The sequence below is a fragment of the Streptomyces sp. NPDC001536 genome, assembly GCF_042894505.1.
In the GTDB taxonomy this organism is placed as follows: Bacteria; Actinomycetota; Actinomycetes; order Streptomycetales; family Streptomycetaceae; genus Streptomyces.
In genome coordinates, this window is record NZ_JBIAVQ010000022.1 from 57,672 (window position 1) to 114,433 (window position 56,762).

The following is a 56,762-nucleotide window of genomic DNA, read 5'->3' on the forward strand; positions in this document are numbered from 1 at the left end:
ACCGAGATGCCGAAGCCGGTGGTGGCGGGCGTCAACGGCGTCGCGGCGGGAGCGGGCTTCGGGTTCGCGCTGGCGGCGGACTACCGGGTGGTGGCGGACACGGCGGCGTTCAACACGTCGTTCGCGGGTGTCGCCCTGACCGCGGACTCGGGCATCTCCTGGACGCTGCCGCGGGTGGTCGGTCCTGGCCGTGCGGCCGACCTGCTCCTCTTCCCGCGGAGCATCACCGCGCAGGACGCCTATGAGCTGGGGATCGCGAATCGGCTGGTCCCGGCCGGGGAGCTGCGCGCGGAGGCCGAGAAGGTGGCTCGGGCGCTGGCCTCGGGGCCGACGGTGGCGTACGCGGCGCTGAAGGAGGCCGTGGCGTACGGGCTCACGCACACACTGGCGGAGACGCTGGACAAGGAGGACGAGCTGCAGACCCGGGCGGGGTCCTCGGAGGACCATGCGATCGCTGTGCAGGCCTTCGTCAACAAGGAGAAGCCGAAGTACCTGGGTCGATAGGTCCGTGCGGGGCCGCGGGTCCGTTGTGGCTGGTCGCGCCCACGCGGCGGAGCCGCACAATCGATGCAGCCCCGCGCCCCTAACGCCCTCCCCTGGCCACGCAGGTCTGCAAGTGGTCGTCGACCAGGCCGCACGCCTGCATCAGCGCGTACGCCGTCGTCGGGCCCACGAAACGCAGGCCCCGCTTCTTCAGGGCCTTCGACAGGGCCGTCGACTCCGAAGTGATCGCCGGGACGTCGCCCAGCGTCCGCGGGGCCGGGCCCGGCTTCTTCGGGGCGTGGGACCAGATGAACTCGTCGAGCTCACCCGGCGCCCAGTCGGCCAGCACGCGTGCGTTGGCGAGCGTGGCCTCGATCTTGGCGCGGTTGCGGATGATGCCCTCGTCGACCAGGAGGCGGTTCCGGTCGGCGTCGGTGAACATGGCGACCTTGGCGATCTCGAAGCCGGCGAACGCGGTGCGGAAGCCCTCGCGGCGGCGCAGGATCGTGATCCAGGAGAGGCCGGACTGGAAGGCCTCCAGGCACAGGCGTTCGTACAGGGCGTCGTCGCCGTGGACCGGGCGGCCCCACTCCTCGTCGTGGTACGCGACGTAGTCCTCGGTGGACAGCGCCCACGGGCAGCGCAGGGCGCCGTCCGGGCCGGCGAGGGCGGCGCCGTCGGTCACCGCTGCTCCCCCGGGCCCTCGGCGGGCTTCTCCATGGACACATGCGGGCCGGGCGCGCCGTGCGTGACGGCCTGGGCGCCGGCCAGGGCGGACTCCAGGTCGGCGATACGGGCGTCGCGTTCGGCGAGTTCGGCGCCGAGGCGGCTGAGGGCGTCGTCCACGTCGCCCATGCGGTAGCCGCGGGCGGCGAGCGGGAAGCGGAGGGCCTCGACATCGGCGCGGTTGACCGGGCGCTCCAGCGGGAGGGGGTCCTGGAGCCGCTCCGGAGCGGCCTCGGGCAGCGGGCCTGTCTCGCCGCCGCCCACCACGGCGAGCGTCACCGCGGCGACCACGACGGCGAGCGCGACGACGAGGAACAAGAACATAACCATCGCTGAGGGTCCCCACGCTCGGTGAATGTGTTCGGAGTCGAATGTGCCAGAGTCCGATCGTGCCATGCGAGTCTGACAGTTAGGGTCGCAGGCGGCCGAGGAAGCGGCCGTACCCAGGTCGTACTACGAGAGGTCACAGCGGATGCTCAGGCTGGGCAGGCGGGAATTCGGGCCGCACGAGCCGGTGATCATGGCGATCGTGAACCGGACCCCGGACTCCTTCTACGACCAGGGCGCGACCTTCCGCGACGAACCGGCCCTCGCGCGCGTGGAGCAGGCGGTGGCCGAGGGTGCCGCGATCATCGACATCGGCGGGGTCAAGGCCGGGCCGGGTGAGGACGTCTCCGCCGAGGAGGAGGCGCGGCGGACGGTCGGGTTCGTGGCGGAGGTGCGGCGGCGGTTCCCGGATGTCGTGATCAGCGTGGACACCTGGCGGGCGTCGGTGGGTGCGGCCGTGTGCGAGGCGGGGGCGGATCTGCTGAACGACGCGTGGGGCGGGGTCGATCCGGGGCTCGCGGAGGTCGCCGCGCGGTACGGGGTGGGGCTGGTGTGTACGCACGCGGGGGAATCGGAGCCCCGTACGCGGCCGCATCGGGTCTCCTACGACGACGTCATGGCCGACATCCTGCGGGTGACGCTGGGGCTGGCGGAGCGGGCGGTTTCGCTGGGGGTGCCTCGGGAGTCGGTACTGATCGATCCGGGGCACGACTTCGGGAAGAACACGCGGCACAGTCTTGAGGCGACGCGGCGGTTGGGCGAGATGGTGGCCACCGGGTGGCCTGTGCTGGTGTCGCTGTCGAACAAGGACTTCGTCGGGGAGACCTTGGACAAGCCGGTGAAGGAGCGGGTGGTCGGGACGTTGGCGACCACCGCGGTGTCGGCGTGGCTGGGGGCGCAGGTGTACCGCGTGCACGAGGTCGCGGAGACCCGCCAGGTGCTGGACATGGTCGCGTCCATCGCCGGCCACCGGCCCCCTGCGGTCGCCCGGCGGGGGCTGGCGTAGAGCCTTCTTCGACCCCGTTCCCAGGGGGCTCCGCTCCTCGAACGCCGGAGGGGCTGAATTTCGTGAACGTCGGACGTTCGAGAAACCCAGCCCGTCCGGTGGGTTCCTACCGGCCCGCCTCCTTCGAGACCAGGGCCACCGCCTCGTCCACGTCGTCCGTCAGGTGGAACAGGTGCAGGTCCTTCTCCGCCGCCTTGCCCTGGGCGATGAGGGTGTTGGTGATCCAGTCCACCAGGCCGCCCCAGTACTCCGTACCGAAGAGGACGATCGGGAAGCGGGTGACCTTCTGGGTCTGGACGAGGGTCAGGGCCTCGAAGAGTTCGTCCAGCGTGCCGAGGCCGCCGGGGAGGACCACGAAGCCCTGCGCGTACTTCACGAACATCATCTTGCGGACGAAGAAGTACCGGAAGTTGAGGCCGATGTCGACGTAGGGGTTGAGCCCCTGCTCGAAGGGGAGCTCGATGCCGAGGCCGACGGAGATGCCCTTCGCCTCGCAGGCACCCTTGTTGGCCGCCTCCATGGCCCCGGGACCGCCACCGGTGATGACGGCGAAGCCCGCCTCCACCAGGCCCCGGCCGAGCTGCACGCCGGCCTCGTACTCGGGTGAGTCCACCGGCGTCCGCGCCGAGCCGAACACACTGATCGCGGGCGGGAGTTCGGCGAGCGTGCCGAAGCCCTCGATGAACTCCGACTGGATGCGCAGGACCCGCCAGGGATCGGTGTGGACCCAGTCGGACGGACCGCCCGCGTCCAGGAGGCGCTGGTCGGTCGTGCTCGCCGTCACCTGACCCCGCCTTCGGAGGACCGGTCCCAGGCGCTGCTCCGACGGTGGCTGCTTCTTCCCCTCGGGGTTGCCGGTAGCCATGTGCGCTCCCTCCGCTTGCGGGTGTTTCCACCTCAGCGTAGATCTACGCGGGTTACGGAGGGGGGACATGCGTATGTCCGACCGGCACAAGCCTCACTTCACGCCGTCAGCCAGGACTTCAGCCGCTCCTCCGCCTCGGGGATCAGCGACACCTTCACCCGCTCGTCGACCTTGTGGGCCAGCAGCGGGTTCCCCGGGCTGTAGTTGACCGCGGGGACGCCCAGCGCGCTGAAGCGGGCCACGTCCGTCCAGCCGAACTTGGGGTGCACCTCGGCGCCGACGGCCTCCACGAAGGCGGCCGCGGCGGGGTGGTTGAGGCCGGGACGCGCGCCGCCCGTGTGGTCGTCCACCACGAACTCGTCCACCCCGCAGTCGGCGAAGTACTCACGGACGAACGCCTCCGCCTCCTCCTCGCTGCGGTCGGGCGCGTAGCGGAAGTTGACGGTGACCGTGCAGGCGTCGGGGATGACGTTGGTGGCCACCCCGCCCTCGATACGGACGGCGTTGAGGCCCTCGTGGTACTCCAGACCGTCCACCACCGGCCTGCGCGGCTCGTACGCCGCCAGCTTGGCCAGCACCGGCGCCGCGGCGTGGATCGCGTTGGAGCCCATCCACGCGCGCGCGGAGTGCGCCCGCTCCCCCTTGAACTTCAGCAGCACCCGGAGCGTGCCCTGGCAGCCGCCCTCGACCTGGCCGTTCGTCGGCTCAAGGAGCACGGCGAAGTCGCCGGCCAGCCACTCCGGGTGGGCCTCGGAGACATGCTTGAGGCCGTTGAACTCGGCGGCGATCTCCTCGTTGTCGTAGAAGACGAAGGTGAGGTCGCGGTTGGGGGCCGGGACCGTCGCGGCGATACGCAGCTGGACCGCCACCCCGGACTTCATGTCGCAGGTGCCGCAGCCCCAGAGGTAGCCGTCCTCGTCGAGGCGCGAGGGGACGTTGTCCGCGATCGGGACCGTGTCGATGTGGCCGGCGAGGATGACCCGCTCCGCGCGGCCCAGGTTCGTACGGGCCACGACGTTGTTGCCGTACCGGTCGACCGTCAGGTGCGGCAGCGCGCGCAGCGCGGTCTCGATCGCGTCCGCGAGCGGCTTCTCGGTGCCGCTGACGGAGGGGAAGTCGACGAGCCGCGCGGTGAGTGTGGCGGCGTCCAGCGTGAGGTCAAGCGGGGTATCGGCCATGGCGTCGACCCTAACGCGCCGGGCCCCGGCCCCTCTTTCCACACCCGGCTCGGACACCACAGTGGCCTCCGCTACCTTGTACGGATGCCAGCGCAGTCCCGCCCTCAACAGCGTCGTCGTGGCCGCCTCTTCCGTGGCCTGGCGGCCTTCGTGATTTTGTGTGCCGTCGCCGGATATCTGGTGGTTCAGTACATCACCGCGGGCACAGGCGCGCCGGGCTGCAAGGTCGTCTCGGGCAAGGACGACGGGGTGGCGTACGAGTTCACGCCGGAGCAGGCGGTGAACGCGGCGACGATCACGGCCGTCGGCACCGGGCGCGGGCTGCCCGAGCGGGCGGTGGCGATCGCGCTGGCGACCGCGCTCCAGGAGTCGGGCCTGCGCAACATCACCCATGGCGACCGGGACTCCCTCGGCCTCTTCCAGCAGCGGCCCTCGCAGGGCTGGGGCACGGAGAAGCAGATCATGGACCCGACGTACGCGGCCGGGGAGTTCTACGAGCATCTGGTCAAGGTCGACGGCTACACGAAGCTGCCGCTCACCGTGGCCGCGCAGCGCGTGCAGCGCAGCGGCTACCCGGAGGCGTACGCCAAGCACGAGCCGGACGCGACGGTGCTCGCCGCCGCCCTCACCGGCACCTCGGCGGCCACGCTGACCTGCGACGGCCGCTCGGAGGCGACCCTCGCCGCGGGTCCGGAGGGGGTGCGCGAGGCGCTCGTACGGGACTTCGGCGGGGACGCGCTGGACACCACCGCCAAGGAGGTGGGGGCCGCCGAGGCGACGCCCGCTCCGGAGGCCACGGTGTCCGGGCGGACCGTGACCGTGCCCGTGAGCGGCGGCGCCAAGGGCCGTAGCAGCCAGGAGCGCGGCTGGCAGCTCGCGCACTGGGCGGTGGCCAACGCCTCCGCGCTGCACATCCAGAGCGTCACGTACGCCGGGCGGGAGTGGACCGCCGGGAACAGCCAGAGCGAGTGGCGGGCGACGACGCCGGAGGCGACCGGCGGGGCGGAGAAGGGCGCGGGATCCGTACGGATCCTGACTGCGCAGTAGTACGGACGATCACCCGTAGGGGTTACGCGCGGCCGCTGTGGAGGGCGGTGTGCGCAGGTTTTCGCGCAGTCACCCTCGTATTCGCCGAAACCCTTGCGAACAAAGGGCTGCAAGGATTCGGCACACTTTCCGACCGGACACCTTTTGACCGTTTTTATCCGCAGCCGATAATGCGACGCATTGCCAACTCTTTACGTTGGGCCGCCGCAACCTTCGCGGGCTTCGAGCGGTAGTCACTGCGTCCGAGCCCGGTGATCAACTGCCGGACACGGTCGGACACTTCCTCGTTCTCTCCCGTCAAAGGAGCATCATGTCCCTCCCCCTGACCCGCAGGATCGCCCGTGCCGCGCTGCTCGTCGCTGCGGGAGCGGCAGCCGGGGTCGGTGCGGCCGGCTCTGCCAGTGCGGCCCCCGCCGAACTGCCCACCTCGAACCTGGGCGGCCTGACCGCTCTGGACGGGGCGAGCGTCGGCAACACCGTCGACGGCGCGGCGCAGAACGCCACCGGGCTCGCGGGCAACACCGGTGGCAACGCGGTCAAGAAGGCGGTTCCGACCGCGGGCAAGACCAGTGGCAAGGTCGCGAAGAAGGCGGCGCCCGCCGCGCAGCAGACGGCGGGCGACGCGGCGGGCTCCGCCGGGGACATCCTGGGTGACACGGCGTCCACCGCGACGAAGGGCGGTCTGCCGACGGACTCCCTGACCAAGGGCGGTCTGCCGACCGAGTCCCTTCCCGTGAAGAGCCTCCCGCTCGGCTGACGTCCGGCTGATACGGCGATGGGGCCCGGGGATGTCTCCCTGGGCCCCATCGCCGTATGCGCGACGCTTACGCGAGCCGCTCCACGGCGGCCCGCACCCGTTCGTCCGTCGCCGTGAAGGCCACGCGGACGAACTGCTCGCCCGCCTCGCCGTAGAAGTCGCCCGGGGCGACGAGGATGCCCAGGTCGGCCAGGTGGGCGACGGTGGTCCAGCAGGACTCGCCCTTGGTGGCCCAGAGGTAGAGGCTGGCCTCGCTGTGCTCGATGCGGAAGCCGTGGGCCTGAAGGGCCCCGCGGAGGGCCTCGCGGCGGGCCGCGTAGCGCTCGCGCTGGACGCGGACGTGCTCGTCGTCGCCGAGGGCCGCCACCACGGCCGCCTGGGTGGGCGCCGCCGTCATCATGCCGCCGTGCTTGCGGATCTCCAGAAGGGGACCGAGGACGGCCGGGTCGCCGGCCAGGAACGCGGCGCGGTAGCCCGCCAGGTTCGAGCGCTTGGACAGGGAATGGACCGCGACGATGCCGTCGTACGAGCCGCCGTTGACGTCCGGGTGCAGGACCGAGACCGGGTCGGCGTCCCAGCCGAGCTCCAGGTAGCACTCGTCGGAGAAGATCAGCACCCCGTTCTCGCGGGCCCAGGCCACGATCCGGGTGAGTTCTTCCTTGGACAGGACCTTGCCCGTGGGGTTCGACGGGGAGTTCAGCCAGAGGAGCTTCAGGCCCTCGGGGTCCAGCTCGGTCGGGTCGTCGTAGACCTCGTACTCCGCGCGGGCCAGCCGGGCGCCGACCTCGTAGGTCGGGTAGGCCAGGCGCGGGTAGGCGACACGGTCGCCGGGGCCGAGGCCCAGCTGGGTGGGGAGCCAGGCGACCAGTTCCTTGGAGCCGACGATCGGCAGGACGTGCTTGTGCGTCACCTCGCGGGCGCCCAGGCGGCGCTCCACCCAGCCCGTGATCGCGTCGCGCAGCGCCGGTGTGCCCCAGACCGTGGGATAGCCCGGTGAGTCCGCCGCGTCGACGAGCGCCTTCTGGATCAGGTCGGGAACCGGGTCGACCGGGGTGCCGACGGACAGGTCGACGATGCCGCCGGGGTGCGCGAGGGCCGTCTTCTTGTACGGCTCGAGCTTGTCCCAGGGGAAGGTGGGGAGACGGTCGGAGACTGCGGACACGGTGTCTGGCTCACTTTCTGGTACAGCACGCGTACGGCAAACGCCTCGGTCCCGTACGGCGATCAGGGGTGATCGAGCCGTACGGGACCGAGGCGGCGCGGAGTCCGGGCCGCTCTTACTGGTTCTGCGGCGGCAGCGCGGCGACGAAGGGGTGGTCGCGCTCGATCAGGCCCAGCTTGCTGGCGCCGCCGGGGGAGCCGAGCTCGTCGAAGAACTCGACGTTCGCCTTGTAGTAGTCCTTCCACTCCTCTGGAGTGTCGTCCTCGTAGAAGATCGCCTCGACCGGGCAGACCGGCTCACAGGCACCACAGTCGACGCATTCGTCCGGGTGGATGTACAAGGACCGGGAGCCCTCGTAGATGCAGTCGACCGGGCACTCTTCGATGCACGCCTTGTCCTTCACGTCGACACAAGGCTGCGCGATGACGTAGGTCACGCTGTCGTTCCTCCTCGATAGGGCGCTGGCGGGCCTCCTCAGGCCCTGCCGCCTGGCGCGCGGGAGCGCGGCGTCGTCGATGCCCGCCCCTAGTATCTCCGTTCTTGGGCATGATCCGAACAGGAGGGGTGAACTGACCTGTGGAAATCTCTGCGACGGGGCGCCTTGAGGTCCGTATCACCGCTGCTGACGTGGGTAAACGGGTCTCAGTACGCCGCATGAACGATCCTGCGGTTCCGGGTGAGAAGTTCACCGACACGGTGGGTGTTCTCGCATCATGGGACAACGGTGTGCTGCTGATCACACGGAAGAGTGGCGAGACCGTCCACATCGCGGAATCCTCGCTGGTCGCGGGCAAGGTCGTGCCGAACGCCCCGGCCCGCCGCCGGGGCCCCTCCGCCTCCTACGAGGAACTCGCGCATGTCACCACGCGCGCGTGGCGGCCGGTGGAGAGCGAGCGACTCGGCGAGTGGGAGCTGCGGGCCGCGTCGGGGTTCACCCGGCGGGCCAACTCGGTGCTCCCGATCGGCGACCCGGGGATGCCGCTGGACGAGGCCCTGGAGGCCGTACGACGCTGGTACGGCGAGCGCGGGCTGCCCGCGTACATCCAGACCGCGACCGGCGCCGAGGGCACGCAGGAGCTGCTGTGCGCGGAGCTGGAGCGGCGGGGGTGGGAGCGTGAGGTGACCGCCGAGCTGTGGATCGGCGCGCTGGCGCCGCTCGCCGACCGGGCCGGGGCGGACGAGGTGCTGCTGGCCCGCGACGCGGACGAGACATGGCTCGCCCGGTACCAGCGCAAGGGGGTGAGCGAGGTGGCCCTCAAGGTGCTGGGGAGCGGTCCCTCGGTGTGGTTCGCGACCGTGCCGGGTTCCTCCGAGGGAGCGGCTCCGGCCGCCATCGGACGGTGTGTCGTCGACGGGCGGTGGGCCTCCTTCTCCGCCGTCGAGGTGGATCCCGAGCAGCGGCGGCGCGGGCTGGCCACCACGGTGATGGCCGCGCTGGCCCGCCGGGCGCTCGACGAGGGCGCGTCCGCCGCGTGGCTCCAGGTCGAGACGGACAACGCGGGCGCGCGGGCGCTGTACGCCGGGATGGGCTTCGCCGCGCATCACGCGTACCACCACTACCGGGAACCGGCCGGTCCCGGCAGCGGCCGGTACGGATCATCGTGACCGGGCACGAGCCAGCTATGCGTCCCCTCCGCCCCCCGTCCCCGGAACGCTCCGCCGAACTGCGCCGGCGGTTCGCCGAAGAGGCGCGGTCCGAACGGCCCGATCTGTCGTCGCTGTGCCTGCTGGTGGGCGCGGAGGCGGACGGGACGCTGGACGAGGCGGGCCTGGACGCGGCGCAGATCGAACTGGACCGGCTGGCGGGGCGGCTGCCGTTCCGTCCCGGTGGACCGCGCTCCTGGGCGGTGTCCCTGCGGGAGCTGCTCGGGGAGCGGTGTGGTTTCCGTGGCACACCTGGCGACTATCAGCGGCTGGAGTCCTCGCTGCTGCACTCGGTGCTGCTGCGGCGGCGGGGGCTGCCCATCCTGCTGTCCGTGGTGTGGATGGAGGTCGCGCGGCGTGCGGGGGCTCATGTGTACGGGGTCGCGCTGCCGGGGCACTTCGTCGTCGGGTTCGGGGAGGCGGAGGAGCAGGTGCTCGCCGATCCGTTCGACGGGGGGCGGGTGCTGAGCGGGTCCGACGCGGAGTTGTTGGTGGCGGGGGCGACGGGGGCGCCGTTGCAGCCGTCCATGTTGGAGCCGGCGGATCCGTTGGATGTGGTGCTGCGGATTCTGAACAACGTGCGGGCGTGGGCGGCGGCTCGGCCGGAGCGGTCGGATGTGGCGTTATGGGCGGTGGAGTTGGGGCTGCTGCTGCCTTCGCATCCTGCTCGGTTGCGGTATGAGCGGGCGCAGTTGTTGGTGCAGCGCGGGGACTTCCTGGGCGGGGCACGGGAGTTGGATGCGTACGCGGATGTCGTGGAGGCCGTGGATGAGCCGGCTTCTGCTCGGGTTCGGCAGCAGGCTCATGCCGCGCGAGCGATGTTGAACTGATGGTTGTGGGGCGGCTGCGGCTTCGTCGTGGCTTGTCGCGCAGTTCCCCGCGCCCCTAGGTGGGCTACAGCCAGCCCTTCTCTCTTGCCAGGCGCGCTGCTTCCGCCCTGTTGCGTACCGCCAGTTTCTGGATCGCCGTCGAGAGGTAGTTGCGGACCGTCCCCTGCGACAAATGCAACGACTGCGCCAGCTCCGCGTTCGTCGAGCCGTCCTCCGCCGCCCGCAGGACCTCGCGCTCTCGGTCCGTCAGCGGATTCGCGCCGTCCGCCAGCGCCGCTGCCGCCAGCGTCGGGTCGATGACCCGCTCCCCCGCCAGCACCTTGCGTACCGCTGCCGCCAGTTGGGCCGCGGGGGCGTCCTTGACCAGGAAGGCGTCGGCGCCCGCCTCCATCGCGCTGCGGAGGTAGCCGGGGCGGCCGAAGGTGGTGAGGACGACCAGTTTGACCGCCGGGAGTTCCCGGTGGACCTGGGCGGCCGCCTCGATGCCCGTGGCGCCCGGCATCTCGATGTCCAGGAGAGCCACGTCGATGTCGTGGGCGCGGGCCGCGGCCAGCACCTCGTCGCCGCGGGCCACCTGGGCGACGACCTCGATGTCGTCCTCCAGTCCGAGGAGGGCGGCGAGGGCCTCGCGGACCATCGACTGGTCCTCGGCGAGGAGGACCTTGATCGTAGGGCTCATGCGCCGGATCCTACGGGCGCGGACGGGGTGGCGGGGACGCGGGCGACCAGGCGGAAGCCGTGCTTCGTACGGCCCGCCTCCAGGCCGCCGCCCGCCTTCTCCAGGCGTTCGGACAGGCCCGTCAGTCCGTTGCCGGGGTCCTTGCCGGAGCCTCCGGAGCCGTTGTCCTCGACGGAGAGTTCCAGTACCGGCCCGTCGAGGGTCTGGCGCCGCAGGAGCTCGATCGTGCAGCGGGTCGCGCCGCTGTGCCGTACGACGTTGGTGACCGCCTCGCGCAGCGCCCAGGCGAGGGCGGCCTCGCTCTCCTCGGGGACGCCGTCGAGGTCGGGTTCGGCGGGCACCTCCGCGGTGACGTCGGCCGCGGTCAAAGCGACCTGTGCGCCCGCGAGTTCGGCGGCCAGGCGGGCGCGCCGGTAGCCGGAGACGGCCGCGCGGACGTCGACCAGGGCCTGGCGGCTGACCTGTTCGATGTCGGCGACCTGCTGGGCCGCCTTGTCGGGGTGGGCGGGGAGCATCCGGCCCGCGAGCTCGCTCTTGAGGGTGATCAGCGAGAGCGAGTGGCCGAGCAGGTCGTGCAGGTCCCTGGCCAGGCGCAACCGCTCCTCGTTCGCGGCCAGTTGGGCTACCGTCGCACGGGCCTTGCGCAACTCCACGGTCGTCCGCACCAGTTGCTTCACGCCCATCATCGCGAAGCCCAGGAGCAGCACCACCAGGACCAGGCTCCAGTCCTCCGAGCCGACGTACAGGCCGACCAGCACCATCGCGAGGGTGTTCGCCCCGACCGCCCAGTACGCGATCCGCTGCGGCAAGGTCGCGCCGCACGTGACGGAGACGTACACGAACAGGCCGATCCAGGCGCTGCCGAGGCTGAGGCACAGGACGACGGCGAGGGCGCCGAGCAGGGCGACCAGGGCGCCCACCGTCGGGCCGGAGAACGGGCGGCCCATGTTCCGGAAGACCAGGGTCAGATAGACGCCGGTGAAGGCGACCAGGGCCACCCAGCCGGCTACGGTCGCGGCCGTCGAGTGGCCGCCGGAGTCCAGGTCCCGCACCGGGGAGCCGAGGAAGACCAGCCAGGGCAGGATCCAGACGAGCTTGCGCACCGCGTCCGCCCGGTTGCGGGGCGCCTGGCCCACCCGGATCGAGTTCTCCGCCCGGAGCTCCGCGGGAAGCCCGTCGTCGGTCATCGTCCTCACGCCTTCAGCGTGTCCTTCCGGTACAGCCAGGCCGCGCCGCCGGTGAACAGGGCGAAGTAGACGGCGAGGACGGCGATGTCCTTGGCATGCGGGGTCTGGCTCTGCTCGATCGCCTGCCCCAGGGCAGCGTACGCGTGGGTGGGCACCCACTTGGCGATGTCCTGGAGCCACGCCGGGAAGGTCGTCGTCGGCATCCACAGGCCGCCCAGGATGGACAGCCCGAAGTAGGTGATCATCGTGATCGGGCGGACCGCGTCGCCGTTGGCGAGGTAGCCGAGCGCGACGCCCAGGGCGGCGAAGACGAGGCTTCCGGCCCAGATCGCGCCGGTGAGGGCGAGCCACTGCCAGGCGTCCAGTCGTACGTCCTTCACGACCGCAGCGACGGCGAAGACGACGACGATGGAGGGCAGGCTGACGACGGCGGCACTCGCGGTCTTCGCGAGGACGTAACCGCGGCCCGGCAGTGTGGTCAGGCGCAGCTGGCGCACCCACCCGGCCGCCCGCTCCTTCGCGATGCGCTCGCTGTTGCCCATCAGGACGGCCGTGAGGGCCCCGAAGGAGGCCATCGAGACCATCATGTAGGTCGGCAGGGTCAGGCCCGTGCCGTCGACCTTCTCCGTCGTACTGGAGCTGCCCGCGATGAGCAGGAACAGGACCGCCGGGTAGATCACGGAGAAGAACAGGAACTTGCGGTTGCGCAGGGCGCGGGTGAGTTCCAGCTTGATCAGGCTGTTCATGAGGTACGAGCCTCCTCGGCGGCGGTGATGGCGACGAAGGCCTGCTCCAGGCCGAGTCCGGCGACTTCGAGGTTGCGGGGGTGGACGCCGAGGCCGTAGAGGGCGTGGACGGTGGCGTCGGCGTCCGTGGACTGGATGCGGACGGTGGGGCCCGAGACGGTGAGGGTGGTCAGGAAGGGGAGGCCGCGCAGGGCCGTCTCGTCGACCGGGGCCTCCAGGTCGAAGGAGATCCGCCGTACGCCCGCCTTCGCCTTGATCTCGGCCGCGGTGCCGTCCGCGAGGAGCCGGCCGCGGTGCAGGACGAGTACGCGGTCGGCGATCGCGTCGGCCTCTTCGAGGTAGTGGGTGGCGAACAGGACGGTCCGCCCCTGGTCGGCCTGCTCGCGCATGGTGGCCCAGAAGCCCTGACGGGTGGTGACGTCCATGCCGGTGGTGGGCTCGTCCAGGACGATCAGGTCGCTGTCGCCGGCGGTCGCGAGGGCGAAGCGGACGCGCTGGGCCTGGCCGCCGGAGAGCTTGTCGACCTTGCGGTCGGCGAGCTGGGAGATCCCGGCGCGGGCGAGCACGTCGTTCGGCCGGTAGGGCTTCGGATGCAGATCACAGGCGAGCCGCACCAGTTCCGCGACGGTGACCTCGTCCATCAGCCCACCGCTCTGCAGCATCGCCCCCACCCGCCCGGCGACGATCGCCTCACGCGGCTCGGTGCCGAAGAGCCGCACACTGCCGCTGTCGGGGTTCTTGAGACCCAGCAGCAGATCGAGCGTGGTCGACTTACCGGCGCCGTTGGGCCCCAGCAGCGCCACGGTCTCCCCCGGATACAGACTCAGCGTCAGCCCGTCCACGGCCCGGACCTCGCCGTACGCCTTGCTCACCTGGTCGAATGCGACCGCTGTCGTTGTCATGTGATCCAGGGTGGCGCTCGGGCCCCCTGGCCCGGCAGTGTCGGCGATCCTGACTGCCGGATGACAGATGTCATACGACGAAGGGGCACCCGGCGTCCGCCGAGTGCCCCCTGGTCGGTGCGCGGACCGCTAGCTGGGGTTGGTGTCGATCTCCCCGGTGCGCTCCGCGGTCGTCTTGCCGAGCAGCACCTTGCGCAGTACGGAGACGACGTCCTGCGGCAGGATGTCCCGCTCCCCGGTCGCCGTCTTGACCTTCACGCCGTCGAAGGTGGTGCCGTACGCCTCCTTCAGCGCCTCCAGGTCGTACGTGTCCACGAGCTTGCCGTCGACGGCCTTGACGCCGAGGATCTTCGGCAGGGACAGGGCACCGAACTCGATCTGCTGCCCGCCGCCCTTGATCAGGACGTTCTCGGACATCGCGGGCTCCGCGAACGCCTTCATCATCCGGTCGACCTCGGCGTTGGTGATCGCCGGCTGCTGGGTGGTCGTCGCGACCGTGACCGCGCCCGCCGTGCCCGTCTCCACCTGGGTCCGGTACGCCTCCTCGACCGCGCTGGTCGACTTGGCGACGTCGATGCCCTTGCCCGCCTTGCCGTAGACGGCGACGGCCTTGCCGGCCGAGGTGAACTTGATCGTGCCCTCGGTCACCGAGCCGGAGCTGCCGCCGGCGTCCTTGAGGGCGGCGGTCAGCTTCTCCTCGTCCACCGGCATGTTCGGCTCGACGACCCGGTGGTTGCCGAAGAGGGAGCCGATGACGGACATGGGGTTGTAGTCGCTCTGCGCGGCCACGGCGACCGTGGCCTGCTCGTCGAACTGGAGGCCCGCCTGGTCCGGCTTGAGCTCGACGGTCTTGCCGCCGACCGAGAGCTTCAGCGGCTTGTTCACCCGGTCGCCGAACGCGTCGTCGAGCTTCTTGACGGCGTCGTCACGGGTGCCGCCGCCGATGTCGACACCGAGCACCGTGGTGCCCTTGGGCACGTCGGAGTGGTTCATCAGCAGCCCGGCGCCGTAGGCACCGGCCGCGATGACGAACACACCGGTGCCGACCAGGACCAGCTTGTTGCGGCCCTTCTTCTTGGGCTTCTTGGACGAGGCCGGCACATTCTGCGCCACCGGCTCGGGGAGCTTCGGCGCGGTGTGCTGCATCGGTCCGTCGGAGGGGGCGCCCGGCCCGAACGGCGGGTTCTGGGCGCCGGGCGACACGACCGGGATACCGCTGGTGACGGTGTGCCCGGAGACGTTGTCCGGCGGGGTGCCGGGGGTGCCGTAGCCGGGGGTGCCCGGCTCGGGGGCCGGCTTCTGCGGGGTGAGGATCGCGGTGTCGTCGCTCATACCGCCGCCGGGGCCACGACCGGGGCCGCCGGGGCCGCCGTGGGGACCGACACCGGGGAGCGTGCCCGCGCCCGGCCCCGCGAGGCCGGTCATTCCGGCGGAGGCGCCGGGGGCACCGGGGCCGCCAGGAGCACCAGGGCCGCCGTAGCCGCCCGGGACACCGGGGCCGCCGGGACCGCCAGGGCCGCCGGGGGCACCGGGGATGCCGGAGCCACCAGGCCCACCAGGCCCACCAGGCCCACCAGGCCGACGGTGACCGCCCGGGCCACCCGGACCGCCGAGCCCACCAGGGCCGCCCGGCCCGCCGCTGACCGGCGGTACGACCGGACCGTCGCCGGTGACCGGGCCGCCCGTCGGGCCCGCGGGGCCCTGGGGGCCGCCACGGCCGTTCGGGCCGGCGAAGTCGTTCGGGCCGTTGAAGTCGTTGGAGGGGTCGAAGCGGTGCGAGCCGGTGGAGCTGTTGAAGTCGTTCAGGCCGTCCAGGCTGTGCGAGCCCGTCGAGCTGTTGAAGTCGTCGGAGGCGTCGTAGCCGTTCGCGCCACCCGCACCGCCCGGGCCGCCCTGGGAGCCGTAACCGCCCTGCCCGTTATGCCCGTTCTGTGCACCGCCGCCGTTCTCCGTGAAGTACGGCAGCTCGTCGCGCCGCGGCTCACCGCCCGGACGCGAACCGTTGCCCAGCGGCCCCGCCGCCAGCGCCTCGGTCACGTCGAAGGAGCCGGTGCCGCCGCCGTGCCCGGGCGCCACGGGGCCGCCGGTCGCACCGGGGAGCCCCGCACCGTTCGTACCGCCGCCGGGACGGGAGCCGCCCGGCACGCTCATGGCGCCGACCACACCACCGGGGCGTCCAGGAGCGGAGCCGGGACGCGCGCCGCCGGGAGCCGCGCCGGAACCGGCGGGAGCCGCACCCGAACCCCCGGGCGCACCCGCCCCGTTGGCCGCGCCGCCACCCTGACCGCCCTTGGGCGGACCGGACTTGCGCGGCGCGAACCAGTTGCTCGCCTTCTCCTCGGCGGGCGGCGCCGGCTCGGCCGCGGGCGCGGCGGTGCCCGTGGGGGCGCCCGGAGCCGGTGTCTCGGCCGCGGGCGCGGCGGGCTCGGCATCCGCGACCGGTGTGCGCACGACGACCGGCGGGATGGGCCGCGACCCGGGGATGTTGATCCGGATCCGGGTCGTCAGCGTGGTCTCGGTCTTGCGCTCGTCGGACTGCGTGCCCGAACGGCCCGCGTCCATACCGTCGTCGGAAGCCATGGGGGTCCCGTAAGGCGGCGTGCCCGAAGGGTAGGCGGCTCCGCCGCGCCCGTTGGGCCCGGAGGACGGACTGTCAGTTTCACGACTCAAGGCAGGTTCTCCCGGTTGGCTCCACCGGCCGTGTCGACCTCAACTGCGCGGGCGGCTCGGCGGCGCGCACCACCATACTGGCCACTTCTGGCGCGTATCCCACGACCGCTGGGGAAACCCACACCGGACTCGCACGTCCCAGTCGCGGCGAAGTGGTACGTCACTTGCCAAGTCGGACGCCATCGCCGCCCGGTTGCCGCCCCGACCCAAGCGTGGCGCAGATCACAGCTGTGGCCATGCCGCCGAGCAGGAAGAGATACGAGCCGGTTCCCGCGCCGAAGAGGAAGTCGCCTTCCGGTCGGCTCGCGGTGAGCAGGATGACGGCGAGCATCCAGCCGGCGGCCGGTGCGACGGCCCCGCCCCGGCTGCCGACGGCACGCGCGCCGCCCAGACAGAGGCCGGCCTCACCGGCGAGCGCGAGCAGCAGCCCGCCCGGGAACCAGCCGGCCTGCACCAGCGACCCGGCGGCGCCGACGACCGCGCCGAGCGCGAAGAGACCGATGTACACCAGCACCCGTCCGGCGGCCGGCGCCTTCAGGGGCTGGGCGAGGAGGGATCCGGGCTCGTTCATGAGGTCGCCTCCGTACCGGCGAAGAGATCGGTCTCGCGCGCTCCGAGTGCCCTTTCTCCGCGTACCAACTCGTAGTACTCGGTGGTGAAGACGGGCTGCGCGAGGTCGTTGGAGAGCACGAAGTACGGCTCGGCGACGGTGACCTGGGTGGCGTGGGCGGCCATCGCGGCGGCCTTGGCGGCGGCGTACGCGGTGCCGTCGATCTCGGTGGTGATCCGCTCGTCGGCCACGACGCCGGGGACGTCGTCGAGGACGCCCGGCTTGTCGAAGGGGAGCCCCGGCAGCACCTCGGCCAGCCGCTCGAAGGCCTGCTCGCCCACCGAGCGCGGGACGCGGTTCCAGTAGATCTTGGGGATCGTCCAGCCCGCTTCGGCGGCCAGGTCGGCGGCGCGCATGGCGACGCGGTGGGCCTGGATGTGGTCGGGGTGGCCGTAGCCGCCGTTCTCGTCGTAGGTGACGAGGACCTGGGGGCGTACCTCCAGGATCACCTCGACCAGCCGCGCGGCGGCCTCGTCGACGTCCGCCTGCCAGAAGCAGGCCGGGTCGTCGTTGTCGGCGAGGCCCATCATCCCGGAGTCCCGGTAGCGGCCGGGGCCGCCGAGCAGACGGAAGTCCTCAACGCCGAGTTCGCGCATCGCGGCGGTGAGCTCGCCCAGCCGGTACTCGCCGAGGGCGGTGCCGGTGAGGTGCTGGAGCTCGGCCGGGATGACCTCGCCGCGCTCACCGAGCGTGCAGGTGACCAGGGTCACGAGGGCACCCTCGGCCGCATAGCGAGCCATCGTCGCGCCGTTGTTGATCGACTCGTCGTCCGGGTGCGCGTGCACCAGCAGCAGACGCCGGGCGGGGGGTTCCGTCATGGACCCCACCCTAAAGGCGTCAGAACTTGATGCTGCCGATCATCCCCGCGATGTTGGTCGTCAGCTCACTGATCGTCGGCGCCACGGTCGAAGAGGCCAGGTAGAAGCCGAGCAACATGCAGACCACCGCATGTCCGGCCTTCAGCCCTGACTTCTTGACCAGCAGGAAGACGATGATCGCCAGCAGCACCACCGCCGAAATCGAAAGTGCCACGGCGGCTCACCTCCAAAGATCCCAAGAGCGCGGGGGTCGGACCAGGGGGCAGATAAATCCATACAGGCGCCAGCAGGTTCATACCCACTATGCGCTAGTGATCATAACTATCCGTGCGCGCGCATCCGTCGGCGCACTGCCGCACAAGGGGGCGCATGGCCAATATGGTCAGAGCATGACGACGACGTCCGACTCCTTCCCCCGCCGGCATGCCCGGACCCAGCGCTTCACGCTCGGCGCCCCACGCGCGTTCACGGTGGCTCCCGACGGTTCCCGTGTCGTGTTCCTGCGCTCGTCCTCCGGTACGGACCGGGCGAGTTCGCTGTGGGTGCTCGACCCCGCGGACGGCGGGGAGCGCGTGGCGGCCGACCCGCGCGCCCTGCTCGGCGGTGCCTCGGAGGACCTGTCGCCCGAGGAGCGGGCACGGCGCGAGCGGAGCCGTGAGGGCGGGGCCGGGATCGTCGGCTACGCCACCGACGCGGCGGTCGAGTTGGCCTCTTTCGCCTTGTCAGGACGGCTTTTCGCGGCGGAGCTACGGGCCGGCACGGCACGTGAACTCCCCGTCCCGGGACCGGTGATCGACCCGCGCCCCTCCCCCGACGGCCGGTTCGTCGCCTACGTCGCTCAGGGCGCCCTGCGCATCACGGGCGCCGAGGGCGAGGGGGACCGGGCGCTGGCCGAGCCGGAGTCGGAACAAGTCACCTACGGGCTCGCGGAGTTCATCGCGGCCGAGGAGATGGGGCGCTCGCGGGGCTTCTGGTGGTCGCCGGAGTCGGACCAGCTGCTGGTCGCACGCGCGGACGACACTCCCGTACGGCGCTGGTGGATCTCCGACCCGGCCCGTCCCGAACGTGATCCACAGCACGTCGCGTACCCGGCGGCGGGGACGGCGAACGCGGAGGTCCGGCTCTTCGTGATCGGCCTCGACGGGGCGCGCACGGAGGTGTCCTGGGATCGGAAGCGCTACCCGTATCTGGCGCATGTGCACTGGTCAGCGGCGGGTGCACCGCTGGTGCTGGTGCAGGCCCGGGACCAGCGCAGCCAGTTGTTCCTGGCCGTGGACACCGCGTCGGGGGCGACCCGGATGGTGCACGCCGACGAAGATCCAATTTGGCTTGATCTTTTCCCAGGGGTGCCCTGTTGGAGCCCTTCCGGGCGGCTCGTCCGGATCGCCGACGAGGGGGGTGCGCGGGTCCTGGCCGTCGGCGAACGCCCGCTGACAGGGCCGCAGCTGCACGTCCGCGCGGTGCTGGACGTCTCCGACGACGACGTGCTGGTCTCCGCGTCGGCCGGGGAGCGCGCGGCCGCGGCGGAGACCGGCGAGGTGCATGTGTACCGGGTGAACGAGCTCGGCATGGAGCGCGTCTCGCAGGAGCCGGGTGTGCACTCGGCGGTGCGCGCCGGGGGCGTGACCGTGCTGGTGTCGGCGACGCCGGGGCGGGCCGGGGCGCAGGCGCAGGTGCTGCGGGACGGCAAGCGGACGGCGACTGTCACGTCGTATGCCGAAGATCCCGGTATGTCACCGCGCATGATCCTCACCGAGGGGGGCGCACGGCGGATCCCGTGCGCCGTGCTGCTGCCTCAAGATCACGACGGTGCGACCCCGTTGCCGGTTTTGATGGATCCCTACGGTGGTCCGCACGGCCCGCGCGTCCTGGCCGCCCACAACGCGCACCTCACCTCGCAGTGGTTCGCCGACCAGGGTTTCGCGGTGGTCGTCGCGGACGGGCGCGGCACCCCCGGCCGCTCGCCGGCCTGGGAGAAGGCGATCCACCACGACCTCACGGTGTCCCTGGACGACCAGGTCGAGGCGCTTGAGGCACTGGCGAAGTCGTATCCGCTCGACCTCTCCCGGGTGGCGATCCGGGGCTGGTCGTACGGCGGTTGGCTGGCGGGGCTCGCGGTGCTGCGCCGGCCCGATGTCTTCCACGCCGGGATCGCGGGGGCGCCGGTGACGGACTGGCGGCTGTACGACACGCACTACACGGAGCGGTACCTGGGCGATCCGACGGCGTCTCCGGAGTCGTACGCCAGGAGTTCCCTGCTGACCGACGAGGGCCTCTCCTCCCCCGCCGAGCCGCACCGGCCGCTGATGATCGTCCACGGTCTGGCGGACGACAACGTCGTCGCGGCCCACACCCTGCGGCTGTCCTCGGCCCTGCTCTCGGCGGGCCGCCCGCACGAGGTGCTGCCCCTGTCGGGCGTGACCCACATGACCCCGCAGGAGCAGGTCGCGGAGAACCTGCTCCTGCTCCAGGTCGACTTCCTGAAGCGGTCGTTGGGGCTGTCGTAACGACACAAACACCCATGAATCGCGTTAACACGCAGGCAACTTGACCGACCCGGTCCCGATATACGGACGCGTCAGTCTAAAGAACGTACGGCCGTGCGGGTGCCGTAAACGGACCGGGGTGCGCCATGTCACCCCGGTCCGTTGCTGTCCGGCGCCTCCGGCGGCACCACCTGTTTCTCCTCCGCGAAATGGCAGGCCGAGTCATGGGCCGCCGGGCCCGGGAGGAGGCGGAACTCGCTGGGGACCGCCAGGGCCGGTACCTCCAGGGCGCAGCGTTCCTGGGCCTTCCAGCAGCGGGTGCGGAAGCGGCAGCCGGAGGGGATGTTGGTCGGGGAGGGGACGTCTCCGGAGAGGATGATGCGCTCCCGGTGTTCGCGGGCCTCGGGGTCGGGGACCGGGACCGCGGAGAGCAGGGCCTGGGTGTAGGGGTGCGTGGGGTGGTCGTAGATCTCCGCGTCCTTGCCGATCTCCACGATGCGACCGAGGTACATCACGCCCACGCGGTCCGAGATGTGACGGACGATCGACAGGTCGTGGGCGATGAAGACGTACGACAGGTCGAACTCGTTCTGGAGCCGGTCCATCAGGTTGATGACCTGGGCCTGGACGGAGACGTCGAGCGCCGAGACCGGTTCGTCCGCGACGATCACCTCCGGGCGGAGCGCCAACCCCCGTGCGATGCCGATGCGTTGGCGCTGGCCGCCGGAGAACTGGTGGGGGTAGCGGTTGATGTACTCCGGGTTCAGACCGACCACGTCCAGGAGGTCCTGGACCTTCTTGCGGCGGTCGCCCTTCGGCGCCACCTCCGGGTGGATCTCGTACGGCTCCCCGATGATGTCGCCCACCGTCATACGGGGGTTGAGGGAGGTGTACGGGTCCTGGAAGACCATCTGGATGTTGCGGCGGACCGACTTGAGGGCCTTGCCGGAGAGCTTGGCGAGGTCCTCGCCCTTGTACTTGATCGTGCCGGCGGTCGGACGTTCCAGGTTGACCAGCATCTTGGCGACCGTGGACTTGCCGCAGCCCGACTCGCCCACGATGCCGAGGGTTTCGCCGCGGCCGAGGGCGAAGTCGACGCCGTCGACCGCCTTCACGGCGCCGACCTGCTTCTTGAAGAGGATGCCCGTGGTGAGCGGGTAGTGCTTGACCAGCCCGCTGACTTCCAGAATCGGCTCCTGAGGCTCAGCCATTCAGACACTCCCTCCAGAAGTGGCAGGCGCTGGTGCGGTCTTCGGAGACGTCGTACAGCGGGGGTACGTCCGTCCGGCACACGTCCTGGGCCATGGGACAGCGGGGGTTGAAGGCGCAGCCCGGCGGGATGTTCATGAGGTTGGGAGGCAGGCCCTTGATGGCGTAGAGCTCCTGGCCCTTCTGGTCCAGGCGCGGGATGGAGTCCAGGAGGCCCTTGGTGTAGGGGTGGGCCGGTGCCTTGTAGATGTCGTGGACGGGGGCCGACTCGACGATCCGGCCCGCGTACATCACCGCGATCCGGTCGGCGACGTCGGCGACGACGCCGAGGTCGTGGGTGATGAGGATGAGGCCCATGTTGAGCTCGCGCTGCAACTCCGCGAGCAGGTCCATGACCTGGGCCTGGACGGTGACGTCCAGTGCGGTCGTCGGTTCGTCGGCGATGATCAGGGCGGGCTCCAGGGCCATGGCCATCGCGATCATGATGCGCTGGCGCATACCGCCGGAGAACTGGTGCGGGTACTGCTTGACCCGTTCCTTCGCGGCCGGGATGCGCACCCGGTCCATCAGCTCGATCGACTTGGCCCGCGCGTCCTTCTTCGACATCCCGCGGTGGACGACGAACATCTCGCCGAGCTGGTCGCCCACGGAGAGCACCGGGTTCAGCGAGGACAGCGCGTCCTGGAAGATCATCGCCATCTCGGCGCCACGGACCTTCCGCCGCTCCTCCTCCTTCAGCTTCAGCAGGTCCTTGCCCTGGAAGAGGATCTCGCCCCCGGTGATCCGCCCGGGCGGCATGTCGAGGATCCCCATCACCGCCTGCGCCGTCACCGACTTCCCGGACCCCGACTCACCGAGCACCGCGAGCGTCTCCCCCTCGTCCACCGCGTAGTCGACCCCGTTGACCGCCTTGGCGACCCCGTCCCGCGTCCGGAACTCCACATGCAGATCACGCACTTCGAGCAACATGACGCCGACTCACCTCAGCTTCGGGTCGAGGGCGTCGCGGACCGCGTCGCCGAGCATGATGAATGCGAGGACGGTGAGGGCGAGGGCGCCGGCCGGCCAGAGGAGCATGTGGGGGGCCTGGCGGATGTAGGCGGAGGCCGAGGAGATGTCGATACCCCAGCTGACGGTGGGGGGCTTCAGGCCTACGCCGAGGTAGGACAGGGTGGCCTCCAGCGCGATGTACGTGCCCAGGGCGATCGTCGCCACGACGATGACCGGGGCCACCGCGTTCGGGGCGATGTGGCGGAGCAACTGGCGGGAGTTGGACGCGCCCAGCGCCTTCGCCGCCTGCACGTAGTCGTTCTGTTTGGCCGTGATGACCGAGCCCCGGGCGATGCGCGAGATCTGGGGCCAGCCCAGCAGCACCATGAAGCCGATCACCGGCCAGACCGTGTTGCTGGTCACCACCGAGAGCAGCACCAGGCCGCCCAGCACCACCGGGATCGCGAAGAACACGTCCGTGATGCGGGACAGGATCGAGTCCCAGAACCCGCCGAAGAAGCCGGCCAGTCCCCCGAGGACCGAGCCGAGGATCGCGACCCCGAGCGTGGCGCAGACGCCGACCGTCACCGACGTACGGGCGCCGTACACCGTGCGTGTGTAGACGTCGCAGCCCTGACCGTCGAAGCCGAAGGGGTGGCCGGGCTGTGAGCCCTCCTGCGCCTTGGCCAGGTCGCACTTGAGGGGATTGCCGGAGGCGATGAGGGACGGCCAGAGCGAAATGACGACCAGGAAGAGGATGACCAGCCCGGAGATGATGAAGACCGGGTTGCGGCGGAGGTCTCGCCAGGCGTCCGACCAGAGACTGCGGGGCTTGTCCGCTGGGCCTGTCCCCTGGGGACCTCCTGGTGCCTTCTCCAGGGTCTCGCCCTCGCTCATCGCCAGATCCATCGCCCCGCCCATGCCGGTCGCGGCGATCGCTTGGTCGTCGTGAGGCTGCTCAGGCATAGCGGATCCTGGGGTCGAGGACGGCGTACAGGAGGTCGACGATCAGGTTGGCGACCAGGAACACCAGGACCAGGACCGTCACGAACCCGACGACGGTCTGGGTGTTCTGGCGAAGGATGCCCTGGTAGAGCTGGTAGCCGACGCCGTGGATGTTGAAGATGCGCTCGGTGACGATCGCCCCGCCCATCAGCGCGCCGATGTCGGTGCCGATGAAGGTGACCACCGGGATCAGCGAGTTCCGGAGCAGGTGGCGGGTGATGACCCGGCGGCGCGGCAGCCCCTTCGCCACCGCCGTACGGACGTAGTCGGAGCGTCTGTTCTCCGCGATGGAGGTACGGGTCAGCCGGGTCACGTACGCCAGGGAGACCGACGCCAGGACCAGGCCCGGCACGATCAGCTCGCCGAAGGTGGCGTCCGTGGACACCGACGGTTTGATCCAGCCCCACTCGACGCCGAGGAGGAGCTGGAGCACCAGACCGGTGACGAACGTCGGGACCGAGATCACCACGAGCGTGAACATCAGGACCGAGGTGTCGACGGGCCGGCCGCGGCGCAGGCCCGTGACGACACCCAGCGTGATGCCGATGACGATCTCGAAGAAGATCGCGACGATCGTCAGCCGGATCGTGACGGGGAACGCCGTGGCCATCAGCTCGGTGACCTCCTGCCCGTTGAACGCGGTGCCGAAGTCGCCGGTGAAGACGTTCCCCATGTAGGTCAGGTATTGCTGCCAGACCGGTTTGTCGAGGCCGAACTCCTTCTCCAGCTGGGCGGCCGTGGCGGGGTCGCACTGCCGGTCGCCGCACAGGCCCGCGATGGGGTCGCCCATCACGTTGACCATGAGGAAGATCAGGAGGGTGGCGCCGATGAACACCGGGATCATCTGGAGCAGACGCCGGACGACGTAGCGTCCCATGGCGGGTCAGCTGACCTTGATCTCGTTGTAGACGGGGACGCTGAACGGGTTGAGTTTCACGTTGGAGAGCCGCTCCGAGTAGCCGGCGCTGCCGTTCTGGTACCAGAGCGGGATGGCGGCCATGTTGTCCCGGACGACCTCCTCGGCCTTCTGGAACGTCTCGATCGCCTTGGCGGTGTCGGTCTCGGCGTTGGCCTCGTCGACGAGCTTGTCGAAGTCCTCGTTGGACCACTTGCCGTCGTTGGAGGAGGCGTTGGTGTAGTAGAGCGGCTGGAGGAAGTTCTGGATGAGCGGGTAGTCCATCTGCCAGCCGGCGCGGAAGGGGCCCGACATCTTCTGGTCGGTGATCTGGGTGCGGAAGTCGGCGAAGGTGCCGACCGGGTTGCCGACGCAGGCCTTGTCGTTGTCGAGCGCGTTGTTGATGGAGTTGCAGACCGCGTCGACCCACGTCTTGTGGGATCCGGTGTCCGCGTTGTACGTGATCTTGATCTGCCCGCCGGGCAGCCCGCCGCCCTCCTCGATGAGCTTCTTGGCCTCGTCGGGGTCGTAGTCGCAGGCGTCGCCGCACAGGCCGTCCTGGAAGCCGCCGGCCTCGCCGAGGACCGGGGAGGTCCAGTCGGTGGCGGGGGTGCGGGTCTTCTGGAAGATCGTCTCGGTGATCTGCTCGCGGTTGATCGCGCGGGACAGGCCGGTGCGGACCTTGTCCATCCCGCTCTTGTTCCAGGCGCTGTCGTAGAACGGGAACGCGAGGGTCTGGATGATGCCGGCCGGGGTGTTGATGTACCGGTCGCCGAGGTCGCTGGAGACGTTCTTGAGCTGGGCGGCCGGGACGTCGTCGACCAGGTCGAGGTTGCCGGCCATGAGGTCGGTGTAGGCGGTGTTGTTGTCGGTGTAGACCTTGAGGGTCACCCCGCCGTTCTGCGCCTTGTCCTCACCCGGGTAGCCGTCCCACTTCTTCAGGGCCATCTGCGAGCCCTTGGTGTACGAGTCGATCGTGTACGGGCCGTTGCCGATCGGCTTCTTCACCCAGGCCGCGTGGTCGGTGAAGAACGCCTGCGGGAGCGGGGCGTAGGCCGGGTAGCCGAGGGTGTCGGGGAAGGTCGAGAACTTCTGGCTGAGCTTGACGGTGAAGGTGTTGGTGCCGGTGACCTTCAGTCCGGAGAGCGTCTGGGCGCTCTGCTTGCTGCCGTCCTCCGGGTGCGCCTTGTCGTAGCCCTCGATGTAGCTGAAGAAGTACGCGTTCTTCTGGTTGTTCTTGAGGCTGGCCCCGTAGTTCCAGGCGTCCACGAACGACTTCGCCGTGACCTTCTCGCCGTTGCTGAAGGTCCAGCCGTCCTTGACGGTGATGGTGAAGTTCTGGGAGTCGCTCGTCTCGATCTTCTCGGCGAGCATGTCCTGGGCCTCGCCGGTCTCCGGGTCGTACTTCTTCAGGGACCGGAAGATCATGTCGAGGACCTTGCCGCCCTGCACCTCGTTGGTGTTGGCGGGCTCCAGCGGGTTCTGCGGGTCACCCCAGGACGAGCTCAGCACCGCGCCGCCGTCGCCACTGCCGCCGCCGCTGTCGCTGTCCCCGCCCCCGCAGGCCGTGGCGGCGAGGGCGACCGCCACCGCGCATGCGGCCCCTTTGGCGTGCGTGGCTCCGCGCATGGAGTTCCTCCTGTGTGACTGCACTGTTCCGTTACCGGCCAATATCGGCGCAAAACAGGCAAACCGCACACGTAGTCACCCTTTCGGGGAACGCCCCGGAAGGTCCGACCTCCGCCGCAATGGATCTCCCGCGGGGCGCGCAATGGATCTTCACGATCCGATGCCGAACCGTTGGATTGCGACCCTCCTATGTACGGATTTCGACACTCGACCGTCCGTATATCGAACTCATTGCCCGATTGGGGTAGTTGGTCCGATGTAAGACACGGGCCGATCACGGCACGCTACACGCGTAGCTAGCAGCAGGTCAAAGAAAGGCAAAGAAAGTAAAGAGAAACCCAAGTCGACCGAGAATTTATTGACCTTGAATGAATTGCGTTGAAAAAGTCCGGCGTAGCCCGTAGGGACCGCCCTGCGGAGTCCTTGATCCACAGGGCACGGAGCATCATGACCCCCCCAACCCCTTCCCCGGTCACCTCGCTCGAGGTGACCGACGAAGACAGCGCGGCGCCGGTGAAGTCCTCGGCTCTCAAGGGCAACGAGAGCCGCTCGCCGGGACGGCTCGCCTGGAGCCGTTTCAGACGGGACCGGGCAGGCGTCATATCCGGCTACGTGGTCCTCTTCTTCTTCGTGGTGTCGATCGGCGCTCCGCTGATCTCCAAGCTCTACGGCAAGGACCCGTACACGACGTACGGCATCAACACTCCGGGGCTGCTCAACGAGTTCGGCTTCCCGATCAAGGCCAACGGCGGCATCAGCGGTGACTTCTGGTTCGGCGTCGAGCCGCAGCTCGGCCGGGACGTCCTCACCTTCCTGCTCTACGGCATGCGCAACTCGCTGCTCATCGCCACCGCGGCCACGCTCCTGACGACCCTGCTCGGCGTCGTCATCGGCATCACCGCCGGTTACCTGGGCGGTCGCACGGACTACTTCGTCGGCCGGGTCATCGACATCCTGCTGGCCTTCCCTCAGACGCTGTTCTTCATCGCCTTCTGGCCGGTCGTGCTGGCGATCTTCGTGTCGCCCGAGGAGAACACCCCGATCTGGCTCACCGTCACCAGCCTCATCACCGTGATGACCGCCTTCGGCTGGGCCTCCATCGCCCGGCTGCTGCGCGGCGAGGTGCTCGCCCTGCGCGAGCGGGAGTTCGTGGAGGCCGCCAAGGTCACCGGTGCCTCGCCGGCCCGGATCATCTTCAAGGAACTGCTGCCCAACCTGTGGACGCCGATCCTGATCCAGTCGACCCTCCTGCTGCCCGCCTACGTGACGGCGGAGGCGGGTCTCGCCTTCCTCGGCGTGGGGCTCACCGACCCCACGCCCGACTGGGGCGTCATGCTCCAGTTCGGCGCCAAGTACTACCAGGACGACATCACCTTCATGCTCTTCCCTGGTCTCTCCATGGTGGTCTTCGTCGTCGCCTTCAACCTGCTCGGCGACTCGGTCCGCGACGCGCTGGACCCCAAGACGAAGCGCTGAGCCACCCCACTCCGCCGAGCGACGGGGCCCGGCCGGAGTACACCAAGCACCATCCCTATCCACAAGAAATCGGGTCAGCCATGTCTCTTTCCCGCAGAAACTTCGTCATAGCCACATCTGTCGCGGCCGCGGGCTCGACGCTGCTGTCCGCGTGCAGCAGCGGCGACGCGGGGGGCGGCGGCGGTAGCGCGACCGAGGGTGCCAAGACGTACTCCAAGGTCACGGTCGGCACCGCGGCGGACTCGACCGGCCCCGCGCCGGAGATCGCCGGGGCGAAGAAGGGCGGGACGATCTACGGTCTGGCCCCGGACGACTTCTCGCACCTGGACCCGGGTCGCATCTACTACGCGTACAACTCGACCGCCGCGCTGCTCCTGCACCGCTGCCTGACCGGCTACAAGGTCGCCGCGGACGGCTCGCAGAAGCTCGTCGGCGACCTGGCCACGGACACCGGCACGATGTCCGACGCGGGCAAGACCTGGACCTTCACGCTGAAGGAGGGTCTGAAGTGGGAGGACGGCAGCGAGCTGACCGTCGAGGACGTGCGCCACGGCATCGAGCGGCTGTGGGCCCCGTACATCATCGAGTCCGCCAGCTACGTCCAGATCGCGCTGACCGGCAAGGGCGGCAAGTGGCGTGACGCCTACGAGGGCCCCTACAAGGGCAAGCACCTCTCGCAGATCGTGACGGACAAGGCCAAGCGGACGATCACGTTCAACCTGGCCGAGGCCCGCCCCGACTTCAACTTCACGATGGCGATGCACTCGTACGCCGCGGTGTCCCCGAAGCTGGACACCAAGGAGAAGTACGACAAGAACCCGGCAGCCTGTGGTCCGTACAAGATCAAGAACCACACGACCGACAAGTCGATGACGCTGGTCCGCAACAAGCACTGGGACCCGGCGACCGACGCCATCCGCAACAACTACCCGGACGGCTTCGAGTTCACCTTCGGCATCGAGACCCTGGACTCCACGGACCGTCTCATCGCCTCCCAGGGCAACGACGCCTTCGCGGTCTCCATCTACAAGGGCGTGCCCGCCGAGCGCATCCAGAAGGTCCTCACCGACCCGGAACTGAAGAAGCGCACCTTCAACGGCCTGCTCACCGGCACGTACTACTACGCGATCAACACCAAGCGCGTCACCGACCTCAAGGTCCGCCAGGCCCTCAACATGGCCTGGCCGCTCCAGCAGATCCGGCAGATCTACGGCGGCCCGTCCTCCGGCGACTTCGCGACCACGATCCTCAGCCCCGACATCCTGGGCCGCGAGAAGTTCGACATCTACGGCAAGCTGAAGAAGCCGCAGGGCGACCCGGCCGCCGCGAAGAAGCTGCTGAAGGAGGCCGGCAAGGAGGGCATGAAGATCGTCTACGCCTTCCCGCAGGACCCGACCTACAACAAGACCAAGGTCGTCATCGAGAACGCGCTGAAGGAGGCCGGCTTCACCCCGGTCATCAAGCCGGTCGACTCCACGACGTACTACGACCAGATCGCGAAGGTCGACAACTCCTTCGACGTGATGTGGTACGGCTGGTCCCCGGACTGGCCGACCGCCTACACGATGATGCAGCCGCTGTTCGACAGCGCCAGCGTCGGCGACGGCCTCTACAACGTCTCGCAGACGAAGGTCCCCTGGATCGACGAGACCATCCAGAAGAACGTGGTCATCACCGACCAGAAGAAGGCCGGTGCCGCCTGGGCCGCGCTCGACAAGCGGATCATGGAAGAAGTCGCGCCGATCATCCCCGAGATGTACCAGCGCCGTTACTACGTCTACGGCAACAAGGTCGGCGGAGCGATGTTCGACCCGAACTTCTCCGCGACGCTGCTCTACAAGACGTTCGTGAAGGCCTGACGACCGGCCCTCGTGGCGGGGCGGCCCTCGGCCGCCCCGCCTCCTTCCCCCCTTCGGCATCCGTCAGGAAATCCCAACTGCCATGCTCCGCTTCCTTGTCCGACGAATTCTCGGCGCCGCGGTGATCCTGCTGATCATCAGCGCCATCGTGTTCGTCCTGTTCTACGCCGCCCCGCGCGACCCCGCCCGCATCGCCTGCGGCAAGGCCTGCACCCCCGAGACTCTGGAGCTGGTGCGGAAGAACCTGGGGATCGCCGATCCACTGCCTGTGCAGTACTGGGACTGGCTCAAGGGCATCTTCGTCGGCCGCGACTACACGTCGTTCGGCAACTGCAACGCGCCCTGCCTCGGCTACTCGTTCCAGAACCGCGAGCCGGTCCTCGGCACCATCATGGACCGCTTCCCGACCACCCTGTCGCTCTCGCTCGGCAGCTCGGTCATCTACCTGACCTTCGGCATCGGCGCGGGCATGCTGGCCGCCGTGAAGCAGGGCAAGGCCCTGGACAAGATCGCGAGCTCCGCCTCGCTGGTCGCCTCCTCGATGCAGATCTACGTCGTCGGCGTCCTCGCCACCTATCTGCTGGTCGACCAGTGGCAGGTGCTGGACCGGGCCAGCTACACCCCCTTCACGGACGACCCGGCGGCCTGGGCCAAGGGTCTGCTGGTGCCATGGATCGTGCTGTCCCTGATCTGGACGGCCAACTACACCCGTATGACGCGCTCCCAGATGGTGGAAGCGCTCAGCGAGGACTACGTCCGCACCGCCCGCGCCAAGGGCATGTCCCGCCGCACGGTCTTCTTCCGCTTCGCCTGGCGCGGCGCGATGGGACCCATCGTCACCATCTTCGGCCTCGACCTCGGTGTGCTGCTCGGTGGTGCGATCATCACCGAGTCGACGTTCAGCCTCCAGGGTCTCGGCATGCTCTCCGTCAAGGCGGTCAGCACCAACGACCTGCCGATGCTGCTCGGTGTCGTGCTCGTCGCGGCCGGCGCGATCGTCGTCTTCAACATCGTGGTCGACGCCCTGTACGCCCTCATCGACCCGCGCGTGCGCCTCGCTTAAGGAGAGACCATGAGCACCCCCTTCCTCTCCGTCCGCGACCTCAAAGTCCACTTCTCCACCGAGGACGGTGTCGTCAAGGCCGTCGACGGGCTCTCCTTCGACGTGGAGAAGGGCCAGACCCTCGGCATCGTCGGTGAGTCGGGCTCCGGCAAGTCCGTCACCAACATGGCGATCCTGGGCCTGCACGACCCGCGCAACACCATGCTCGACGGCGAGATCCTGCTCGACGGCAAGGAGCTGATCACCGCCTCCGAGCGCGAGCTGGAGAAGCTGCGCGGCAACAAGATGTCCATGATCTTCCAGGACGCGCTGGCCTCCCTGTCGCCGTACCACACCATCGGCGCGCAGATCGGCGAGACGTACCGCAAGCACACCGGCGCCTCCCGCAAGGAGGCCCGGGCGCGGTCCATCGAGATGCTGCGCCGGGTGGGCATCCCGCAGCCGGACATGCGGGTGGACGACTACCCGCACCAGTTCTCCGGCGGTATGCGCCAGCGCGCGATGATCGCGATGGCGCTGGTGTGCGACCCGGAGCTGCTGATCGCCGACGAGCCCACCACGGCGCTCGACGTGACGGTCCAGGCGCAGATCATGGACCTGCTCAAGGACCTCCAGCAGGAGTTCGGCACGGCGATCATCTTCATCACGCACGACCTCGGTGTCATCGCCGACATCGCGGACGACGTGCTGGTGATGTACGGCGGGCGCTGTGTGGAGCGGGGCACCAAGGAGGAGGTGCTGCGCACCCCCGACCACCCCTACACGCTGGGGCTGCTGGGGTCGATGCCGAGCCTGAACGGGCCGGTCGACGTGCCGCTCTCCCCGATCCCGGGCTCGCCCCCCTCGCTGCTCAACCCGCCGTCGGGCTGCCGCTTCCACCCCCGGTGCGCCTTCGCGGAGAAGGTCGCCGGCGGGCTGTGCTCCAGTGAGCGGCCGGAGCTGAAGGTCCTCGACGGGCGGGGCTCGGCGTGCCACCTGACGGCGGACCAGAAGCACGAGCTCTTCACCGAGCACGTCGCGGCCCGGACCCACTGACGTACAAGACGGGATTCACCACCATGAGCAACACCACCCCCCTCCTGGACGTCGCGGGCCTGACCAAGCACTTCCCGGTCAAGGGCGGCTTCCCGATCCGCCGCACGGTCGGCGCCGTGCAGGCCGTCGACGGCCTGGACTTCCAGGTGAACGAGGGCGAGGCCCTCGGCCTGGTCGGCGAGTCGGGCTGCGGCAAGTCGACCACGGGCCGGCTGATCACCCGGCTCATGGAGCCGACGGCCGGCACGATCTCGTATCGCGGCAAGGACATCACGCACGCGTCCCGCAGGGAACTGGCGCCGATCCGCTCCGAGATCCAGATGATCTTCCAGGACCCCTACGCGTCACTGAACCCGCGCCAGACGGTCGGCAAGATCATCTCGGGCCCGATGGAGATCAACGGCATCACCCCGGAGGGCGGCCGCGAGAAGCGGGTCCGCGAGCTCCTGGAGATCGTCGGTCTCAACCCCGAGCACTACAACCGCTTCCCGCACGAGTTCTCCGGCGGCCAGCGCCAGCGCATCGGGGTCGCCCGCGCCCTGGCCCTGGAGCCGAAGCTGATCGTGGCGGACGAGCCGGTCTCGGCGCTCGACGTGTCGATCCAGGCCCAGGTCGTCAACCTGCTCCAGAAGGTGCAGCAGGAACTGGGCATCGCGTTCGTCTTCATCGCCCACGACCTCGCCGTCGTACGGCACTTCTCGCAGCGTGTCGCGGTCATGTACCTCGGCAAGATCGTCGAGATCGCGGACCGCGACGACCTGTACGGCAACCCCCGCCACCCCTACACGCGGGCCCTGCTGTCGGCCGTGCCGGAAGCAACGGTGGACGATACACCGACCCGCGAGCGCATCCGCCTCACCGGCGATGTACCGTCTCCCCTGAACCCGCCCTCGGGCTGCCGCTTCCGGACCCGTTGCTGGAAGGCGACGGAGAAGTGCGCGACCGAGGCACCCCCGCTGGTCCAGGTCGAGGGCAACAAGCCCGGCCACCTGACCGCGTGCCACTACCCCGAGACGGAGGGAACCGTTCCCACCCCTCGTCTCTCCAAGGACCCCGAGGCAGCGGTCTGACAACACCCCTTTTCCGTCAGCCGCCGCCCTCTGTGGAACGGACTTTCTCGGCCCATTGACCCGAGCCCATGAACGTCCGCTCCAGGGGAACGAAGGCCCGTACCTCCCCAGGTACGGGCCTTCGTCATACCTGGATCCCGCCATACGGCCCAGGCACCTGTGACAGACTGCCGCGATGGTCGATCGCTCGTTCGCGGATCTCTCGCTCGCCGCGCTGTACGACTCCCTCAACCCCTGGGGTCCGGGTGATGACTTCTACATCGGTCTCGTGATGTCCGCACCCACCGTGCTGGACGTCGGCTGCGGCACCGGACGCCTGCTCGCCGCGGCCCGCCGGGCCGGACACCCCGGGCAGCTCACCGGACTCGACCCCGCCGCCGCGATGCTGGTCCAGGCACGGCGCCGGGAGCCCGGCGTGGAGTGGGTGCTCGGGGATCTGCGCTCACGGGCCTGGCGCGGCGAGTTCGACCTCGTCACGATGACCGGGCACGCCTTCCAGACCCTCCTCGGCGACGAGGAACTGCGCACCGCCCTGCGCGCGGTCCGCGCCGCCCTCGCAGACGGCGGCCGTTTCGTCTTCGAGACCCGGAACCCGGCCGCCCGCGCCTGGGAGTCCTGGACACCGGACCGGGTGTACGAGGCCGCCGACGAGAACGGCACGGTCGCGTGGATGTGGCACGAGGTCGTCCATCCGGTGATCGGCGACCGTGTGACCTTCACCTCGACCTTCGAGGGTGTCCGCTGGGACCACCCTCAGGTCACCACCAGCACACTGCGCTTCCTCGACCCGCCGACCCTGGAGAAGTTCCTGGCGGAGGCGGGCCTGGTGGTGGAGGAACAGTACGGCGACTGGGACCGGAGTCCGGTGACGCCGGGAAGCCCGGAATTGGTCACGGTGGCGCGAAGCGCCCCGTGACCAGGGGCGCGGGGCTGTATCAGTTTGCCGCTCCGCCGCGCGGGCGCGACCAGCCCCCACGCACCCGCAGCCGACACACAACAGCCCCCGGCAACCGATCAGTCGCCCAGGTCCTCCTCCAGCGCAGCCAACGCAGGGTCCAGCACGATGTCCTCGTCCCGCCCCTCGATCGTCGGATCCTCCGGAAAGTGGCAAGCCGTCAGATGCCCCTCCCGGTTCCCGGAGATCTGCACCAACGGCGGCTCCTCGGCCGCGCACTTGTCCTGCGCCTTCCAGCACCGCGTACGGAACCGGCACCCCGACGGCGGCGAGATCGGCGACGGCACATCGCCCGCCAGCCGGATCCGCTCACGGTCGGGCGCACTCTCGTCCGACAGGTTCACCTCGGGCACCGCGGACAGCAGGGCATGGGTGTAGGGGTGGCGAGGCCGGGTGTAGATGGACTCCCGGTCGCCGACCTCGATGATCTTGCCGAGGTACATGACCGCCACACGCTGCGAGAAGTGCCGTACGACGGCGAGGTCGTGGGCGATGAACAGGAACGCGATGCCCAGTTCCTGCCGCACCTGCTGCAGCAGGTTCACCACCTGCGCCTGGATGGAGACGTCGAGCGCCGACACCGGCTCGTCGGCGACGATCAGCTTCGGCTCCAGGGCCAACGCCCGGGCCACACCGATGCGTTGCCGCTGGCCGCCGGAGAACTCGTGCGGGAAGCGGTTGTAGTGCTCGGGGTTGAGACCGACGATCTCCAGGAGCTCGCGGACCCGCTTCTCACGGCCGCCCTCCGGTTCGATCCCGTTGATCTCCATGGGCCCCGAGATGATCTTGCCCACCGTCTGCCGCGGGTTCAGCGAGGAGTACGGGTCCTGGAAGATCATCTGGATCTCGGAGCGGATCGGCGCCAGTTCCCTGCGGGACGCGTGCGTGATGTCCTTGCCGCGGTACGAGATGCTGCCGGCCGTCGGCTCCATGAGCCGGGTGATCAGCCGGCCCGTGGTCGACTTGCCGCAGCCCGACTCGCCGACCAGGCCGAAGCTCTCGCCGACGTTCACGGTCAGGTCGATGCCGTCGACGGCCTGCACGGCGCCGACCGTGCGGCGGATCGGGAAGCCGCCCTTGACGGGGAAGTGCTTGGTGAGCCCCTCCACGACCAGCAAGGGGTCGCCGGCCGAGTCGGTGGTCGCCTCACGCGGGGCGGGAAGGACCAGGTCCTCTTTCATGACGTGTGTCCTCCTAGCCCAGGCTGGGCTTGATCTCCTCGATGAAAATGGTCCGCTTCTGCTCCGCCGTCAGATGACACGCCGAGGCGCGGTCCGGGGCCAGCAGAGGGCGTTCGTCGACGCAGCGGGTGCCGCCGACCCGGCCCTGGAAGGTGCAGCGCGGGTGGAAGCGGCAGCCGGACGGCGGGTTGAGCAGCGAGGGCGGGGCGCCCGGGATCGGCGCGAGCGGGGCGCCGAGGTCGGAGTCGATGCGCGGCATCGAGTTCAACAGGCCCCAGGTGTACGGGTGTTGCGGTGAGCGCAGCACCTCGTTCGTCGTACCGCGCTCGATGGCGCCGCCCGCGTACATCACCATGATGTCGTCGGCCATGTCGGCGATGACACCGAGGTCATGGGTGATGAAGATGATCGCCGAGCCGAACTCCTGCTGGAGGTCCTTCAGCAGGTCCAGGATCTGCGCCTGGACCGTCACGTCCAGCGCGGTGGTCGGCTCGTCCGCGATCAGCAGGTCCGGGTCGCACACCAGCGCCATCGCGATCATCGCGCGCTGGCGCATACCGCCGGAGAACTGGTGCGGGTAGTCCTTCGCCCGCTCCTTGGGGTTGGGGATGCCGACCTTGCCGAGCATCTCCACCGCACGCTCCCAGGCCACCTTCTTGGAGGCACCGGTGTGCTTCATGAAGGGCTCGGCGATCTGCCGGCCCACCGTGTAGTACGGCGAGAGCGCGGTCAGCGGGTCCTGGAAGATCATGGCGACCTTGTTGCCGCGCAGCTTCTCCAGCTCGGACTCGCGCGCGGTGGTCAACTCCCGCCCCTCCAGCAGGATCTCGCCCTCGACGGTGGTGAACTTCGGGTTGTGCAGCCCCAGGATGGTCAGGTTGGTCACGGACTTGCCGGAGCCCGACTCACCGACGATGCCCAGCGTCTTGCCGCGCTCCAGGTCGAAGGAGAGACCGTCGACGGCCCGGACGACGCCGTCCTCGGTTCGGAAGCTGACGTGCAGGTCCCGCACCGAGAGGAAGGCGCCCGCGTCGGACGGGACGGGTGCCCCGGCCTCCTTGGTCAGAGTGGTCACGACAGAGCTCCTAGGACAGCCGCACGCGCGGGTCGATGAGGGCGTAGCAGGCGTCTACGACGATGTTGCACAGCAGGATCACGGCGGCGGAGAACAGCATCACGCCCAGCAGCAGCGGCAGATCGCTGAACTGCACCGACTCCACCGCGAGCCGCCCGAGGCCGGGCAGGCCGAAGGTGTACTCGGTGATGATCGCGCCGCCGAGCAGCGAGCTGAGGTCGATGCCGATGATGGTGACGATGGGGATGAGGGAGCCGCGCCAGGCGTACCGGAAGAAGACATAGCGGCTGCTCATGCCCTTGGCGCGGGCGGTGCGGACGTGCTCCTCCTGGAGCTGTTCGATCATCGCGGAGCGTGCCATACGGGTGTACTGCGCGGCGAAGATCGTCGACAGGACGACCCAGGGGATCATCAACCCGGTGAACCAGGCGGCCGGATTGTCGGTCAGGGCGGTGTACTTGGGCTCGTCGAAGGCGTGTGTCTGGTACACGAGGATGGCGAGCGCCAGCGGGCCCAGGAAGTAGATCTGCATCGAACTGAGCACCATGGAGCCCGCGGTGAACGACTTGTCCACGAGTGTGCCGCGCTTCCAGGCGGCGAGCAGTCCGGTGCCGAGGCCGACGAACAGGAAGACGATCGTGGCGCCGAACGCCAGCGAGAGCGTGAGCGGCAGCCGGTCCAGCAGGGTCGACCAGACGGATTCGTTGGTGTGGTACGAGTACCCGAAGCACGGGGCGGGGCAAGGACCTTGGACGAAGTCGTCGCGGCCGGCCACGAGTCCCGACAGGAAGATCCAGAACTGCTCCGGGATCGACTTGTCGAGCCCGAGCGTCTGGTGGATGTTCGCCAGGGCATCGGGTGTGCACGTCTTGCCGCACATCAGCAGCGCCGGGTCACGGGGCATACCGAAGAAGAGCAGGAAGGCGACCACGGTCAGCAGGACCAGGATCACGAGTGAGCCGAGGATCCGGCGGAAGAGGAAGCGCAGCATCTCAGTGGCAGCTTTCGGGCTTCAGACCTGGGCGGCGCGGTGCGTCCCGGCACGGGACGGGACGCACCTGACGCCGCTTGGACGGGTTACTTCACGTACAGCCTGCGCGGGTCGACGCCGCCGATGACGTCGTCGTACACAATGCCGCCGATCTTGGACCCGGCGATCTGGGTCTGCTTGTAGTACGCCGTCGGGATGTTGGAGACGACGTCCTTCACGATGTACTCGTTGATCTTGTTCCAGGCCTCGGCCGCCTTGACCGGGTCGGTGAGGGCGGCGGCCGCGTCGATGTCGGCGTTCACCTTCGGGTCGTTGATGTGCGAGTAGTTGGACGCGCCGTCCTGGATCTGGCGGCCGTCGTACAGCGGCGGGATCACGGTGGACGCGCTCGGCCAGTCGGCACCCCACGCGGTGTGGTAGATGTCGTAGTTGTTCTTGACCTTGCTGACCTGGTCGTAGTACGTCTCGGCCGGGATCTCCTGGCGCTGGACGTCGAAGCCGGCCTTCTCCAGGCCCGCCGCCATGGCGGTGGAGTACTGCTGGCCCTCGGGGGTGTTGATGTAGCCGAAGGTCAGCTTCAGTCCGACCTTGTCGGCCTTCTCCAGGAGCTGCTTGGCCTTGGCCGGGTCACCCGCGGGCTTGGCCTTCTTGCCGAAGGGGTCGAACTTCGGGTCGTAGCCGGTCACGGTCGGGCTGATGAGACCGCCGGCGACCTCCATCGCGTCGGTGCCGCCGAAGGCACGCACGAACGGCGTGATGGGCAGCGCGTAGGCGATGGCCTCGCGGACCTCCTTCGACTGCATCTCCGGCTGGGACAGGTTGATGTTCATCTGGCCCACGTACGGCTGGTAGCCGGAGACCGTGCGGGACTTCAGCGCGGCGTCGTTGAGGACCTTGGTCAGGTTGCCCGCGTCGACCTGGTTGGTGAAGCTGACCGCGGTCGCGTTCGCGCCCGAGTCGTCGAGGATCGCCTTGGTGGAGTCCTCGAACTGCTTGTTGAACTCGAAGTTGAACTGGTCGACGTACTGGTGGCGGATCGCGTCGGTCTTCGGGTCCCAGTTGGTGTTCTTGACCAGCGTCATCGACTTGCCGGACTTGAACTCGGAGATCTTGTACGGGCCCGCGGTCATCGGGGCCTTGTCGTACTTCTCCTTGGTGTCCTTCTCCGCCGACACGATGGAGTAGCCCGCCATGGCGAGCGCGTACGGCAGGTCGGGCTTGGCCGTCTCGAACTTGAAGACGATCGTCTTGTCGTCGGGCGTCTCAAGGACGCTGTCCGGCAGGTGCTTGCCCTTGTACGGACCGTCCGGGAGCAGCTTGCGGTACTCCGCGCCCGGGGTGTTGGCCATCCACTGCTGGATGAACGTCGGGCCGTTGGAGACGAACGGGGCGAAGAGCCGCTCGAAGGTCTGGCGCACGTCCTTGGCGGTGATCGCGGAGCCGTCGGCCCACTTGATCCCGTCCTTGAGCGTGAACTTCCAGGTCTTGCCGCCGTCCGTGGTCGTACCGCTGTCGGTGGCCAGGTCGCCGACGACCTCGTGCTTCTGGCCGTCGTCGCTGGTCGCCTTGTAGCTGGTCAGACCGCGGTGTATCAGCTGCGAGAGGGCCATCTCGTCCGAGACGTAGATCTGTCCGGGGTCGAGGTGCGCGAAGCTGTCGCGCTGGAGCACCGTGATCGTGCCGCCCGCCTTGGCGCCGGGCACCTCGGCGGCCGGGCCGGTCGAGGCCTTCGCGTCGCCGAAGGTGATGCCGGACTGCTGCCGCTCGGCGTTCTCCTTGTCCTGCTTGTCGTTGTCGTTGCCTTTGCTGCCACCCTCGCTGCAGCCGGTGAGCACGAGAGCCCCCGCCGCGAGCAGTGAGAGCGCGGCGTACGCGCGGCGTCCACCCTTACCCATCACTCAGATTCCACCCATCTTGTGTCACCGGTGCCACTGTCACCAGGTGCGATTTGAAGTGCGGACCGGCGCCAGAGGTGCCATCCGGTCGGTGTCGGGCGAGGATTGCCCACAACTAGGCGGTCAGCGCGCCGTCTTGGGATCGAAGGCGTCCCTGACCGAGTCCCCGAGCAGGTTGAACGCCACGATGAAGATGATCATCGAGATGCCCGGGAAGAACATGTAGGTGATGTCGTTCTGCATCACGAGTTCGGTCGACGCCTTGGAGAACATCTGTCCCCAGTCCGGCGTCGGTTCGACGATTCCCACGCCGAGGAAGGACAGTCCGGCCTCGGCGGTCACGAAGTTGGGGAGCATGTACGTCGACTGCACCAGGATCGGTGTGACCACGTTGGGCAGGATCTCCCGGCGGATGATGCGTGCCGGAGACGCCCCGCTGACCTTGGCGGCTTCGATGAACTCCCGTTCTCGCAGGGCGAGTGTGGTGCCGCGCAGGATGCGCCCCAGACTCATCCAGCCCAGGAACCACTGCACCGTGATCAGGGCGACGACCCGGACGTACACCGGGGTCTCGTCGCGCGGGCTGACGAACAGCGAGACCACGACCGGCATGCTCGCGATGAAGAACAGCTGGGCCGGGAAGGCGAGGAGGAAGTCGATGACCCGGCTGATCCAGTAGTCCGTCCGGCCGCCGAGATAGCCGGCCGCGACCCCGAGGAGGATGCCGGTCAGCACCGTCGCGACGGTGACCGCGAGCGAGATCATCAGGGAGTTGCGGATGCCGTAGATCAGCTTGGTGAAGACGTCGTAGCCGTTGCCGGGCTCCAGTCCGAACCAGAACTCGCCGCTGATGCCGCCGTTGGGCTGGATCGGCACACCGGCGCTGTCGAACAGCTCGGGGCGCTCGTCCGCGAACACCGTGTACGGGTCCTTGCCGTACAGCTTGGAGATCAGCGGGGCCGCGAGGCCGACCACGAAGAAGAAGATCACGACGTACGCCGAGATCACTCCGGTGCGGTCGCGCTTGAAGCGGATCCACATCAACTGGCCCGGAGAGCGGCCTTCGAGCTGCTTGGCCTCCTCCGGTTTCGTCTTCGGCGCTTTCTCGCCGTCGACGACGACCGATGTACCGCCGCCCTCGATGTCGATAGGACTTGTCACAGTTCGCCCATTTCACAGGTGTGGGTGTGCCGAACCGGCGACCCGCGCGAGAAGTGCGCGATCGCGGTTCGGATCATGAAGAAGCGTCAGCGGCGACGCACGGCCCACGGGAGAACCCGCAGCCGGACGCGCGTAGTGGTAAGGGCGTGGCCCTTCAGAGCCGATCGCCGCGCGCCGGGGCGCAGTTGCCGACGACTGCTGACGCTGTGACCCACCAGGTGCTTGTGACACCGCGCATGGGACTCCTCCTCATGACTCCACGTGTTCACCAACAGGAGGGGGTTCACGTCTTTCCTCCGACACCCCTGACGGAGGGTCAGACACCCCCTGGTGCTCGAGAGTCGGCGCCGTCCCCACGGCGCGAGACCCATTGACCCGAGCGCTACGCGGCTAACTATCTGCCATGAGCCAACCGGCGACCACTGTCTTTAAATCTCGATTCAGTCACAGCTGGCGCGTACATCTTCCGAAATTTGGACAAACCGTCTGGCGGGATAAGGCCGCGAAACGGACGTGTTACATGGGTATCGGGCGTGGATCTCCGCATTACGGACATCGCCGCCGGGAAACCGACTGAAAATGAGTTGCAAAAAGCCCGGGCACCCCCAAGATGGGGGCACCCGGGCCTCAAGCGACCGATTGTCAGCCGTGCTTGGCGCGGCTCGCGGCGCGGGCGCGCTCACGGGCGTCCAGGTTCACCTTGCGGATGCGAACCGCCTCCGGGGTGACCTCCACGCACTCGTCGTCGCGGCAGAACTCCAGGGACTGCTCCAGGGAGAGCTTGCGCGGCGGCACGATCGCCTCGAACGAGTCGGCCGAGGACGACCGCATGTTCGTGAGCTTCTTCTCCTTGGTGATGTTCACGTCCATGTCGTCGGAGCGCGAGTTCTCGCCGACGATCATGCCCTCGTACACCTCGGTGCCGGGGTCGGTGAACAGCACACCGCGCTCCTGGAGGTTCGTCATCGCGAAGGCGGTGACGGCACCGGCGCGGTCGGCGACCAGCGAACCGTTGTTACGGGTCTGGAGGTTGCCGAACCAGGGCTCGAAGCCCTCGTGGATGGAGTGGCCGATACCCGTACCGCGGGTCTGGGTCAGGAACTCGGTCCGGAACCCGATGAGACCGCGCGACGGCACGACGAACTCCATGCGGACCCAGCCCGAGCCGTGGTTGGACATGTTGTCCATGCGGCCCTTGCGGACGCCCATGAGCTGCGTGACCGCGCCCATGTGCTCCTCGGGGACGTCGATCGTCATGCGCTCGACGGGCTCGTACGTCTTGCCGTCGACCTGCTTGGTGACGACCTGGGGCTTGCCGATGGTCAGCTCGAAGCCCTCGCGGCGCATCTGCTCGACCAGGATGGCGAGCGCCAGCTCACCACGGCCCTGGACCTCCCAGGCGTCGGGACGCTCGGTGTCGAGGACCCGCAGCGAGACGTTACCGATCAGCTCGCGGTCGAGGCGGTCCTTGACCTGGCGCGCGGTGACCTTGCGGTCCTTGACGGCCGCCTTCGCGTCGGCGCCCTTGCCGGTGCCGCCACGGCCGACCAGCGGTGAGGTGTTGGTGCCGATGGTCATGGAGATCGCGGGCTCGTCGACCGTGATCAGCGGGAGCGGGATCGGGTTCTCGGGGTCGGCGAGGGTCTCGCCGATCATGATGTCCGCGATACCGGCGACGGCACAGATGTCACCGGGCCCCGCCACCTCGGCGGGCTTGCGGGTGAGCGCCTCGGTCATCAGCAGCTCGGTGATGCGGACGTTGGACATGCTGCCGTCGCGCTTGATCCACGTGACGGTCTGGCCCTTGCGCAGCTCGCCCTGCTCGACGCGGAGCAGCGCGATACGGCCGAGGAAGTTGTCGGCGTCCAGGTTGGTGACGTGGGCCTGGAGCGGGGCGTCCTCGTCGTAGGTCGGGGCCGGGATGTGCTGGAGGATCGTGGAGAAGAACGGCTCCAGGCTGTTGGAGTCCGCGGGGACCGTGCCGTTCTCCGGCTTGGTCAGCGAGGCGATGCCGTCACGACCGCAGGCGTACACGATCGGGAACTCGATCTGCTCCTCGTCCGCGTCCAGGTCGAGGAAGAGGTCGTAGGTCTCGTTGACGACCTCGTCGATCCGGGAGTCCGGGCGGTCCGTCTTGTTGATGCACAGGATGACGGGCAGGCGCTGCTGGAGCGCCTTGCGCAGCACGAAGCGGGTCTGCGGCAGCGGGCCCTCGGAGGCGTCCACGAGCAGCACCACGCCGTCCACCATGGACAGACCGCGCTCGACCTCACCGCCGAAGTCGGCGTGGCCGGGGGTGTCGATGATGTTGATGGTGATGACGTCCCCCCCGTCCTTCGGGTGGTACTTCACCGCCGTGTTCTTGGCCAGGATCGTGATGCCCTTCTCACGCTCCAGGTCGTTCGAGTCCATCATGCGGTCGTCGACGCCTTCGAGCTGGTGAGCGGCGAAGGCGCCGGCCTGCTTCAGCATGCCGTCGACGATGGTGGTCTTGCCGTGGTCGACGTGGGCGACGATGGCGACATTGCGGATGTCGTGGCGCGTGGCCATATTGCGGCGTACTCCCGGAGTCTTAGGAAGGGGCGTCGCGTACGTCTGGTGTTACGCGGACCCTGCCGGGCTGTACATGCCACGGCCTCACCCCATGGTACGTGGCGTTGACGGTGACAGCCTCCGCAGGGGGTTCGGGCCCCTGCGGAGGCTGCCTCGAAGGCCCGGGATCCTCACTGGTCTCCGGTGGGGCTCGCCTTCGGTGCCGCGCCCTTCTTCAGGAAGCCCATGTCCTCGTAGATCGGCGTCTGGAAGCCGAAGGCGCCCGCGTTCACCACGTTCTTCCGCGCCGCCGTCAGCTGGGGTCGCTGGTACAGGGGGATGGAGCCCGCCGCCGCCCAGATGCGGGAGTCGGCCTTGCGGATCAGGCCCCGGCTCTTGCTCTCGTCCAGGGTGGCCACCGCCTGGTCGAAGAGCTGGTCCACCTGGTCGGTGCCGACCCGTGTGTAGTTCTGCTCGACGTTCAGGGAGCCGTCGGCCGCCGGTACCGGCTTGGCGTAGATCGGGCGGCCGTCGGTGGCGGGGAAGGCGGAGGCGGGCCAGGAGTACAGCGCGAGGTCGTACTGGCCCGACGCGATGTGGTCCTTGAAGTAGCTCTCGTCCTCGACCTGGGAGATCTCGGTGCGGATACCGACCTTCCCCAGCATCCCCGAGATCCGGTCGGCCACCGTCCGCAGGGTCTGCGAACCCGGGCCCGACGGCAGCACGAAGCGGAGCGTGAGCGGCTTGCCGTCCTTGGCCAGCACGCCCGCCGCGGTGCCCGCCGGCGCGGCGGTGCCCCGCGGGGCGTACGCGCCCGGCGCCCCGCCCTGCTGGAGCTTGTTCGTGTACTGCTTGCCGTCCTGCGCGAGGTGCTCGGACCCCTCGCCGCCCTTCTTCTCCCGGTCGGCCTCGCGGCGCGCCTTGTCGTCCTCGCCGACGATGTACGTGTCGTCGTCGCCGTCCTGCGGCTTCTCGCCGGCCTTCTCGCCCTCGGCCCCGGCCGCCTTCTCCCCCTTCTTCTTCTCCTCCTTGACCGGACCGCCCCGCACCCATCCGGCGTCCGCGAGGAGCGCCTGCGCCTCCGCGGTGTCCTGGCCGCCGAGCGCACCGCTGTTGTCGGCGTAGGCGGCCTGGCCGGAGAGCGCGAGGTGGCTGCCGACCGGTTCGGCGGGCAGGCCCAGCGGGGTGAGGACCGCCGAGGCGAGGGCCTCCCGGTCCAGGGCGCGGGCCACGGCACGGCGGACCCGCTCGTCGGCGAGGGGGCCGTCGGCGCCGTTGAGGGCGAGCTGGGTGTAGGCGGGCTCCAGGGAGCGGCGCACCTCGAAGCCGCGCAGCGCCTGCTGCTGACGGGCGTACTCCGTGACCGCCTGCCGCTGCTTCTCGCGGGCGCTGATCTCGTCGTCGGCGGCGTCCTCGTCGGAGCCGTTGGCGACGGCCCAGGAGCGCAGGGAGTCGGCGGCGCTGAGGTCGCTGCCGGGGCCCATGAGCGGGGTGCTGCCCGTGCCGCGCTTGGGACCTGCGGCGACGGTGATCCGCTTGACCGACTCGGGGTCGATCTCGGCCAGGTCGAGCTTGTCCTCGGCCAGCGCGGCGGCGCGTTCGTCGCGGGGCACGGCCCGCAGCACGATCTCGTCCAGCTTGGCGGGGTGGCCCCACCAGCGCGGGTTGCGGTCGAGGGTGACCTCCTCGCCCTTGCGGTCGACCTTCTTCAGCCGGTACGGGCCCGCGCTGACCTTGAGCTTCTTGCGCGCCCCGTCGTTGAAGGAGTCCGGGGTGCCCATGACGTCCTTCGGGTACAGCGGCGAGAACAGCGACTTCCAGTCGGCGTACGGCCGCTCGAAGGTGACCTTGACCTCCAGGTCGTTCTTCCCGCGCTCGATCCGCTCGATGCGGTCGTAGCCGGCGTTGCGGGCCGTCCAGTACGCGGTGTCCTTGCCGGACAGGGCACGCCACTGCGCGGCGAAGTCGGCGGCGCCGATCTCCCGGCCGTCGCTCCACACCGCCTGCTGGTTGAGCTTGTACAGCACGACCTGCTTGGGCTCGGTGTCGACGACCTCGGCCTTCTCCAGGTAGTCGGCGTTGACCTGCGGACGCCCGTTCACGTCGAGCCGGTACATCGAGGGCAGCACGGCCTGCGCGACCCGGGTGGTGGTGCCGTCGGCGTCCGCCTGGAACGTGTTCAGCGTCTCCGGCACCGAGTCCACGGCCCAGCGCAGGGTGCCGCCCTCGGCGACCAGCGCGCGGGCGGCGGGGGCCACGTCCTGCTCGGCGAGCGGCTTGCCGGCCGGGTCCTCGGAGCTACAGCCGGCGAGCGCGGGCACGACGAGCGCCCCCGCGGTGAGGAAGGCGACCGAGCGCATCACTGCACGCAGTCCGACGCCGTCGTGGGACATGCCGCGTACCTCCGGGGGTGTGCCGCCGGTTTGGATCACGTTTGGCGGTATATGGAGCTGATCAGATGTATGCGGCCACTGAAGAGGAAAGGGTTCGGCGCGGGGCGGCGACACGGCGAAGGCGGCGCCGAAGGCCACCCATGCGGCGCAATCCAGGGCGTACAGGGGGCGCGCACCGAGGCTCACGATCCGCCAATCCGTGCACGTCCCTTCACACCGGCCGGTGTGACGCGCAACACTCGCAGGCGCACATGAACGTTGCCGCCCCAAGTGAGGTCACGTCATGGCCCTGCACGACGAACTGGCATCGGCACAGCGCTGTCTCGACGAGCTGCTCCGGTATGTGAAACGCCTGGAACAGCAGTTGGGCAGCGGTGGTCTCGAGATGCGCCGCGTCCGAATGGACGCCGACCGGCTCCGCGAGAGCCTCGCACTGCTGAGGGACGCCGACCCGGCGCTCGCGAAAGCCAAGCGTCCCGACCTGGTCTCCATCCCCGACACCCCGTACGACAACACCCTGTGGACGGACTCGGACGACGAGGGACTCGGCGCCCGCGACCGCCACGCCCCCTGAACCCGACCGGAGTCCTGCGTTGGCCACTGGTACGGAACCCCATCCGAACAGCGGCGGTGTACGAACGGGTACACGCGCCGCGATCGACGCCCCGCATCTGCGGACCGACCGCTGGTGGCTGGCCCCCGCCGCCACCGCCGCCGGGCTGCTCGTCTTCGTCGTGTGGTCGACGTGGCGGGCCTTCGTCGACACGGACTACTACGCGGCGCCCTATGTCTCGCCGCTCTACTCACCCTGTCTGGCGGAACGCTGCGAGCCCATGCACGCCGGGCCCAACTGGGAGATCTTCGGCAGCTGGTGGGCCCTGTCGCCGGCGATCCTCATCCTGATCTTCCCGCTCGGCTTCCGTCTGACCTGCTACTACTACCGCAAGGCCTACTACCGGGGCTTCTGGGCGTCCCCACCGGCCTGCGCGGTGGCCGAGCCGCACAAGAAGTACACCGGCGAGACCCGCTTCCCGCTGATCCTCCAGAACGTCCACCGGTACTTCTTCTACGCCGCGGTCCTGGTCGCCGGCGTCCTGACCTACGACACCGTGCTCGCCTTCCGCGACGAGCACTACGAGTGGGGCCACATGGGTCTGGGCACCCTCGTGTTCCTGGTCAACATCGTGCTGATCTGGGCGTACACCATCTCCTGCCACTCCTGCCGGCACATCGTCGGCGGCCAGCTCAAGCACTTCTCCAAACACCCGGTGCGCTACCGGATGTGGCGGTGGGTGGGGAAGCTGAACGCCCATCACATGCTGCTGGCCTGGACGTCGTTGGCGAGCGTCACCCTCGCCGACGTCTACGTCTATCTCGTCGCGTCCGGTGTCTTCGACGATCCGAGGTTCTTTTAAATGGATGGGGCGTTCTGATGTCCGTGGTCGACCGCCAGGAGTGGGACGTCGTCGTGGTGGGCGCCGGGGGCGCGGGCCTCCGCGCCGCCATCGAGGCCCGCGAGCGCGGCGCCCGTACGGCCGTGATCTGCAAGTCGCTGTTCGGCAAGGCGCACACGGTGATGGCCGAGGGCGGCATCGCGGCGGCGATGGCCAACGCCAACGAGCACGACAGCTGGCAGGTCCACTTCCGCGACACCATGCGCGGCGGCAAGTTCCTCAACCAGTGGCGGATGGCCGAACTGCACGCGCAGGAGGCCCCGGACCGGGTGTGGGAGCTGGAGACCTGGGGTGCCCTGTTCGACCGCACCAAGGACGGCCGGATTTCCCAGCGCAACTTCGGCGGCCACGAGTACCCGCGCCTCGCCCATGTCGGCGACCGCACGGGCCTCGAACTCATCCGGACCCTCCAGCAGAAGATCGTCTCGCTCCAGCAGCAGGACAAGAAGGAGACCGGCGACTACGAGTCCCGGCTGAAGATCTTCCAGGAGTGCACGGTCACCCGCGTCCTCAAGGACGGAAGCCGGGTCTCCGGGGTCTTCGCCTACGAGCGTGAGTCCGGCCGCTTCTTCGTCCTGGAAGCCCCGTCCGTGGTCATCGCGACGGGCGGCATCGGCAAGTCCTTCAAGGTGACGTCGAACTCGTGGGAGTACACCGGCGACGGTCACGCACTGGCGCTGCTGGCGGGCGCGCCCCTGCTGAACATGGAGTTCGTGCAGTTCCACCCGACGGGCATGGTCTGGCCGCCGTCGGTGAAGGGCATCCTCGTCACGGAGTCCGTCCGCGGCGACGGCGGGGTGCTGCGCAACTCCGAGGGCAAGCGGTTCATGTTCGACTACGTCCCGGACGTCTTCAAGGAGAAGTACGCCGAGTCGGAGGCCGAGGGCGACCGCTGGTACGAGGACCCGGACAACAACCGCCGTCCCCCCGAGCTCCTGCCCCGCGACGAGGTGGCCCGCGCCATCAACTCCGAGGTGAAGGCGGGCCGCGGCTCCCCGCACGGCGGGGTCTTCCTCGACGTTTCGACGCGGATGCCCGCCGAGGTCATCAAGCGCCGACTGCCGTCCATGTACCACCAGTTCAAGGAGCTGGCGGACGTCGACATCACCGCGGAGGCGATGGAGGTCGGGCCCACCTGTCACTACGTGATGGGCGGCATCGCGGTCGAGTCCGACACGGCCGCCGCGCGCGGGGTGCCGGGGCTGTACGCGGCCGGCGAGGTCGCGGGCGGGATGCACGGCTCGAACCGGCTCGGCGGCAACTCCCTGTCCGATCTGCTGGTGTTCGGCCGCAGGGCGGGTCTGCACGCGGCCGAGTACGCGGCGGCCCTGGCCTTCGAGCGCCCCGCGGTGGACGAGATCCAGGTCGACGAGGCGGCCGCGGAGGCACTGCGCCCCTACTCGGCGGAGTACCCGGAGACCGGCGCACAGGACGCGCGTCCGCCGGAGAACCCGTACACCCTGCACCAGGAGCTCCAGCAGGCCATGAACGACCTCGTCGGCATCATCCGCCGCGAGCCCGAGATGAAGCAGGCCCTGGAGAAGCTGGCCGAGTTGCGGGTACGGGCCCGGCGGGCCGGCGTCGAGGGCCACCGCCAGTTCAACCCGGGCTGGCATCTCGCCCTGGACCTCAGGAACATGCTGCTGGTCAGCGAGTGTGTGGCGCGGGCCGCGCTGGAGCGCACCGAGTCGCGCGGCGGCCACACCCGCGAGGACCATCCGACGATGGACCGCAAGTGGCGCCGGCTCAACCTGCTGTGCCGGCTCACCGATCCCACCGGCGGACTGGCGGCCACGGACCCGGTGCGCGGCCAGATCGAGCTCACCCGTGAGACCACCGACCCCATCCGTTCCGACCTGCTCGCCCTCTTCGACAAGGAGGAGCTGGTCAAGTACCTCGCCGAAGAGGAGCTGTACGAGTGAGCAGCTACAAGGCCCGCTTCAAGGTGTGGCGCGGCGATGTGAAGGGCGGCGGCCTGAAGGACTTCGCGGTCGAGGTCAACGACGGCGAGGTGGTCCTGGACATCATCCACCGCCTCCAGGCCACCCAGGCCCCCGACCTCGCGGTCCGCTGGAACTGCAAGGCGGGCAAGTGCGGTTCGTGTTCGGCGGAGATCAACGGCCGGCCGCGGCTGCTGTGCATGACCCGGATGTCGGTCTTCACCCGGGAGGAGACGATCACCGTCACTCCCCTGCGCGCCTTCCCGGTGGTCCGGGACCTGGTCACGGACGTCGGCTTCAACTACGAGAAGGCGCGCGAGGTCCCGTCGTTCGTGCCGCCGGCGGATCTGGGTCCCGGCGAGTACCGGATGATGCAGGAGGACGTGGACCGCTCGCAGGAGTTCCGCAAGTGCATCGAGTGCTTCCTGTGCCAGGACACCTGCCATGTGGTCCGTGACCACGAGGAGAACAAACCGGCGTTCGCCGGTCCCCGCTTCCTGATGCGGGTCGCCGAGCTGGACATGCATCCGCTGGACGCGGCGGAGGAGAGCGGCCTGGACCGCAAGAAGACGGCCCAGGACGAACACGGGCTCGGCTACTGCAACATCACCAAGTGCTGCACGGAGGTCTGCCCCGAGGGCATCAAGATCACGGACAACGCGCTGATCCCGCTGAAGGAGCGGGCGGTGGACCGCAAGTACGACCCGCTGGTGTGGCTGGGGTCGAAGATCAGGAGGAGGTCCTCGTAGCTCCGGCGTCCGCCGGGAACTGGGCCCGGCGCTGCACGTACAGGCCGAGCGCGGCCACCGCCATGCCGGCCACCGCGAACGGGAAGAAGCCGGGGTGGCGCGACTCGTCGAGCGGCCCCAGGAAGAGGAACGCGCCCGTCCCGGCCTGGTTCAGCAGCGTGCCGTATCCCCACACCCTGGGCCGGAGTATCTTCGCGCTCCCCCGCCCCGGGAGCAGCCATCCCTTGGTGACGGCGGCCGTACCGATCGCCAGGCCTGCCGTGATCACCACGGCACCCACGATCCCCAGCACCTCGTTCATACGATCATGCTTCCACGAGCTCCAGCACGCGCAAGAGATTTGACTCGGCGATGGCCCGCATGAAACCAGGGTTTGGGAAGTCGCCGTCCAGGAGCCGGAGCGGGCCCGAGACCAGGGACAGGTGCATGGCGAGCCGGTAGAGGCGCAGCCGGTCCTCGTCCAGACCGGGGACGCGCAGGGCGTCGTAGCGCGGCCCGAAGCGGATCCGCAGGAAGACGTGCTCCCACTCCACGTCGAAGTACATGAGGCCTTCGATGTCGATGAGGGCGGGTCGGCCGTCGGTGTCCAGCAGGACGTGGTCGGGGCCGAGTTCGCCGTGGATCAGGGTGTGGCGGGAGCGCGGGCGGACGGCGGCTGAGAGCTCCCCGATCCTGGCGGTCAGCCGGTCCGCCACGGCGGCGATCCGCGCGTCCCGTGCGGCGGTGGCGGCGATGTCGCGCAGCGCGCCCTCGGTGACCCGCTCCGCGCAGGAACCCGCCGCCGAGGCACCGCCGTTGTCGACGACCACGACCTTCCCGAAGTCCCGGCCCTCGTGCGCGTGCAGCAGCGCGAGTTCATCGGCCAGCCGGTCCAGGGAGGCGCGCCCCGCGACCGGGTCCCGCTCCAGGGCCTCCTCCAGGCTGCCGCCCGTGAGGTCCTCCATGATCGCCACGTCGGCGGGGACGTGGGTGTGCGTGGCGTCGGCGTGCAGCAGGCGAGGGGTGCGGACACCGGCCGCGACGAGGCGGTCGTGCGCGGCCGTGAACACGTCGAGACTCGAGCCCGCAGAGAAGGGGTCGCTCAGGTCGGAGGGGCCGGAGTCCCAGTAGTCCTCGTCGGCCGACCAGACGTAGGCGATCCCCGTGGTTCCGTCGTCGAGGGCGAGCCGGTAGACGCCCTTCTTGGAGCCTCCGTGCAGCCGGGTCGCGGCGGCCAGCGTGCGATGGGGGCCCAGGGCGGTGCGGGCGAGCGGTGCGAGGTCGTCGTGCGTGAGGAACTTCCGGGTCGTGGTCATCCGGCAGATCGTGGCAGCCGTGCGGGGCGGACCGCCTCCGCTTTTCTCAGCGCACCCGGTCGCGGATGCCGGTCGTCCTCAGGCGTGCGGCGAGTGCGGTGACGTCCTTGTCGGTCTTACGGCCGTCGACCCAGGCGTGGCCGAGCCAGATCGCGTCGCGGTCGCGGGTGCGGGTGCCGTCCGCGGGGTCGCCGGTGTAGTTGACGCGTAGCGCTATCGCCGCGGCGAGGGTGGGGAGCAGGAGGGTCATCGCCAGGGCGAGGGCGATGCGCTTGAGCCATCGTTTCCAGCCCGCACCGCCCTTGCCACCGGGTGCGGTGTGGCCCCTGCGAGGGTTCCTCGGCCTCGGCGACCGTGGGTCCGTTCTCGTCGCCGGTCCCTGCCGTCCCGCTCATCCCCGCGTCCCCTAGCTCCCGACCGTGCCCCGTGCCCCACCCCTGCCCCACCCCGGTCGCGCCGTCGCATTCCTGCTCATACGCTCCGAAATGTGACGTCATCCTTGTTCCGGGGCCGGCCGCGGCGCGCCACCTCGCACATATCCGTGCGGGTGGCGCACACCCTGCTGGGCGGGCTGGCCGGGGTGGTGTGGCTGGTGCTGCCGGGGATGACGTTCGACGACGGTGCCGCGGTTGCGGGGGCCCGGGCGGGGACCGTGCAGCGGGTGGAGGCTCAGGAGGACGGATCCTCGGCCGCCGACCTCGTCCTTCCCCTCTTCGTGGTGGGTGCCGCGGGTGCGGTCGCGGGATACACCTACCTACGGCGTACGCGGCGGGCCCGGACCCGCACCACTCCCGGCGGCGCCCTCGTGGCGCCATGGACGCCGTCCGCCGGTGAACTCGACGCACAGGCGAAGGCGTTGCTCGTCACGGCCGACGACTGCGTCCGCACCAGCCGTGCGCAACTCGGCTTCGTCGAGGCACGGTTCGGGGAGAGCGCCGTGGCGCCCTGTACGGCGGCGCTGCGGGACGCGGAGGGCGAGCTGGCCGCCGCCTTCCGGATGCGGCAGCAGTACGACGACGGCATACCGGAGGAGCCCGCGGCCCGGCGGCACGCGCTCGCCGGGGTCGTCGGACGGTGCGAGGAGGCCGGACGGCGGCTGGACGCGGAGGCCGCCGGGTTCGACCGGCTGCGGGCGCTGGAGAAGGGCCTGGACGAGGCGCTGGAGGTGGCCGAGGGCCGCTTCCGGGCGCTGGCCGGCCGCACCGGGACCGTCGAGGCGCTCCTCGCCGACTGGCACGAGCGGTACACCCCCTCCGCCACCGCCGCCGTCACCGGCCACACCGAACAGGCCAAGGACCGCCTGGTGTTCGCCACCGTCCGTCTCAACCAGGCCCGCCAGTGCGCCGACCGCGCGGAGACCGAGAAGGCCACCCTGCACCTGCGCGCCGCCGAGGGCGCGATCGCCCAGGCCGCCGTCTTCCTGGACGGCGTCGAACGGCTCGGCGCGGCACTGAAGACCGCCGAGGCCCTGGTGCCCGCGGCACTGACCGGCGCGGAGTCGGAACTCGCACGGGCCCGGGAACGGCCGGCCGACGCACCCACCGGTGAGCTGCGGGCCCGGATCCTGCATGCCGACGCCGCCCTGGCCGCCGTACGGGACGAACGGACCACCGGACCGTACGACCCCCTCGCCGCCCTGCGCCGGATCGTACGGTCGCTCGCACCACTGACGGCGGAGCCGACGGCCGGGGTGCTGGGAGCCGCCGCCCTGCTGGTCGGCCGTACCGCGACATCCGCCGCGGACGATGTCGTCACGACCCATCGGGGCGCGGTGGGCGCGACGGCCCGCACCCGGCTGGCGCAGGCGGCACGACTGCTCACCGAGGACCCGACAGCCGCGGACGCCTACGCCGGCGAGGCACGCGACCTGGCCGAGCAGGACGTACGGATGCACGGCAATCCGGCGACGGAACACGAGAGCGGGGTGGCGGGGGCGATCCTGGGCGGGGTACTGCTGGACGCCGAAACACCCACCACCTTCGGCGGCCCACGCACCCGAGCCCGAGGGACGGGCGCGAACGCGCCCTCTTAGGGGCCCGCGAACCCCCAACCCAATAGGCGAACTCAGAACAGACTGAGCAACGCCTCCGCAGGGTCCGTCAACCCCGTCTCCCCATCCGGCAACGGCAGTTCGAACCACACGGTCTTACCGAGAGGCGTCCTACGAGAGCCCCAAGCCGCGCTCAGGAGCCCGACCAGCTGCAACCCCCGCCCACCCTCGTCCGTGTCCCGCGCCCGCCGCCGCCGCGGCTGCACCAAGCCGGAGTCCCAGACCTCGCACACCAGGGTCCGGTCCAGCAGCAACCGCAGCCTGATCTCACCCTCGCCGTACCGCAGAGCGTTCGTCACCAGCTCGCTGACCAGCAGCTCCGTCGTGTCGACCAGCGGCTCCAGGTCCCACGACAGCAGCTGCCCTCGGGCGTGCTCCCGCGCCCGCCCCACACTCCGCGGCTCGCGCGGCAGCGTCCAGTCGCCCACGGAGTCCGCGGGCAGACCCTGGACACGTGCCATCAGCAGGGCGATGTCGTCCTCGCCGTGGTGGGAGTCGAGGGTGTTGAGGACGTGGTCGCAGACGTCCTCCAGCGGCCGGGTGGGGTCCGTCAGCGCGCCCACGAAGGCCTGGAGCCCCTCGTCGAGGGGGTGATCGCGGCTTTCGACCAGTCCATCCGTGTAGAGCGCCAACAGGGCGCCTTCGGGGAGTTCGACCTCGACCTCCTCAAAGGGCTCGCCCCCGACGCCGAGCGGCATGCCCGGCGGCACGTCGAGCATGAGGGCCGCCTCGCCGGGCTCCACGAGGACCGGCGGCAGATGGCCCGCGTTGGCGAAGGTGCAGCGGCGGGTCACCGAGTCGTAGACCGCGTACACACAGGTCGCCAGGTACACCTCGGACAGGTCCGCCTCACGGGGCCTGCGGGCCGCGCGGGTGGCCTGCTGGACCCCGCCCGGCGCACCGAGGCCGCGCGCGATCTCGTCCAACGCGCTCAGCACTTCGGCCGGTTCGAGGTCCAGCAACGCCAGTGTCCGTACGGCGGAGCGCAGTTCGCCCATCGCCACCGCCGCGCGTAGACCCCGGCCCATCACGTCGCCGACCACCAACGCCGTACGGTGCCCGGGCAGTTCGATGACGTCGAACCAGTCGCCGCCGACCTCGCTGGGCCGGTCGGAGGAGGAGTTGCCCGGCAGATAGCGGCAGGCGATGTCGAGACCGGAGGCGACCGGGTCGCCCGGGGGCAGCAGGGACCGCTGGAGTATCAACGCCCGCTCGTGCTCACGCCGGTACAGCCGGGCGTTGTCGATACAGACGGCCGCCCGTGCCGCCAGTTCCACCGCCAGATCCCGGTCCCGGTCCCCGAACGGCTCGCTGCCCTTCGTACGGGCGAACTGCGCCAGTCCTACGACGGTGTCGTGGGCGACCATCGGCACGGCGAGCGTGGACTGCACCAGGCCGCCCTCCTCGGCCGGGATGTGCTGCGGGCGGGCGGTGCGCAGGGCGTCCGCGCAGGGCGAGTTGAAGGGGAAGTGGTGGACGGCGCCGACCGCGACGGGCGGGCCCGAGCTGATGAAGGGGGCGTCGGAGACCGCGCTGGCGAAGGCGACGCGGCGCAGTTCCGCGCTGCCGTCGGCGAGCCCCGGCGGGGTCTCGTCGCCCGCCAGGAGGCCTTGGTAGAGGTCGACCGTGGCCAGGTCGCAGAAGCCGGGGACGACGACGTCCAGGAGCTCGCGGGCCGTGGTCTCCAGGTCGAGGGAGTTGCCTATCCGGGCGCCGGCCTCGTTCAGAAGGGCGAGATTGCGCCGTGCCGCGGCCGCTTCCCGGGCCGCGTCGCGGCGGGCCGTGATGTCGGTTCCGAGCCAGGCGATGCCGATGGGGCGGCCGGAGCCGCTGTGCACCCGGTAGAGGTTGATCGACCAGTGCCGGCGCTCGTCGGAGCCGGGCACGAAGCCCGTGACGTGCATGTCCGTGATGGAGTTGCCGGTCTCCAGGACCCGCCGGAGCGTGGCGACGACCCGCTCGGCCTCGGGGCGGGGCAGATAGTGGTGGACCCCCTTGCCGCGGTGCTCGTCCGGAGTGCCGCCGAACACCGAGGCGAACCGCTCGTTGACGCGGCGGACCCGCAGGTCGAGGTCGATCAGGATGAAGCCGAAGGGAGATTGACCGAAAATCGACTGCGAGGCGGCGAGGTCGGTCTCGATGCTGCGCAGCGTGCGGACGTCCACGACGATGCAGACGGCGGCCCGCTCGCCCTCTTCGGTCTGCGTCGGCATGACATAGACCTCGGCGAGCCCTTCCCCGCCCGGCTCCCGGGCGGCCGACTCCGGCACCCGGAAGGGCACCACACCGGTCCACTCGCGGCCGTCCAGGATCTCGGCCATCTTGCGCTGGCCGATCTCGCGCTGGTCGGGATCGATGAACGCCTCGATGGGGTCCATGCCCACGGCCTGCTCTGCGGGGATCCCGAAGAGCTGTTCGGCGCGCAGACTCCACTGGTCCACGAGGCCGTCGGGGCCGATGGAGAAGGAGGCGACCTTGATGTAGTCGTAGATGGAGCCGGGCGGACTGCTCTGCCACATCGCGTCGCCCCCGAGGGCGCCAGCGGCTCCGCCGGGTTCACCGGCGGATTCCAGGCCTGTTCCGCCCGCGGCACCACGCGTCACGTCCGCCGCGGTGTCACCCGCGGCCTCCGACCTCGCGCCGTCCGACGGGTCCTCGGACTCCGTGGCCTTCGCTGGTATCTCGCTCACGCGAACCGTCCCCTCCAGCTCACCGCGTCCGGCACCGGTCACCGGCAGCGGCTGCCCGCAGTATCCAGCACTACGGCGCCGCACAACACGGTGTTCACGATCACAGCACGGTCCCAGCGTTTTTTGGACCGCACCGCGACAACACTTCCAGTCTTCTAACCAGCCAACACACTGTCGAATCACGTACTCCGGCAACCGCCAGTGGCCTGAACCAGTCGCTGGACAGCGCGGGCGGGGTCGTACAGCCCGGACGAACCCGGTTCATCCCGGGACCGCGAGCTCGAACCACACCGTCTTGCCCGCCTCGCCTGGTCTGGTGCCCCAGCGGCGCGAGGAGTGGGCGACCAGTTGGAGGCCCCGGCCGCTCTCGTCCTCGGGGTGGGCGATCCGCTCCCGCGGCGGGTCCGGAAGCGGGTCGGAGACCTCGACCAGCAGGACGTCACCGAGGCCGGTGGGGCGGACGAGGCGGACGCCGATCGGGCCGGTGGCGTGCCGCAGCGCGTTGGTCACCAGCTCGCTGACCAGCAGGGTCGTGATGTCGGCCACGCTGTCGAGGTCCCAGTCGCGCAGTCGGCCGCGGACGGCGACGCGGGCGGCGCGTACGGCGCCGGGGTCCGCGGGGAAGGTCCAGTCGGCGCAGTCGCCTTCGGTGTCGATCACGCCGATCACTTCCCAGGCACACCCATGTCCGGTTTCGTGGGGTTAATGGGCACATACCCGATATCCGGGGCGTGGTACCGCGCGGGAGGGCGCGTTGTGGTGCGAACGGCGTAGCTGGGGGCGCCTATGGGGTTGGGGGGGTTCGGTTGTGTGGCGTCTGCGGGCACATCGTGGCTTGTCGCGCCCCGCGGCGGAGCCGCTGATGTCACAGCCCCGCGCCCCTGAGGTAGCTACAGTTCCCCGGCGATTTTCCGGACCGCTTCCACATCCTGGTCCAGCCACGGCACGTCCCAGAGCTCGGCCCGCGTCAGCCAGCGCAGTTCGTCGTGGTCCTGTAGGGGCTTGGGTTCCGGTGAATCCGGGAGCAGGTGGGACGTCCAGACCTGGAGAACATAGGGCGGCTTCAAGGGCCACTCACCCGGGATCCGCTCCCCCACTTCCACCTCTACGCCGAGCTCCTCGCGCAGCTCGCGGGCCAGGGCCGCCTGTGGGGTTTCGCCTGGTTCGACCTTGCCGCCCGGCAGTTCCCAGCGGCCGGCCAGGTCGGGGGGTGCGCTGCGGCGGGCGGCCAGGAGGCGGCCGGTGTCGAGGAGGGCGGCTCCGACCACCACGGTCCGTTCGGTCATGGACCGGAGCCTACTTGTGGGTCAGTTCGCCGTCGCGCTGCTGCCGTTCTGGCCGATGCGTTCGACCCAGTACAGCTGCTTGTGGCCGCGGTTGTCGAGGCTGTCCGCGATCTTCTGGGCCTCGGCGCGGGTGGCGTAGCGGCCCACGCGGTAGCGATTGCCGTTGTCGTCCTGTCGTATGACGAGCCAGGGAAGAGTGATCGTGCCGTCGTTCATCGCCCCCCACCGCCCCTTCCCGCTCGCGGCTGTCGCCGTACCCCGCCCGCTAAGGAAACCGCAATCCGCATATGCCCGAGCCTACGCCTAACCTTTACGCAGCGGATACGGATTCTCACAAAGAGGTACGCAACCAGCCAGAACACAGGGGGCGTGCGGCGTCGAACGCGCCGTGTGCCTGCGTGAACGCATCCGGTCAGAGCGATGTGCGCATGCCCGGGGCCACCTGCGAGAACGGCCAGATTCCAACGCCGCTCGCATAGGCCCCGGTTGGACGGGTACTGGTGGCAACTGCCGTACCGGCGTGCGCTACTTCACCGGAAGGTGGTACGCGACCCGGTAGCGGTCGGCCGGAATGACCACGTCGGCCGTCTCCACGGGACGGCCGGAGGCGTAGAACGTGCGGTGGACGACCACGACGACATGGCCGGGGACACCGCCCAGCGCGAGGAGTTCCTCGGCGAGACCGGGGCGGGCGCCGACCTCCTCGGTGACGTTGTCCACGATCACGTCGATGGCCGCCATGCGCTCGACGACGCCCATGC

52 protein-coding genes (2 of these 52 cut by a window edge) are annotated in these 56,762 nt (G+C 69.7%); 18 read left to right on the forward strand and 34 right to left on the reverse strand.

The window, feature by feature from the left end; genetic code table 11:
* Positions 1-504, forward strand: the 3' portion of a protein-coding gene (locus tag ACFY0U_RS41085) for an enoyl-CoA hydratase/isomerase family protein (protein ID WP_388645018.1). 300 nt of this gene lie to the left of the window's left edge; the window shows 504 of its 804 coding nt (coding positions 301-804); its start codon lies beyond the left edge, outside the window; its stop codon occupies positions 502-504.
* 79 nt (positions 505-583) lie between these two features.
* Here ACFY0U_RS41085 and ACFY0U_RS41090 read toward each other — a convergent pair whose 3' ends face one another.
* Positions 584-1,168, reverse strand: coding sequence for a DNA-3-methyladenine glycosylase I (locus ACFY0U_RS41090; protein WP_388645020.1), 585 nt, complete (start codon positions 1,166-1,168; stop codon positions 584-586).
* The gene (locus tag ACFY0U_RS41095) at positions 1,165-1,539 is read right to left on the reverse strand and encodes a DivIVA domain-containing protein (RefSeq protein ID WP_388645021.1); all 375 of its coding nucleotides are present in this window, start codon (positions 1,537-1,539) and stop codon (positions 1,165-1,167) included. The genes ACFY0U_RS41090 and ACFY0U_RS41095 overlap by 4 nt, the downstream gene beginning before the upstream one ends.
* A gap of 142 nt (positions 1,540-1,681) precedes the next feature.
* Between ACFY0U_RS41095 and folP the strand changes: the two genes are divergently transcribed.
* The gene (gene folP, locus ACFY0U_RS41100) at positions 1,682-2,542 is read left to right on the forward strand and encodes a dihydropteroate synthase (protein ID WP_388645023.1); all 861 of its coding nucleotides are present in this window, start codon (positions 1,682-1,684) and stop codon (positions 2,540-2,542) included.
* 106 nt (positions 2,543-2,648) lie between these two features.
* Here folP and ACFY0U_RS41105 read toward each other — a convergent pair whose 3' ends face one another.
* Entirely contained in the window at positions 2,649-3,407 is a 759-nt protein-coding gene (locus tag ACFY0U_RS41105) for a TIGR00730 family Rossman fold protein (protein ID WP_388645025.1), read from the reverse strand.
* 98 nt (positions 3,408-3,505) lie between these two features.
* Entirely contained in the window at positions 3,506-4,585 is a 1,080-nt protein-coding gene (gene dapE, locus ACFY0U_RS41110) for a succinyl-diaminopimelate desuccinylase (protein WP_388645026.1), read from the reverse strand.
* An 84-nt stretch (positions 4,586-4,669) separates the two neighbouring features.
* Here dapE and ACFY0U_RS41115 point away from each other — a divergent pair, with 84 nt between their 5' ends.
* Positions 4,670-5,632 carry a heavy metal transporter gene (locus ACFY0U_RS41115; RefSeq protein ID WP_388645027.1) on the forward strand — a complete coding sequence of 321 codons (963 nt, stop codon included), beginning with the start codon at positions 4,670-4,672 and terminating at the stop codon, positions 5,630-5,632.
* Between the two features lie 310 nt (positions 5,633-5,942).
* Positions 5,943-6,389, forward strand: coding sequence for an ATP-binding protein (locus tag ACFY0U_RS41120; RefSeq protein ID WP_171147726.1), 447 nt, complete (start codon positions 5,943-5,945; stop codon positions 6,387-6,389).
* Positions 6,390-6,456: 67 nt separating this feature from the next.
* Here the strand turns inward: ACFY0U_RS41120 and ACFY0U_RS41125 are convergent, their stop codons facing one another.
* On the reverse strand, positions 6,457-7,551 hold the full coding sequence (locus tag ACFY0U_RS41125) for a bifunctional succinyldiaminopimelate transaminase/glutamate-prephenate aminotransferase (protein WP_388645029.1): 1,095 nt from the start codon (positions 7,549-7,551) through the stop codon (positions 6,457-6,459).
* A 115-nt stretch (positions 7,552-7,666) separates the two neighbouring features.
* On the reverse strand, positions 7,667-7,987 hold the full coding sequence (gene fdxA / locus ACFY0U_RS41130; RefSeq protein WP_019058397.1) for a ferredoxin: 321 nt from the start codon (positions 7,985-7,987) through the stop codon (positions 7,667-7,669).
* A gap of 140 nt (positions 7,988-8,127) precedes the next feature.
* Between fdxA and ACFY0U_RS41135 the strand changes: the two genes are divergently transcribed.
* Both ACFY0U_RS41135 and ACFY0U_RS41140 read left to right on the forward strand, forming a co-directional pair.
* Positions 8,128-9,156 (forward strand): GNAT family N-acetyltransferase, encoded by a 1,029-nt coding sequence (locus ACFY0U_RS41135; RefSeq protein WP_388645031.1) that lies wholly within the window; start codon positions 8,128-8,130, stop codon positions 9,154-9,156.
* A gap of 17 nt (positions 9,157-9,173) precedes the next feature.
* Positions 9,174-10,025 (forward strand): tetratricopeptide repeat protein, encoded by an 852-nt coding sequence (locus tag ACFY0U_RS41140; RefSeq protein WP_388645033.1) that lies wholly within the window; start codon positions 9,174-9,176, stop codon positions 10,023-10,025.
* Positions 10,026-10,089: 64 nt separating this feature from the next.
* On the opposite strand, the gene ACFY0U_RS41145 is transcribed toward ACFY0U_RS41140, so the two are convergent.
* The 8 genes from ACFY0U_RS41145 to ACFY0U_RS41180 form a co-directional block, all read right to left on the reverse strand.
* The gene (locus ACFY0U_RS41145; protein ID WP_388645034.1) at positions 10,090-10,704 is read right to left on the reverse strand and encodes a response regulator; all 615 of its coding nucleotides are present in this window, start codon (positions 10,702-10,704) and stop codon (positions 10,090-10,092) included.
* Positions 10,701-11,891 (reverse strand): sensor histidine kinase, encoded by a 1,191-nt coding sequence (locus ACFY0U_RS41150; protein WP_388645109.1) that lies wholly within the window; start codon positions 11,889-11,891, stop codon positions 10,701-10,703. Before ACFY0U_RS41150 ends, ACFY0U_RS41145 begins: the two co-directional genes overlap by 4 nt.
* 5 nt (positions 11,892-11,896) lie before the next feature.
* A complete protein-coding gene (locus ACFY0U_RS41155) occupies positions 11,897-12,637 on the reverse strand; it encodes an ABC transporter permease (RefSeq protein WP_388645036.1) in 741 nt (246 codons plus the stop codon).
* Positions 12,634-13,539 (reverse strand): ABC transporter ATP-binding protein, encoded by a 906-nt coding sequence (locus ACFY0U_RS41160; protein ID WP_388645038.1) that lies wholly within the window; start codon positions 13,537-13,539, stop codon positions 12,634-12,636. The genes ACFY0U_RS41155 and ACFY0U_RS41160 overlap by 4 nt, the downstream gene beginning before the upstream one ends.
* A gap of 129 nt (positions 13,540-13,668) precedes the next feature.
* Positions 13,669-16,209, reverse strand: a complete 2,541-nt coding sequence (locus ACFY0U_RS41165; protein WP_388645040.1) for a hypothetical protein — start codon at positions 16,207-16,209, stop codon at positions 13,669-13,671.
* A gap of 160 nt (positions 16,210-16,369) precedes the next feature.
* Entirely contained in the window at positions 16,370-16,780 is a 411-nt protein-coding gene (locus ACFY0U_RS41170) for a DUF6113 family protein (RefSeq protein WP_388645042.1), read from the reverse strand.
* Positions 16,777-17,637, reverse strand: coding sequence for an N-acetyl-1-D-myo-inositol-2-amino-2-deoxy-alpha-D-glucopyranoside deacetylase (mshB, locus tag ACFY0U_RS41175; RefSeq protein ID WP_388645044.1), 861 nt, complete (start codon positions 17,635-17,637; stop codon positions 16,777-16,779). The genes ACFY0U_RS41170 and mshB overlap by 4 nt, the downstream gene beginning before the upstream one ends.
* A 19-nt stretch (positions 17,638-17,656) precedes the next feature.
* Complete coding sequence (locus tag ACFY0U_RS41180) at positions 17,657-17,851, reverse strand: hypothetical protein (protein ID WP_171142976.1); 195 nt, start codon at positions 17,849-17,851, stop codon at positions 17,657-17,659.
* A 175-nt stretch (positions 17,852-18,026) separates the two neighbouring features.
* Between ACFY0U_RS41180 and ACFY0U_RS41185 the strand changes: the two genes are divergently transcribed.
* Complete coding sequence (locus ACFY0U_RS41185; protein ID WP_388645045.1) at positions 18,027-20,144, forward strand: prolyl oligopeptidase family serine peptidase; 2,118 nt, start codon at positions 18,027-18,029, stop codon at positions 20,142-20,144.
* 128 nt (positions 20,145-20,272) lie between these two features.
* Here the strand turns inward: ACFY0U_RS41185 and ACFY0U_RS41190 are convergent, their stop codons facing one another.
* From ACFY0U_RS41190 to ACFY0U_RS41210, 5 genes are read right to left on the reverse strand one after another with little or no spacing between them, the layout of a single operon-like run.
* The gene (locus tag ACFY0U_RS41190; protein WP_388645047.1) at positions 20,273-21,334 is read right to left on the reverse strand and encodes an ABC transporter ATP-binding protein; all 1,062 of its coding nucleotides are present in this window, start codon (positions 21,332-21,334) and stop codon (positions 20,273-20,275) included.
* The gene (locus tag ACFY0U_RS41195) at positions 21,327-22,301 is read right to left on the reverse strand and encodes an ABC transporter ATP-binding protein (RefSeq protein WP_388645048.1); all 975 of its coding nucleotides are present in this window, start codon (positions 22,299-22,301) and stop codon (positions 21,327-21,329) included. Before ACFY0U_RS41195 ends, ACFY0U_RS41190 begins: the two co-directional genes overlap by 8 nt.
* Positions 22,302-22,310: 9 nt before the next feature.
* Positions 22,311-23,288 carry an ABC transporter permease gene (locus ACFY0U_RS41200; RefSeq protein ID WP_388645050.1) on the reverse strand — a complete coding sequence of 326 codons (978 nt, stop codon included), beginning with the start codon at positions 23,286-23,288 and terminating at the stop codon, positions 22,311-22,313.
* On the reverse strand, positions 23,281-24,204 hold the full coding sequence (locus ACFY0U_RS41205) for an ABC transporter permease (RefSeq protein WP_388645052.1): 924 nt from the start codon (positions 24,202-24,204) through the stop codon (positions 23,281-23,283). Before ACFY0U_RS41205 ends, ACFY0U_RS41200 begins: the two co-directional genes overlap by 8 nt.
* A 6-nt stretch (positions 24,205-24,210) precedes the next feature.
* Positions 24,211-25,851 carry an ABC transporter substrate-binding protein gene (locus ACFY0U_RS41210; protein WP_388645054.1) on the reverse strand — a complete coding sequence of 547 codons (1,641 nt, stop codon included), beginning with the start codon at positions 25,849-25,851 and terminating at the stop codon, positions 24,211-24,213.
* A gap of 447 nt (positions 25,852-26,298) precedes the next feature.
* Between ACFY0U_RS41210 and ACFY0U_RS41215 the strand changes: the two genes are divergently transcribed.
* From ACFY0U_RS41215 to ACFY0U_RS41240, 6 genes are all read left to right on the forward strand, one after another.
* A complete protein-coding gene (locus tag ACFY0U_RS41215; protein ID WP_388645056.1) occupies positions 26,299-27,327 on the forward strand; it encodes an ABC transporter permease in 1,029 nt (342 codons plus the stop codon).
* A gap of 80 nt (positions 27,328-27,407) precedes the next feature.
* Positions 27,408-29,186 carry an ABC transporter substrate-binding protein gene (locus ACFY0U_RS41220; protein WP_388645058.1) on the forward strand — a complete coding sequence of 593 codons (1,779 nt, stop codon included), beginning with the start codon at positions 27,408-27,410 and terminating at the stop codon, positions 29,184-29,186.
* Between the two features lie 82 nt (positions 29,187-29,268).
* On the forward strand, positions 29,269-30,249 hold the full coding sequence (locus ACFY0U_RS41225; RefSeq protein ID WP_046260616.1) for an ABC transporter permease: 981 nt from the start codon (positions 29,269-29,271) through the stop codon (positions 30,247-30,249).
* 9 nt (positions 30,250-30,258) lie between these two features.
* Positions 30,259-31,284 carry an ABC transporter ATP-binding protein gene (locus ACFY0U_RS41230; protein WP_388645060.1) on the forward strand — a complete coding sequence of 342 codons (1,026 nt, stop codon included), beginning with the start codon at positions 30,259-30,261 and terminating at the stop codon, positions 31,282-31,284.
* A 23-nt stretch (positions 31,285-31,307) separates the two neighbouring features.
* The gene (locus tag ACFY0U_RS41235) at positions 31,308-32,354 is read left to right on the forward strand and encodes an ABC transporter ATP-binding protein (RefSeq protein ID WP_388645061.1); all 1,047 of its coding nucleotides are present in this window, start codon (positions 31,308-31,310) and stop codon (positions 32,352-32,354) included.
* A 175-nt stretch (positions 32,355-32,529) separates the two neighbouring features.
* The gene (locus tag ACFY0U_RS41240; RefSeq protein WP_388645063.1) at positions 32,530-33,270 is read left to right on the forward strand and encodes a class I SAM-dependent methyltransferase; all 741 of its coding nucleotides are present in this window, start codon (positions 32,530-32,532) and stop codon (positions 33,268-33,270) included.
* Between the two features lie 98 nt (positions 33,271-33,368).
* On the opposite strand, the gene ACFY0U_RS41245 is transcribed toward ACFY0U_RS41240, so the two are convergent.
* From ACFY0U_RS41245 to ACFY0U_RS41275, 7 genes are all read right to left on the reverse strand, one after another.
* Complete coding sequence (locus ACFY0U_RS41245) at positions 33,369-34,490, reverse strand: ABC transporter ATP-binding protein (RefSeq protein ID WP_388645065.1); 1,122 nt, start codon at positions 34,488-34,490, stop codon at positions 33,369-33,371.
* Between the two features lie 13 nt (positions 34,491-34,503).
* On the reverse strand, positions 34,504-35,565 hold the full coding sequence (locus ACFY0U_RS41250; protein WP_388645066.1) for an ABC transporter ATP-binding protein: 1,062 nt from the start codon (positions 35,563-35,565) through the stop codon (positions 34,504-34,506).
* A gap of 10 nt (positions 35,566-35,575) precedes the next feature.
* Positions 35,576-36,556, reverse strand: coding sequence for an ABC transporter permease (locus tag ACFY0U_RS41255; protein WP_388645067.1), 981 nt, complete (start codon positions 36,554-36,556; stop codon positions 35,576-35,578).
* Between the two features lie 86 nt (positions 36,557-36,642).
* The gene (locus tag ACFY0U_RS41260; protein ID WP_388645068.1) at positions 36,643-38,451 is read right to left on the reverse strand and encodes an ABC transporter substrate-binding protein; all 1,809 of its coding nucleotides are present in this window, start codon (positions 38,449-38,451) and stop codon (positions 36,643-36,645) included.
* A 123-nt stretch (positions 38,452-38,574) separates the two neighbouring features.
* A complete protein-coding gene (locus tag ACFY0U_RS41265) occupies positions 38,575-39,612 on the reverse strand; it encodes an ABC transporter permease (RefSeq protein WP_388645070.1) in 1,038 nt (345 codons plus the stop codon).
* A 642-nt stretch (positions 39,613-40,254) separates the two neighbouring features.
* Entirely contained in the window at positions 40,255-42,162 is a 1,908-nt protein-coding gene (typA, locus tag ACFY0U_RS41270) for a translational GTPase TypA (protein ID WP_388645071.1), read from the reverse strand.
* Between the two features lie 173 nt (positions 42,163-42,335).
* Positions 42,336-44,537, reverse strand: a complete 2,202-nt coding sequence (locus ACFY0U_RS41275) for an ABC transporter family substrate-binding protein (protein WP_388645072.1) — start codon at positions 44,535-44,537, stop codon at positions 42,336-42,338.
* 283 nt (positions 44,538-44,820) lie between these two features.
* Between ACFY0U_RS41275 and ACFY0U_RS41280 the strand changes: the two genes are divergently transcribed.
* The 4 genes from ACFY0U_RS41280 to ACFY0U_RS41295 are packed head-to-tail and all read left to right on the forward strand — an operon-like array spanning position 44,821 to position 48,680.
* Complete coding sequence (locus tag ACFY0U_RS41280; RefSeq protein ID WP_266822439.1) at positions 44,821-45,111, forward strand: hypothetical protein; 291 nt, start codon at positions 44,821-44,823, stop codon at positions 45,109-45,111.
* Positions 45,112-45,130: 19 nt separating this feature from the next.
* Positions 45,131-45,952 (forward strand): hypothetical protein, encoded by an 822-nt coding sequence (locus ACFY0U_RS41285; RefSeq protein ID WP_388645074.1) that lies wholly within the window; start codon positions 45,131-45,133, stop codon positions 45,950-45,952.
* A 17-nt stretch (positions 45,953-45,969) separates the two neighbouring features.
* Entirely contained in the window at positions 45,970-47,913 is a 1,944-nt protein-coding gene (locus ACFY0U_RS41290; protein WP_388645076.1) for a fumarate reductase/succinate dehydrogenase flavoprotein subunit, read from the forward strand.
* Positions 47,910-48,680 carry a succinate dehydrogenase/fumarate reductase iron-sulfur subunit gene (locus ACFY0U_RS41295; RefSeq protein WP_388645077.1) on the forward strand — a complete coding sequence of 257 codons (771 nt, stop codon included), beginning with the start codon at positions 47,910-47,912 and terminating at the stop codon, positions 48,678-48,680. Before ACFY0U_RS41290 ends, ACFY0U_RS41295 begins: the two co-directional genes overlap by 4 nt.
* Here the strand turns inward: ACFY0U_RS41295 and ACFY0U_RS41300 are convergent.
* Genes ACFY0U_RS41300 through ACFY0U_RS41310 form a run of 3 tightly spaced genes read right to left on the reverse strand, consistent with a single transcriptional unit; the run spans position 48,661 to position 50,225 of the window.
* Positions 48,661-48,981, reverse strand: coding sequence for a hypothetical protein (locus ACFY0U_RS41300; RefSeq protein ID WP_388645078.1), 321 nt, complete (start codon positions 48,979-48,981; stop codon positions 48,661-48,663). The two genes, ACFY0U_RS41295 and ACFY0U_RS41300, sit on opposite strands and share 20 nt — an antisense overlap.
* A 4-nt stretch (positions 48,982-48,985) precedes the next feature.
* Entirely contained in the window at positions 48,986-49,975 is a 990-nt protein-coding gene (locus ACFY0U_RS41305) for a phosphotransferase family protein (protein ID WP_388645079.1), read from the reverse strand.
* 46 nt (positions 49,976-50,021) lie between these two features.
* Entirely contained in the window at positions 50,022-50,225 is a 204-nt protein-coding gene (locus tag ACFY0U_RS41310) for a hypothetical protein (protein ID WP_388645081.1), read from the reverse strand.
* A 237-nt stretch (positions 50,226-50,462) separates the two neighbouring features.
* Between ACFY0U_RS41310 and ACFY0U_RS41315 the strand changes: the two genes are divergently transcribed.
* Positions 50,463-52,007 (forward strand): hypothetical protein, encoded by a 1,545-nt coding sequence (locus ACFY0U_RS41315; RefSeq protein ID WP_388645083.1) that lies wholly within the window; start codon positions 50,463-50,465, stop codon positions 52,005-52,007.
* A gap of 32 nt (positions 52,008-52,039) precedes the next feature.
* Here the strand turns inward: ACFY0U_RS41315 and ACFY0U_RS41320 are convergent, their stop codons facing one another.
* From ACFY0U_RS41320 to ACFY0U_RS41340, 5 genes are all read right to left on the reverse strand, one after another.
* A complete protein-coding gene (locus tag ACFY0U_RS41320; protein ID WP_388645084.1) occupies positions 52,040-54,715 on the reverse strand; it encodes a SpoIIE family protein phosphatase in 2,676 nt (891 codons plus the stop codon).
* Between the two features lie 261 nt (positions 54,716-54,976).
* Positions 54,977-55,384: an ATP-binding protein gene (locus ACFY0U_RS41325; protein ID WP_388645086.1), complete on the reverse strand. Its 408-nt coding sequence runs from the start codon at positions 55,382-55,384 to the stop codon at positions 54,977-54,979.
* A gap of 221 nt (positions 55,385-55,605) precedes the next feature.
* Complete coding sequence (locus tag ACFY0U_RS41330; protein WP_388645088.1) at positions 55,606-56,001, reverse strand: (deoxy)nucleoside triphosphate pyrophosphohydrolase; 396 nt, start codon at positions 55,999-56,001, stop codon at positions 55,606-55,608.
* A gap of 21 nt (positions 56,002-56,022) precedes the next feature.
* The gene (locus ACFY0U_RS41335; RefSeq protein ID WP_171143006.1) at positions 56,023-56,217 is read right to left on the reverse strand and encodes an SPOR domain-containing protein; all 195 of its coding nucleotides are present in this window, start codon (positions 56,215-56,217) and stop codon (positions 56,023-56,025) included.
* A gap of 309 nt (positions 56,218-56,526) precedes the next feature.
* Positions 56,527-56,762, reverse strand: partial view of a GntR family transcriptional regulator gene (locus tag ACFY0U_RS41340; RefSeq protein ID WP_388645090.1) — the final stretch only. 517 nt of this gene lie beyond the right edge of the window; only the last 236 of its 753 coding nucleotides appear in the window; its start codon lies beyond the right edge, outside the window; the stop codon is at positions 56,527-56,529.

Coding starts and splice junctions, on each gene's coding strand:
- ACFY0U_RS41095 (WP_388645021.1), bottom strand. CDS start 1,539: ATGGTTATGTTCTTGTTCCTCGTCGTCGCGCTCGCCGTCGTGGTCGCC.
- folP (WP_388645023.1), top strand. CDS start 1,682: ATGCTCAGGCTGGGCAGGCGGGAATTCGGGCCGCACGAGCCGGTGATC.
- ACFY0U_RS41105 (WP_388645025.1), bottom strand. CDS start 3,407: ATGGCTACCGGCAACCCCGAGGGGAAGAAGCAGCCACCGTCGGAGCAG.
- dapE (WP_388645026.1), bottom strand. CDS start 4,585: ATGGCCGATACCCCGCTTGACCTCACGCTGGACGCCGCCACACTCACC.
- ACFY0U_RS41115 (WP_388645027.1), top strand. CDS start 4,670: ATGCCAGCGCAGTCCCGCCCTCAACAGCGTCGTCGTGGCCGCCTCTTC.
- ACFY0U_RS41120 (WP_171147726.1), top strand. CDS start 5,943: ATGTCCCTCCCCCTGACCCGCAGGATCGCCCGTGCCGCGCTGCTCGTC.
- ACFY0U_RS41140 (WP_388645033.1), top strand. CDS start 9,174: ATGCGTCCCCTCCGCCCCCCGTCCCCGGAACGCTCCGCCGAACTGCGC.
- ACFY0U_RS41145 (WP_388645034.1), bottom strand. CDS start 10,704: ATGAGCCCTACGATCAAGGTCCTCCTCGCCGAGGACCAGTCGATGGTC.
- ACFY0U_RS41150 (WP_388645109.1), bottom strand. CDS start 11,891: ATGACCGACGACGGGCTTCCCGCGGAGCTCCGGGCGGAGAACTCGATC.
- ACFY0U_RS41155 (WP_388645036.1), bottom strand. CDS start 12,637: ATGAACAGCCTGATCAAGCTGGAACTCACCCGCGCCCTGCGCAACCGC.
- ACFY0U_RS41160 (WP_388645038.1), bottom strand. CDS start 13,539: ATGACAACGACAGCGGTCGCATTCGACCAGGTGAGCAAGGCGTACGGC.
- ACFY0U_RS41170 (WP_388645042.1), bottom strand. CDS start 16,780: ATGAACGAGCCCGGATCCCTCCTCGCCCAGCCCCTGAAGGCGCCGGCC.
- mshB (WP_388645044.1), bottom strand. CDS start 17,637: ATGACGGAACCCCCCGCCCGGCGTCTGCTGCTGGTGCACGCGCACCCG.
- ACFY0U_RS41185 (WP_388645045.1), top strand. CDS start 18,027: ATGACGACGACGTCCGACTCCTTCCCCCGCCGGCATGCCCGGACCCAG.
- ACFY0U_RS41190 (WP_388645047.1), bottom strand. CDS start 21,334: ATGGCTGAGCCTCAGGAGCCGATTCTGGAAGTCAGCGGGCTGGTCAAG.
- ACFY0U_RS41195 (WP_388645048.1), bottom strand. CDS start 22,301: ATGTTGCTCGAAGTGCGTGATCTGCATGTGGAGTTCCGGACGCGGGAC.
- ACFY0U_RS41200 (WP_388645050.1), bottom strand. CDS start 23,288: ATGCCTGAGCAGCCTCACGACGACCAAGCGATCGCCGCGACCGGCATG.
- ACFY0U_RS41205 (WP_388645052.1), bottom strand. CDS start 24,204: ATGGGACGCTACGTCGTCCGGCGTCTGCTCCAGATGATCCCGGTGTTC.
- ACFY0U_RS41210 (WP_388645054.1), bottom strand. CDS start 25,851: ATGCGCGGAGCCACGCACGCCAAAGGGGCCGCATGCGCGGTGGCGGTC.
- ACFY0U_RS41215 (WP_388645056.1), top strand. CDS start 26,299: ATGACCCCCCCAACCCCTTCCCCGGTCACCTCGCTCGAGGTGACCGAC.
- ACFY0U_RS41220 (WP_388645058.1), top strand. CDS start 27,408: ATGTCTCTTTCCCGCAGAAACTTCGTCATAGCCACATCTGTCGCGGCC.
- ACFY0U_RS41225 (WP_046260616.1), top strand. CDS start 29,269: ATGCTCCGCTTCCTTGTCCGACGAATTCTCGGCGCCGCGGTGATCCTG.
- ACFY0U_RS41230 (WP_388645060.1), top strand. CDS start 30,259: ATGAGCACCCCCTTCCTCTCCGTCCGCGACCTCAAAGTCCACTTCTCC.
- ACFY0U_RS41235 (WP_388645061.1), top strand. CDS start 31,308: ATGAGCAACACCACCCCCCTCCTGGACGTCGCGGGCCTGACCAAGCAC.
- ACFY0U_RS41240 (WP_388645063.1), top strand. CDS start 32,530: ATGGTCGATCGCTCGTTCGCGGATCTCTCGCTCGCCGCGCTGTACGAC.
- ACFY0U_RS41245 (WP_388645065.1), bottom strand. CDS start 34,490: ATGAAAGAGGACCTGGTCCTTCCCGCCCCGCGTGAGGCGACCACCGAC.
- ACFY0U_RS41255 (WP_388645067.1), bottom strand. CDS start 36,556: ATGCTGCGCTTCCTCTTCCGCCGGATCCTCGGCTCACTCGTGATCCTG.
- ACFY0U_RS41260 (WP_388645068.1), bottom strand. CDS start 38,451: ATGGGTAAGGGTGGACGCCGCGCGTACGCCGCGCTCTCACTGCTCGCG.
- typA (WP_388645071.1), bottom strand. CDS start 42,162: ATGGCCACGCGCCACGACATCCGCAATGTCGCCATCGTCGCCCACGTC.
- ACFY0U_RS41275 (WP_388645072.1), bottom strand. CDS start 44,537: ATGTCCCACGACGGCGTCGGACTGCGTGCAGTGATGCGCTCGGTCGCC.
- ACFY0U_RS41280 (WP_266822439.1), top strand. CDS start 44,821: ATGGCCCTGCACGACGAACTGGCATCGGCACAGCGCTGTCTCGACGAG.
- ACFY0U_RS41290 (WP_388645076.1), top strand. CDS start 45,970: ATGTCCGTGGTCGACCGCCAGGAGTGGGACGTCGTCGTGGTGGGCGCC.
- ACFY0U_RS41300 (WP_388645078.1), bottom strand. CDS start 48,981: ATGAACGAGGTGCTGGGGATCGTGGGTGCCGTGGTGATCACGGCAGGC.
- ACFY0U_RS41305 (WP_388645079.1), bottom strand. CDS start 49,975: ATGACCACGACCCGGAAGTTCCTCACGCACGACGACCTCGCACCGCTC.
- ACFY0U_RS41310 (WP_388645081.1), bottom strand. CDS start 50,225: ATGACCCTCCTGCTCCCCACCCTCGCCGCGGCGATAGCGCTACGCGTC.
- ACFY0U_RS41330 (WP_388645088.1), bottom strand. CDS start 56,001: ATGACCGAACGGACCGTGGTGGTCGGAGCCGCCCTCCTCGACACCGGC.
- ACFY0U_RS41335 (WP_171143006.1), bottom strand. CDS start 56,217: ATGAACGACGGCACGATCACTCTTCCCTGGCTCGTCATACGACAGGAC.